Raw genomic sequence first — 57,671 nt, forward strand, 5'->3', positions numbered from 1 at the left:
TGACGACCGGATGGAGGGTGGATGGAGCCCTTGACGATGAGGCGCTTGGCTGGGCGACTGGCCGAACCGGCAGTTGAGTATCCGGCTCAGCATCCGGCTGTGCCAACAAGGAACCTGATACCGATGCCAGAATGAGCAATACGATTACCGCAGGAGTCGGCATCGGATTTAACTTCTTCAATGATTTTGACTTGTTGCCGATACATTCCAAAATGAAGAAGGTACAGACCAGGCTGTTCCCAATATTTTGAATTGTTCAGCTGTTGATTGAAGCGGGCATCGGCATAATCGACATATATAGCGTCCTTGCCGCCATGAGCCCAAAGACTTCCATTTAATACGTCAGGCTGCCAGGGGCTGCTCCGGGTGGAGGAGATAAAGAAGGAGAAGCGCTTTGGCTCTGCTCCACCTTCTGCTTTCCCGCCGCGACTTCTGCGTTTATCTTTTCCACTATCTCGTTTATCCGTCCCTGCCCTGCCGTTGCAGCTTGATTAATAGTTAGGCTGTCCGCATTTGCTTCCTTGATCATGCAGTCATGGTAGACCTGCATTTGTTTTTGCCAGGCGTTAATTGCACCGACACTTCGATTGAAAGCATCTGCGCTACTTGAGTCGATAACCGGTGTTTCCGGCATGACGCCGCATCCACTAGCGGACCAGCTCCCATTTTCCAGTACGCCCGCATTTGCCGTGAATGCGGCAGTGAGCGCAAAAAAAGCGACAAAGAGATTGACGTGATTCATGACATGCAGTCTCCGTATTGTTTGTGAAATGCGTTAATCCAACATGAATTTGAATGGTTGAATGGTTGGCGTTTAGTGTTCCTGCCGATAAGGTCGTGACCGCGTTTAACCGCAGCTCATCGTTGTTGATCCGGCAATTTTGGCATCGTACATCGTAGATACCGCTCGTGGATAACTGATAGCTGATTTCACACGGCTTCGTTTTGCACCGCTCAAGCCGAGTCCTTAATATAGACGATACCCTGACTGAGGTAAGCACCGGCGCAGCCCTTCGGGTCGCTAAAGGGTGCGGTTGACGGAGTTGTTCGTCGTCGACGGTTTGGGGCGCCAGAAATGGATCAAGCCGCCGGTAAGCCCGGCGATACCTAACACCAGAATCAGGAATCCCATCCCCATGCCTGTACCCGTATTTACAAAATCGCCCGCTCTTCTTACATCAAAGGGGATGCTGACCAGATTGGCAATATTGCCGCTGCCGTCATCGCCTATCAGCAGCACCTCGTACTTGGCAAGCGGTTCCAGGTTGACGGCAAGCGGGATGTTGCCGGATGTGTATGCTTGAGCAGGCATCGACACTACCTCACGTGCTTCCCCACCTTCTATTTTCACCAACCGTACGATCAGCGGCATTTCGCGAACCTCCGACACCAGTATATCCATCACCAGATTCAGCGGTCCTGCCGGTACGGGAGAGCAAAATGGAGGGTAAGAAGGATGATCGCCATCCGGTACCACGTAAGCATTGAAGCCGATCGGGAACGCGCCTGTTTCGATGACGCATGTGCCGCCGGTGAAGGCTTCTTTCTGTTTTGGCTGATTATCAGGACGATAAAGGCTCGCTGTACCGCCGGAGATAACCTCGCCCTGCTGCGCAAGGGCGGCCGGCTCGAATGACATCATGATGCCGAATGCCAAACCGAATGCCATCAATAAATTTCGTTCAGGCAGATTCACACTGTCTCTCTTTGTCTTCGTTTATATCGCGAGAACGCAACCGCCAACGGGCATCCCACATTTACCCTCAAAAACATATCGCGGAACCGGGCTCCAAGGAACTTTATGCTTGCTTTCGAATTCAATTAAGCCGGAAGTGCGCGATTTTCAGAAAACCTTCAGGCCGCTTTACGAAAGGTCAGGTTTATCCGGCACGCACCCGCTAGGGGATGATACCCATCCTTAAGCGGGAGCACGCCATGGTAATGCAGCCTCGCCGGTCCGCCCCATACCATCACGTCACCATGTGTTAATTGTACGCGCATCGGCTTATCCCCGCGCCGCAAGCCACCCCACAAAAACACAGCTGAAATCCCAAGCGACACGGAAACGATAGGCGCGTTGAAGTCTCGCTCGTTCTTGTCCTGATGCAACGATAGCCGCGCTCCCGGCTCGTAGCGATTGACAAGACATGCATCTGGCACGTAATTCGGGAAGCCGACACTTGCCGCGGCGTCTTGCGCCAGCTTCAGGAAGACATCAGGCATGGAAGGCCATGGCTTGCCGTTTTCAGGGTTTGCCCTATCATAGCGATAGCCGGTGCGATCCGTTACCCAACCAAAAGAACCACAATTCGTTATCGCGACAGACATTCGGAAACCGCCCGGCGTAACCATATGGCGAAATGGCGCAGCGGTTGTGATATTACTTAATTGTGCAAAAATGGCAGCTTCATCCCGTATCGCAAAACCACGCAGCACGGTTGCACCGGGGCATAACTCCTCCCGCTGGGCCTGGCGTTGCGTCACGCCTTCGAACAGGCTGAGTGTCATGTTTATTCCCTTCTCAAATTGCATCGTGAAAAATGATGCCCGCGGTGTGACGGCGGCCCGAGCTGATACGGCTGACGCCGTGGCGCAAGTTGACCCGATATACTCCCCGTGTGCCTTGCACAGGCCGTTGATGCACGGCAAAAGCCACCGCATCTCCCTGCCTCAAGGGCACGACCTCGGGGCGTGATTGCATACGCGGCCGCTGCTCGGTCAGCACGAATTCGCCGCCCGTGAAATCCCGTCCCGGCTCGGATAGCAATATCGTGATTTGGATCGGAAATACGTGCTCTCCGTACAAATCTTGGTGCAGGCAATTATAATCACCCGGCTCATATCGCAACAACAAAGGAGTCGGACGAAGCTGGCCCGCTTCGTGGCAGCGCTTGATGAAATCAGCGAGCTTCTCGGGGTAGCGCACCGCTATGCCCATTGCTTCGTTCCAACGACTGCCGATCGCTACCAGCTTCGGATATATGGAGGCGCGTAGTTCGAAAATGATACGGGGCAACGGATAGCTCAAATACTTGTATTCCCCGCGTCCGAAACCGTGACGCGCCATGACCACCCGGCTTCTGAAAATGTCATCCTGTGCATATAATCCAGCCAGTGCATCGCATTCTTCAGGAGAAACGAGCTGTTCAATTACCGCGCAGCCCTGCGCGTCCAGATCATTCGATATCCGCTTCCAATCAAACCCATCCACGCGGCATGCCGTATTCAGCCCAGAAGCAATACTCCGCAATTCGCTTGTCGGCCTATTCATGCCTGTACTTTCGACTTCGCCTTCACCTCCGCCTCGTTCTCAAGGAGGCTGCGCTTGCGCTCCACGCCCCAGCGGTAACCCGCAAGCGCTCCGTCGTTACGCACCACCCGATGACACGGAATCGCGACCGCCAGTTTGTTTGTCGCGCATGCCTGTGCGACGGCTCGCACCGATTTCGGCACCCCGATCCGCTTGGCGATATCGGTGTAACTTGCGGTTTGTCCCACTGGAATTTCGCGCAGCGCCTGCCACACCCGTTGCTGAAACGCGGTCCCGCGCACATCCAGCGGAAGATCCAGACCGATACCCGGCGCCTCGATAAAACCGACCACCTTTGCGATAAGTTCTTCAAAATCGGCATCACAGCCGATGAGGTTGGCATGCGAAAAACCATCCTGCAGGTCGTGTACCAGCCTAGCTGGATCATCACCCAGCAGAATCGCGCAAATGCCACAACTGCTTTGAGCAACCAATATCGATCCAAGTGAACATTCCCCTACGGCAAAGCGAATTTCGGTATCCGCGCCGCCAGCGCGATAGTTGCTCGGCGTCATTCCCAGCACTTTGCCTGATTTTTCATAGAAGCGGCTGCTGGAATTGTAGCCCGCGTCAAAAATGGCATCCGTCACTGCACCGCCACGGCCAAGTTCATCGCGTACCTTTTTCTCGCGCCGCGCGGCCGCATATTGCCTTGGCGTCAGCCCGGTCACTTGTTTGAACATGCGATGAAAGTGATAGGTGCTCATGCCAACCTGAGCTGCCAGCTTTTCCAAGGCTGGGGCCGTTTCCGATTCTTCGATAATACGGCAGGCCTGTGTAACTTTAGCTGCATATTGCTCAGCCCGAGGGGGCTTGTCCGGCTGGCAGCGTTTGCACGCCCTAAAACCTGCCTCCTCAGCTTCTTCACGTGTGGCGTAAAAACCGACGTTCTCGGGTCTCGCCGGACGAGCTGCGCATGAAGGACGGCAATACACGCCCGTGCTCGTGACGCCGTAATAAAATGTGCCATCCGCTTCGGTGCTACGCGCGATGACCGCAGCCCAACGGGGATCACTGACTGTTTCAGCGGCGAGCTGCGCCTTTTTCGTTAACGCGTTCATGTTGTGCTCCTGTCGACAATCGGATGATCTCGATAACGATTGGTAATTTACCGTGTCGATCACCCTGGCGCATCCCGAGTCTTGCTTTTGAATTCCATTTTACTCATCGTCCTGTCGACGGCTTTGACTACTTTGAGATGCATTGAATTGTCACTGTGGGCAAAAGCAATCCGAGAGCAAGATGTAAGATACAGGGCCATTGCAAAAGGGATACAGGAATGGGAAGGTCGCGAAGGAACTCCCGCTGGAGCAGGCGCTGACCCAAGGCTGCAGCAACTCGACCTGGTTCTCGGAGGGCAGTGTCAGAAATTCTGAATGTAGAGATCTGGTCTGGTTTAGGCAATCGCCTTCACCTATTGTTGCCGACAGCAAAAAAAAGTCAGACCAAAAAGGCCGCTGCGATATTTATATACTTGGCTTCTATCCCCATTTTCTTAATGAAAATCGGAATCGAGGACGATGCGATAGCGCGCTTTCCCAGCCGCAAGATGCTCGATCGCATCGTTCACTTTACTTAGTGGAAAGTGTTCGACTTGTGGCGCGATATCGTGCCGCGCGGCAAAATCCAGCATGGATGACATTATCGCGGGGGCGCCCGTCGGCGATCCGGAAACGCTTTTCTGGCCAAAGATCAGGTCAAATGCCGGAATGGGCATCGGTTCCAGCACAGCGCCCACGACATGCATGCGGCCATTCGGCTTCAATGTCTTTAGCAGCGCGCTCCAATCGAGCGGAATGTTGACGGTGACGAGCAGAAAATCAAGTGTATTGGCCGCCTTGAGAATATCGGCGCCGTCGCGGCTCGATACTATGCGATGCGTGCCCAGCTTCCGTAGCTCGTCAGCCTTCGACGAATTCGAGGTAAACGCCGTGACCTCGCAACCCCAGGCATTGGCAAATCGTATGGCCATATGACCGAGGCCGCCGATACCCACGACGCCCACTCGATCCGTTGGCTTGACGCCATAAATGACCAGTGGCGCAAATACCGTGACTCCCCCGCACAGCAGCGGACCGGCGGAAGAAATATCGAGCGCATCAGGCAAAGGAATTGCCCAGGCCCAATGCGAACGCACTCTTTCTGCGAAGCCTCCATGGTGCCCGATGATGGTCGCACCCGCTTCCGCACAAAGATTGTTGTTGCCGGTCATGCATTGGTGACAGTGCATGCAACTACTGCTATTCCAGCCCACGCCCACACGCTGGCTCATCCGTAAGCCTTTCGCATGTTGGCCCAACGCCACGACCCGGCCTACCGCTTCATGGCCCGGCACGACCGGATATTGGGATAGTCCCCAATCGTTATTCAAAATCGACAGATCAGAGTGGCAGAGGCCACAATACTCGACAGCGATCTCCACTTCTTCCGGACCCAAAGGACCGGGATTGTATGAAAATGGCTCCAGCTTCTGTTTTGCACCGTGCGCGGCCCATCCACGAATATCCATTGATTGCTCTCCTCGGTTGAATTCCTGCATCAGCGGTTCTATTCATGCTGCCTGGCGATAATGCTTTTTAGCCGCTGCGTGTGCATCAGATACTATTGCTTTTCGTTTCCAGCAAGAATAAACCACCGATACCGTACTGTCCAATTGGATCGATCCATGTCGAGTCAAAATCCCCGCATTTCGCCCCTTCAAAATCTTCGGCAATATAGTTCTTATACTGATAGCGCCGGCGATCACTTATACCGCAGTGCTCACACTCGGGAACCGGCCCCGGCATTAACGTGCAGCGTTACCCTGTTGCAACTTGTCCAGCATCAGCGAGGCGCCGTGAACGAACCAAACGGCAGCTCGAGGAAAACGCTATCATTCCAATTTCTCCTTATCCCAGTACAGTGGCTATTGCGCTGGGCTGCGGAGAAGCAACGATGCGATTCGGAAGTCAGGCAAAAGATCGGACAAATGGCAAACACAGCAACAAAGGGCGCGAGTTCTCCGGTAGACATATATCGCCTTGCCACCAGTCATCTCTCTCTCATTGATGAGGACTGGTCACGATTGATAAAATCGGTGGGGCCATGCATGCATCAGCCAGAACCAGCGCGCGAGCCTTATGAAGCACTGGTGAGAGCGGTTGCATACCAGCAATTGCACGCTCGGGCGGCGGATGCCATTATCGGCAGATTTCTGGGTTTGTACCCCGACGACGCATTTCCCCACCCGACCCAAATACTGGCGTCCAAATTTGAAGATCTTCGTTCGTGCGGTTTTTCGACACGCAAGATCAGCACGATAAGAAGTATTGCTGAGGGCGCATTGAGCGGTCTTGTGCCGACTCGCGATATCGCAGGCGAAATGTCCAACGATGAACTCGTTGCCCGCCTGGTAGCGCTTCCGGGTATTGGCCGCTGGACGGTTGAAATGCTGCTCATCTACACGCTCGACCGTATCGATGTGTTGCCCGCAGATGATTTTGGTGTACGCGAGGGCTACCGGTTCCTGAAAACTCTTGATACTATTCCCGGTCGCAAAACGATGGAAACAGCCGGCATGCCATGCAGCCCGTATCGAACGGTAGCATCATGGTATCTATGGCGCATCCCGTCGCTGCCTGGCTATACAAAAATGAAGAAGAGGATCAAGAAGGGGTAGCGAGCCTGTATATCCGGCAATTTGCCGGATTAAGGCGGTTAATGCCGATTTCTGGCTGCACTTCAGGCAATTTTCGCGATTCCAAGGCAGCATTTCCATCGCGCCGCGCTCCGCTGGTTTAGAATGCGCCTTGCGAAAACTCCCACTGGACCTGAGGAACCGCTGAGTACGTCTCCGGCGGAGCACCACGCGCTTGCCGATGGCTTATTAAACCCTCGTTGACTTCAGAGCGCGAGCAAATTCGTTTTGCTCCCTTTTTAACCGGAGAAACAGATGCTGTTTGAGCGCGTCAAGTCCCTGGATCATATACTTGAGTCAGCACGCACAAGGGGACTCAAGCGCCAGCTTGGGGCCTTCGACCTTACCATGCTGGGTATCGGCGCCATTATCGGCACCGGCATTTTCGTGCTGACATCGGTTGCTGCGGACAAAGCCGGACCAGGCATGATGTTTTCGTTTGTCATCGCCGGTTTTGTCTGCGCACTGGCAGCGCTTGTGTATTCCGAGATTGCAGCGATGGTACCGGTTGCGGGGTCCGCATATACCTATTCCTATGCGGTATTTGGAGAGTTGGCGGCATGGATGGTGGGTTGGGCGCTTATTCTGGAATATGCGGTAGCAGCCGCCGCGGTTGCCGTCGGGTGGTCCGGCTATATCAATGGCTTCCTTCATGAGATAGGGTATGGGCTGCCCCTGGCTTTGACTGCGGGGCCTTACGATTTTATTGTTCTTACTGAGACCGAAACAGGCACAACAGCGGGCACAACCACCGCAGGCGGTTTCAATCTACTGGCGTTCCTGATCTCGCTTTTCGTAACACTTCTTCTAATCATAGGTACTTCAAAGAGTGCCAGATTCACGGCTATTCTTGTCATCGTAAAAATAGTCGCGCTCTCGGCCTTTATCATTCTCGCCCTGCCCGCCGTCAATGCCGCCAACTTTGAGCCTATGCTGCCCAAAGGCTGGGGTACGCCGCTTTCGGGTGTGGGCGTGCTTGGCGCCGCCGCGTCCATCTTTTTTGCCTATATCGGGTTTGATGCCGTCTCGACGGCGGCGGAAGAAACCACCAATCCTAACCGTAACGTACCTATTGGGCTCATTGGTTCATTGACGATATGTACTGTTTTTTACCTGATTGTCGCGTATGCCGCAGTGGGCGCTGTCGGTGCCCAGCCAGGTGCCGAGCTATCCTTATCCAAGGAACCCCTGGCTTTTGTGTTACGTGAGGTGGGTTACCCGGCGGTCGGCAATTGGGTAGCTTCTGCCGCTATCGTCGCCCTGCCCTCTGTGGTGCTGATGATGATTTATGGGCAAACCCGCGTTCTGTTTACGATGTCGCACGATGGGCTTATGCCGAAGTTCTTTTCCCATGTGCATAAGCGTTTTCATACCCCACATGTCGTCACCCTGGTTACAGGTATCGCCGTAGCCTTCTTCGCTGCGATGTTCCCGGTCGGAATGCTGGCCGATGTCTCGAATTCCGGCACCCTCTTCGCATTTTTCATGGTGGCGCTGGGCGTGATGATTCTGCGCCGCCGCGAACCTGACCGGCACAGGCCGTTCAAAACGCCGATGATCTGGATTGTCGGCCCTTTGGCCATGGCAGGATGCGCGCTGCTATTCATCAGCCTGGGCTGGAATACGATAAGATTGTTTCTGTACTGGGCCTTGACCGGCCTCATCGTTTATTTCGCTTATGCCCGTAAGCATAGTCATTTGGGAAAACAGCAGACGGGTAGTGGTTGATGCGAGTATATCCGCCTCAACCAACTTGGCTGTCTATTCGTCGGCAACTGCATTTCTCTACGTGGACGCAACCCTCTCATGCGGCCTGAATCCCGGTCTTACCGTTTCAGCTTTGCAAATGACGCCGTTTGAAGCCGCTTCCCCCATGCCCGACCACAAGCAGGGCAAGGGCGGCGGATTCGGAATTTGCGTCGAATTGCACGGATTCCGGGAAGGGGTACCTGAACTGATCCATTCCCTGCTCCGTACTGCTCAATGAAGTTATTCGTATTGAACCGACGCCATTGGCACTGCTAACGCCAAAGAACCGATCTTCCGCCGTCTGGCCTGCGAATAAACCATCTCCCATAGCGGATGGGCCGATCGTTCCCAGCAAATTATTTGACGCATCGAAAGCTTCAAAAAGCACGCTTTTAAAACCGTCTCGAATGTTGGCAAGCCCCATATCAGTCCATATCAAACCGGCATCGGTAGGCAACTCGCCGAGTAATTCCTTGCTGAACGAAAATGTCAGGATCGAATCGCCGTCTGAATACCATGTATTATGAGAAGGGCGCGAATTATCTGTCGAGCCCTCTTCTGCTTCGGCCCGAACGGCCTGGCCGGCAGGCTGCAACACCATTCCATGCGGCGCCAGGGCGTTGAAAGTATCAAGGATCCCGTTCTCGAAATCTTCGAGATGAAAATACGCGAATGAAGCGCGGGCAAAACGGCTGGCCGCGAAGGACTGATAATGAACAGGACCTATCAGCGTAGCATTTTCCCCCAACGGTTCCGCTAACACCGCCACCACTGATAACGCCGTACTCAAGTTTTCCATATGACGTTCATTTTATAAAATTGGCACTTGCGATCCGAAGCAAACGGAAGCGAAAAGTAAAGCCAGAACTTTCGGTAATTTTCGTTGCGTAATAGAACATTATTTACCCGCGTGGATCATCTGAACATCGGACCAAGGTACTAGAATGCAGGATAATGTGGCGGTGAAAAATCATCGTAAAATACTGCCCCTCGTTTCATAATAGCCTCAAAATGACAAGACGTTTTGCACGATCCAATCGACCGCCGAAAGGTTGGAAAAATGAGCACAGCTGCGCTTTTATGACTGAATGTCTGGCGACCGTTGCGGCAGAGCATCAGCTTTAGCAATACTCGGGGTTGAATACTTCTGCTTGCCTGACAGAAACTCCTGACCTGCCAAATCCTGTCATTATCTTCGATTGCTACCTTTACCACGCTTTCCTGACGTTGTGTACCAGATTAGCGCCAGGCTTGCTATCCTTCAGTCGTACCCGAGTGTACCGCGTTTCATAGCGTTCTCACCCACGCAAGAACTACCGGGTTTTCCGCAGAACTATCTGTCGCCATTGAACTCGGACGGATTATTAGCAGTCCTATAGTTCTTGATAAAACAAGACTCTGCCGGATGAGAGAAAACGCTGCTCATCAACGTTCGGCCAGCGTTCAAACTGCGCCACTTCTTCTTCCCTGGCCGAATCCCTCGGCAGTATCGGAAATTCGCAAATCCGCCCCTTATATATATCCCGCTCCTTTCGACTAGATCAAACCAGGGCTTTCTGCTCCCGACAGCCCTGGGTATCGCCAAATCGTAAATAATTCTTATGGGAAGCTTATTCCAGCCAGTTATGAGAGACAGTTCCACGGATTCCATCTTCCCTAATGATTCAGATGGCGAATGGTGGAAAAAAACCACCGTTTACCATATTTATCTACGCTCCTTCTTCGACACCAATGGCGATGGCATCGGAGATATACCGGGCGTTATCGAAAAACTTGATTATCTTAAGGACCTCGGTTACGAAACAATCTGGATTTCTCCCTTTACGCAAAGTCCGCAAAGAGATTTCGGCTACGATATCAGCGACTATTTTTCTATTTCTCCACAGTACGGCGATATGGCGCTTTTTGAAATGCTGGTGCAAGAGGTGCATGGTAGAAAAATGAAGCTCATATTCGACCTGGTGCTGAACCATACCTCTAATGAGCATGCCTGGTTCAAGGAATCGGCAAGCTCACGCGATAATCCGAAAGCGGACTGGTATATATGGAAAAATGGGAAAGGCAGGAATGGCATGAAGCCGCCCAATAACTGGCGCGCGATGGCCGGCAACAAAGCCTGGACATATTACCCTGAACGGAAGCAGTTCAATTACACGGCTTTTCTCCCTTTTCAGCCCGACTTGAACTACCACAATCCCGAAGTCAAGCAAGCCATGTTTGATGTCGTCAGATTCTGGCTAAAAAAAGGGGTAGATGGCTTCCGGCTGGATATTATAAGCGCGATTTACGAAGACGCTGAACTCCGCAGTAATCCGCCCAGCTTCCGATTGACCCCGTCAGACAAATCCTTGTCCATTTTTTTTCAAAATCTGAAAAACAATTTTCTCCATGAAAAAAGCTTTGAATTTGCAACTGAGTTAAGAAGCATAGTGGACGAGTTCGATAATCCCAGAAGAGTCTTGATAGGGGAATCGCATGGAGACGAAGCGCTGATCAACCAGTTTTGCTATAACAACGGCAAAAATGGCTTGAACGCCATCTTCCTTTTCAAGGCTATTTCGACACCGTTTAAAGCGGAAAATTACCGCAAGATGCTGTTAACATTTGAAGAGCATTTTCCTGAACCCCTGATACCCACGCTCGTCTTTGCCAATCATGATCGCACGCGAATCATCAGCCGTTTGGGTGGAAGTGTAGCAAAAGCGAAGTTGCTGGCGCTGTTCCAATTCACGTGCAGAGGCATTCCATTCACCTATTTCGGGGATGAAATCGGCATACCCAGAGTAAGAATTCCGCTAAAACAGGGAAAAGACGCTATTGCCATACAGCATAACTGGGTTCCACAGTTCCTGGTGGATAAGAGCCCTGAAATTCTCAATCGCGACGAGTGCCGCACACCGATGCTATGGAACGAAAAACCGAACGCGGGTTTCTGTGCCGATTCAGTAAAGCCCTGGCTGCCAGTCGCCGAAAATTTCAAGGAAATAAATGTTGACAGGCAGATGGCGGATTCCGATTCGCTCTTTAATTTTTATAAAAAAGTGATTCACCTTCGACACGAAACGCCCGCGTTACATGCGGGAAATCTTGAGATTGCGCATGATTTATGCAATAAAAAAATTCTCGCATACAATCGCATTTTCGGTGGAAAAAAATACAGCGTAGTACTGAATATGTCCCGGTACGCGCAAAAAAACCCGGTAAACCATTCCAGAATACTACTTTCGACACACCTTCAAAGCGAGGCACATCAGTTGCAACCCTTTGAAGGACGAGTGACAATGTTAGACTAGCGCCCTTAAAATAGCATCAGCCGCTAACTCCATAAATAAACCTTCTCTTACAAATTAGAAATGAGGAGCAACATTGATCATGACCCCGTTCTCGAAACGAACCATAACTTCTGTCATTGCCGTTGCAGGCTTCGCACTACCGCTAATAGCCCTGGCAGGTCCGACGACCGTGCCCTTGAAGATTAGCGCGGTAACGCAGGAGAAATCGGGGCTCAATCCAGACTGTCCCTCCGGATTTGGCGGCACGACGACCGGCACAGGTAAAAGCACGCATATGGGCAAGATTTCGATTGCGGCGAACGATTGCATTACGCCGGTGGACAATCATTACGCTTTCATTGGCAAATTGACGATAACCACGGCAAATGGCGATAAGATTAGCGGTGACTATAGCGGTTCTCTTGTTCCGACAGATACGGTACCGGTATATTCCTTTTCCAATGCAACGTTTCAGATCACAGGCGGAACGGGGCGGTTTTCAAAAGCGAACGGGAGCGTGGAATTACAGGGAAGCCAGGATATCAAGACCGGCAAGGGAAAAATGGAGGCAGACGGAACGATCTCCTATTGATGATGCGGAGAGGGTCCAACCGCCGGACTTGGGTTTAAGGGCTTCTAAATGGCTATTGTGCTGGAAGCCCATGCGCAACATGCGTTTTTTACGGACAGGTTTAAGCAGCAGCGATAAGCAGAACAGTAAGGCGCTAAACAGGACAATGGCAGCGCCAGAGGCAAATTAAGGATATAACTCAGGTAAGTTCCAATAACCCCTGTCGGGGAGCAGATCAGAACCGAATAAATCAGCATGCGGCTGAAGCTGTCCGTCATCATTCGAGCCGTCAATGCGGTCACGATAAGCGTGGCGGCAATCATGGTGACGCCGACTACGTTCATGGATGCGATGATCGAAAGCGTGAGGAGAATCGAAAGCACTGCACCGTCAATTGGGGCATGCCACAATCCATGACCTACATAGCTCACGCCGCGCAGTATTACGTATACGCCAATCAAGCCGCATAAAGTGCCTACCATCAGCCCAGCCAGAAGGGTACGGAATCAGAAGAATAGCTCCTTGTGCGATCTCGACCGGCAAAAGATGCAGCTTGTCATGCCGCACCCCTTGCATGGAAATAATATGATTGGGCGAACTTTTTTACGTTCCTGAGAGTTCCACTCAGAATGGTCATCAGGCAACCAATCACACAACTACTTATATCTATATGGCTCTTGGAGCAACGATTTTTAAGGCCGATCTGCGAATCGCGGACCTGGATCGCAATTATTATCACGACCATTTGCTCACCCTCGCCCGCCACCCATCGGAAACCGATGAACGCATGATGGTGCGATTGCTGGCCTTTCTGCTGCACGCCCATGAATCACTATCGTTTGGCAATGGATTGAGCACATGTGATGAACCTGATCTCTGGCAGAAGGATTTAACCGGCGCTATCGAGCTCTGGATAGATGTGGGCCTCCCTGATGAAAAACTCATTCGTAGAGCCTGTGGTCGTGCCGGTCAGGTATTCATTTATACATATGGTGGACGAATCGCCGACACTTGGTGGAATCAATGCCGCGGCAAGCTCGAACAGATCAAAAACCTGACTGTGAGCAATTTACCAAGGGAAGCCAGCCAGGCCATCGCGAAGCAGGCGCAACGTAACATGCATTTGAATTGCACGATTCAGGATAAGCAAATTTGGCTAGCCGACGGGGCCGAATCAACACTGTTTGAACTGGTAAACCTGAAGAGCTTGCCAGCAGCTTGAAACCTTCAACCAAACATCCCGGCTTGTGAGTTCGAGAAGCGCGATTGGGTGGCAATTCTGAGCCTTGGTACAACCTCATCCAAGTGGATTGACCGGTTAGCTTTTTCTTGGCAAAATTTCCCTGATCCAAGTGTGCGTATGGCAATTTTTAGCAAAGCCTTCCCTTAAAAAAGGGCGCATTTACGAGTTACGCGCGTAACTCCGTGCTTGTATTGCAGCCAAGCACGTCATTAAGGCTATGATGTGCATCCGCAGTTCACGTTGCATTCAAGCTTCCCACACAACATTCTTCTAATCTTCAAAGGTCACTGATGCGATTAGCCGATTTTATCTTGCGTGACATGGAGGCTATTCTCGTGTCGTGGGAGGCATTTGCCTCGGTTCAATTGCCCGCCGCCAAGCACATGAAGTCGCTTGCTTTGCGTGATCACGCACGCCAAATTCTTGAAGCCGTGGCAAAGGATCTTTCCACTTCACAGAGCAGGAAGGCTCAAACTGCGAAATCCTTGGGGCAGGCACCACTATTAACTGGCGCCCCGGAGACTGCTGCGCAAACCCATGCTGTCTTACGTGCGCAAAGCGGCTTCGACATCAATCAGCTGACTGCAGAGTACCGTGCCCTTCGCGCCAGCGTTCTTCGTCTATGGGGCGATGATTCTCCGCCGGAAAGCACGCATTTGGACGACATCATTCGCTTTAATGAGGCGATTGACCAAGCGCTTGCCGAATCCGTGGGCTTCTTCAGCGCGCAAGTGGATCAGGCGCGTAATCTGTTTCTTGGGATGCTTGGACATGACCTGCGCAATCCGCTGCAGACGATCCAGATGACAGCAATTTATCTGGCAGCACTCAATGCAGGCGCTAAAGTAACGGAAGCTGCGGGCCGTTTGATCAACAGCGGCCGCCACATGCATGCGCTACTCGACGATCTGCTTGATTACAACCGGACTAACCTCGGTTTAGGTATCAATATAACTCCCGGCGATGTTGACCTCAGCCAATTATGTGCTAGCGCATTGGACCAGTTGCGTGCAGCAAATCCGGGCCGGAGGATCGGTCTGGAGATGCAGGGCGATACTTGCGGCAGCTGGGATAGTCAGCGTCTGCAGCAGTTACTCGGTAACCTGGTGCGTAATGCGATTAAGCACGGAGCGCCAGATGCGCCGGTGTATGTGGGTCTAAATGGGGATGCCCCGGAGGTCGTCCTCGAAGTCAGGAATAGCGGGCCTGTCATCGAGCAATCGGATCTCGACCAGATTTTTGATCCTTTGAAGCGGGGCTCCGATAACGAGAACAAGCGCGATGCAGATGGGAGCCTCGGGCTTGGATTGTATATCGCGCGAGAAATTGTCAAGGGCCATGGCGGATCTATCGAAGCCCGATCAGACGAGACCGAAACGGTATTTGCGGTGAGATTGCCGCGAAGCCATAACGTTGAGTACGAATCGACATAGGCGCTAGCGCAGCTTTCGATCTGTTCCGGAGGAATAGGCTCTCCCTGGTTATGCACATTCGATAAGCTATTATTAACTATTGGAGGTGTTAAATGGAACGACGACTGTTAACGGATGAATTCAAATGCGAGGCGGTCCGGCTTGCAAGACAGCCTGGCATCAGCGAAGCGGAGATTTCGAGGGATTTGGAGATCAATGCCTCCTACTCGGTCAATCCGGTAGCGCGCCTCATGCAGGCTGCTGGCATCAAGGCACCCACGAGCGGCGCCGGGTACCACGCCAACTGGTATCGACCGTGCATTCGGTAGCGCCCAACCTGATGGATCGGCAGTTTCAGGCATCAGGCCCCAATCAGATGCACGAGTAGAGTCGAACAACATGTAATCTATCGCACGTGTGGCCGCGCTTCAAGATTGTGACGTCACAATTGCAGCTGCTGACTGAAGCTACCCCGTGAAGATATACTTTATCCCTAATCGGAAGGCTGATTGTAAGCTGAGCCCGCTCCCTGAGGAGCCGGGCTTCATGGGAAATCGATATCGTATTCCGAGGCTAACGCAATGTATGGGGAATCCTGTCAATTCTGCACGGTGGCTGTGGTGAAGCATTAAACAAATGGAGATCTGCTATGGAATCGTACGGCAATAAAAAAATTCCTCCACGTTATATAGGATTCGATCAGTTACCCATTAACGGTAAATGGCGGCATGGAAAGGGGGCGAAGGTCCTGCGTGATCTCAATCCCTATAACGGCGACACTCTTGTCGAAATCCCGCACGCCAACCGGGATGACATGGATGAGGCGTATAGCGGTGCCGCGAGAGCTCAAATACCATGGGCAGCGGCGCTGCCGCGCGAGCGCGCGACGGTAATGCGCCGGGCGGCACAAGTCATGGAAGCGCGCCATGAAGAGATCGTGGAATGGTTGATCGAGGAAGCGGGGAGTACTCGCATCAAGGCTGGCATGGAGTGGGAAACCGTGCACGCGGTGCTGCTGGAGGGCGCAACCCTGCCTTATCTGGTGGAAGGCCGAATCCTTCCGTCTGATATTCCAGGCAAGGAATGCCGTATGTATCGCAAGCCGGTCGGCGTGGTCAGCGTTATCAGTCCCTGGAACTGGCCTTTGCAGCTTTCCGTTCGATCCGTAGCTCCCGCGCTTGCGGTCGGTAATGCCGTCGTTCTTAAACCGGCAAGTGATACGCCAGTTACGGGCGCCTTGCTGCTGGCAAAGATTCTGGAAGAAGCGGGCTTGCCGCCTGGCGTTCTCAGTGTAGTCATCGGCGCGGGCAGCGAGATAGGAGATGCCTTCGTCACTCACCCGATTCCGCGCGTCATCTCGTTCACCGGTTCGACACCGGTGGGCCGGCACATAGCGAAACTCGCTGTCGAGGGAGCGACGTTGAAGCGGCTGGAGCTCGAACTGGGCGGTAATAACCCCTTCGTAGTGTTGGGGGACGCGGACCTGGATCGGGCGGTGGAGGCGGCCATATTCGGTAAATTCCTGCATCAGGGCCAGATCTGCATGAGCACTAACCGCTTCATTATCGAGGACAGCATCCATGATGCATTTCTTGAGCGCTTTGTCGAGGGGGTAAGCAAATTGAAGATCGGCGATCCGAAAGCGCCGGACACAGTGATCGGTCCCGTTATCAATGAGGCTCAGTTGAAAGGGCTGCGTCGCCGTATCCAGGATGCCCTCTCTTCGGGTGCGCGGCAGGTTGCCGGTGGTGAAGCGCAGGGCCTTGTTCTGCCTCCTCACGTATTCGCCGACGTAATGAACGAGATGCCCTTGGCGCAAACAGAATCGTTCGGGCCGATCGCGCCCTTCATACGCGCACATGGGGAAGAGGAGGCTCTCAAAATCGCTAATGACACGGAGCTTGGGCTTGCCGCAGCAGTTTTTACATCCGATGTCGAGCGCGGCCTGCGCTTTGCACAACAACTCGAAACCGGCATGGCGCATGTCAACGATCAGTCGGTAAATGATCTGCCCTACAATCCGTTTGGTGGCGAGAAGAACTCCGGTATCGGCCGCTTTAACGGCGCCTGGTCCGTCGCGGCATTCACCACAGACCAGTGGGTGACCATCCAGCATGCGCGACGCCATTATCCTTTCGACACGCACGCGACCGACGGAGTGGTACCTGGAGGAAGATAAGTTGTATGTTCTTCAGTCGATTTTCTACGAACTTCATCGCAATTTTTTCTGTGTTTTCGCCTGGCGCTATCTATACTTCGGGGATGAATCCTTGCTGACCCTTCGCCTATTGCATGCGAAAAACTCCATCAGACACTCCTAAGCATTCCCGTATTTTTTATTTTCCAGGCCTATGCCGCCGGGCCTTATGGCTATCGAGCGGCATGCTCCTGATGCTGCTTGCCCTTACAGGATGCGGTGACCAATTACCGGCGACCTCTCCGCCACCCGCGATGGAGGTAACGACGGTGACTGTTTCGCCCCGGGATACCCCAGTCCAACTGGAATTCGTCGCAGAAACCCAAAGCTCCCGCCAAGTCGAAATTCGCGCTCGCGTCGAGGGCTTCCTAGAAAAACGGCTTTACACTGAAGGTGAGTTGGTGAAGGCCGGGCAGAAGATGTACCAGATGGACCAAAAACCGTTTCAGGCCGCGCTGCAATCCGCGAAGGGCCAATTGGCGCAGCAGGAGGCTGCGCTTGCCATGGCGCAAGCCACCCTCGCCCGGGTAAGACCGCTCACCGAAAAAAACGCGCTCAGCAAAAAAAACCTGGACGATACGATCGGGATGGTACAGCAAGCGCAGGCGGCAGTTTTTGCCGCCCAGGGGGAAGTGACGACCGCGGAGCTGAACCTCAGTTACACCACCCTCTATTCTCCGCTTACCGGACTATCCAGTTTCAGTAAAAAGCATGAAGGCAGCTATTTGAGCACAGGGGCAGACGGTTTGTTGACCTACGTCGCCCAGCTCGATCCTATCTGGGTCAATTTCAGCGTATCCGAAAACCAGATGCTAAAGTATCGCGGGGAAGTCGAACATGGGCTGCTCAGGTTTCCCTCACGCAATCTTTTCGAAGTGGCTATCACGCTCGCGGACGGATCGGTGTATCCGCATCTTGGACGAATTAATTTTAGCGAGCCATCCTTTTCCCAGGAAACTGGCACGTTCCTTGTGCGCACGCTGTTTGCAAATCCCGAGGGGAACTTGCGGCCCGGCCAGTTCGTCCGCGTTCAACTTCGGGGCGCGGTGCGTCCAAACAGCATTCTCCTGCCGCAGCGCGCGGTATTGCAGGGAGCAAAGGGGCACTATGTCTGGGTCGTGGACGGAGAAGGCAAGGCCGCTCGCCGGGAAGTCGAAATAGGCGACTGGCAGGGCGAAGGCTGGTTTATCAGCAACGGTCTGCTGCCTGGAGAGCAGGTGGTTGTGGACGGCGCGATCCGGCTTACTCCCGGCTCCATCCTTAAAATCGTCGATGCATCAGCGCCAATGAGCGCTGCAACCGGGGTTTCTTCCGGTCCCGCTGGTGGCCCCGAAGGGAGTGATATACCCGGTTCTACCATTGAGAATACGGTCGCAGCACCGCCGGGGGCGCCTGGTTCAACCTCGATGGGGCAATAGCTTATGCTACTCGAACGAGAAAAGAATCCGGCTAAAATGATTCGGCAAGCCTTGGACACATTCCCGTCTCGATGAAAATTTCCCATTTCTGCATTGACCGGCCAGTGTTCGCATCAGTACTCTCCATCGTGATTACGCTGGCGGGAGGGGTGGCACTCTACAATTTGCCTATCGCCCAGTATCCCGAGATCGCGCCGGTGGAGATCTCGGTTACCGCAACATATCCAGGCGCCTCTGCTGAAGTCGCCGCACAGAATGTCGCCTCCCCTATCGAGCAGCAGGTAAATGGCGCGGATAAGCTCATGTATATGTCCTCCGCCAGTTCATCCACTGGCGTCATGACCCTCTCGGTTTATTTCAACATCGATGCCAATCCGTCGCTGGCGCAGGTAGAGGTACAGAATCGGGTAAATCTCGCGCTGCCGCTATTGCCCGCCTCCGTGCAGGCGCAAGGTGTTGCGGTAAAGAAGCAGTCGGCGGCCATGATGATGGTTGTCTCGATCTATTCGCCGGACGACCGCTACCAGCCTGTCTATGTTTCCAACTACGCCAGCATTTTCATACTAGACGCCATTAAACGCATTCCCGGAGCCGGACAGGCAACGATCATGGGAACGCCGGACTATGCGATGCGCGTCTGGCTGAAACCGGATCGAATGGCGGCGCTGGGGGTCACAGCACGCGATGTCCAGTTGGCGGTCGCGCAGCAGAATGAGCAGTACGCGGTCGGCAGCATCGGCCAGTCACCTACGGATCGCCCTGTCGAACAGTCCTTCTCCATTACCACCAAAAGCCGGCTCACCATCCCGGATGAGTTCGATAACATCATCATTCGCGCAGCCAGCGAGGGCGCGGCGATCGTTCGTCTCAAGGACGTGGGCTATGCCGAACTCGGGCAAAGAAATTATTCCCTCAGAACTACCCGGCAGGGCAAGCCCGCGACCGTGCTTGTCGTCTACCAACAGCCAGGCGCCAATGCGCTTGAGGTTGCCAAGGGTGTGCGAACAACACTCGAAGAGATGAAAAAAACATTTCCTCCCGGCATCGAGTATGAAATCACCATGGATACCACGGAATTTACCCGCGCTTCCATCGAATCCGTGATTTATACCTTTTTCGAGGCACTGGCGCTGGTCGTCGTGGTCGTGTTCCTGTTCCTGCAGAATCTTCGTGCCACCCTCATCCCGATCATCGCGGTCCCCATATCAGTCATTGGCGCGGCCAGCGGCATGATCGCACTGGGTTTCTCGCTCAATATGCTCACCATGTTCGGCATGATTCTTACCATCGGCATCGTTGTCGACGACGCCATTGTGGTGGTCGAGGCAGTGGAACATAACATGTCCAGGTTCGGCCTCTCAGCCCGGGACGCGGCGAAGAAGGCGATGGATGAAGTGGGCGGCGCGTTGATCGCGATCGTGCTGGTACTATGCGCGGTATTTATCCCTGTGGCATTTATTCCAGGCGTCACAGGGCAACTATACAAGCAGTTCGCCATCACGATTGCAATTTCAGTCGCGATATCCGGCGTGGTTGCGCTGACGCTCTCCCCCGCATTGGCGGCACTTCTTCTCAAGCCCCGAACTGGTGAGAAGCGGGGGTTTTTCAAATGGTTCGATGCCTGGTTTGCCCGCATGACCGATGGGTATATACACAGCGTGCGGATGGTCATCAAGCGCTTTGCCGTAGCGCTTATGCTTTTTATTGGCATGATCGCACTTTCCTTCGTGTTGCTGAAGCAGGTTCCTGGCTCATTTCTTCCACCAGAGGACCAAGGCGTTGTGCTGGGCGCCGTGCTCATGCCGGATGCGTCAGGACTGGACCGCACCGCTGCGGTAAGCCGTCACGCTACCGACTATTTCATGAACCACCCCGCAGCAAAATCGATTGTAGTATTGGATGGCTTCAGCCTGCTGGATGGCCAGATGAAGAGCAATGCGGCCACGTTTTTCGTCGGGCTCAAAGACTTCGAGGATCGTTACGCTGGCGACAATGCTGAAACCCAGAGCGTGCCCGCTTTGATGAAAGACGCCGCCGGGAAATTTGCCAACATCGCCGAAGGCATCATTCTGCCCATCAATCCACCGTCTATTCCGGGCCTGGGCACGACAGGGGGGATGGAACTTTATATCCAGAGCAAGGGCGACAATGACAGCCAGCAGATTGCGAAGGTAATAGAGGAGTATTTGGCACAGGCCAGGATACGGCCCGAGCTGACCAACATCACCTCGACTTACAACGCCGCTGCGCAAGTGCTGCGGCTTGACGTAGACCGGGCGAAGGCCGAGACGCTGGGTATTGCGGTGGAGGATGTATACAGCACCATGCAGACAATGTTCGGCTCCATGTTCGTGTCGCAATTCGCCAAGTTCAGCCGCCTCTTCCAGGTGATCATCCAGGGCGAACCGGCTTCCCGCCTGACTCCCAAGGACATAGATTACCTCTATGTCCGCAGCCAGAACGGGAGCATGGTTCCGCTCAATGCCGTGGCCACTACTCATTTCGACCGGGGACCGGATGTGGTGACCCGTTTCAACAACTTCACGGCGGTAAAAGTGACGGCTGAGGCTGCAACGGGATTTAGTTCAGGTGAAGCTATCAATGCAATGGAAGAAACAGCCGCACAAATTCTGCCCAGCGATTATGGCATCGCATGGAGCGGACAGACTTTCGAGGAAAAAAAAGCCGGGGGTTCCTCGATGCTTGTACTGGTATTTGGCCTCATCATGGTGTTTCTCATCCTCGCTGCGCAATACGAGAAGTGGTCGCTGCCCCTGGGCGTGCTGTCCGCCGTTCCGTTCGCGCTGTTTGGCGCATTGCTCGCAATCTTTGTGCGCGGCTTAAGTAATGACATTTATTTCCAGATCGGGCTGACAATGCTGATTGCCCTTGCGGCCAAAAACGCGATCCTGATCTTCGAATACGCAGTGTCAAACCGGGCGTCCGGGCAATCAATCTATGACGCTGCTATTAATGCCGCTCGTGACCGGTTGCGTCCCATCATCATGACCTCTCTTGCCTTTACGCTGGGCTGCGTGCCGTTAGCGATCGCGACTGGCGTTTCCGCCAACAGCAAGATTTCGATCGGCACCGGCGTTGTCGGCGGCATGATCGGGGCCACCGTTATTGCGATATTTTTCATCCCGATGTTCTACTGGGCCATAGAGATGCTCCTGCAGAAAATGAGTGGCAAGGGAAAAACTATCGCAGAGGATAAGCAAGGAGGCACCGCAAAAAAGGAAGGGGAAGGCGCAAAAGACGCCAGTCCTGCACCGGCGTCGACGAAGGGGCAACGCGAATGAGGGGGGCAACATGCAGGAGGCTGCTGGACAGGCGAGGCTTCCCTGCTTCCTATTCGCTGATCTTCTTCCTGACGCTCGCGCTAGGCGGTTGCATGGTGGGGCCCGATTACCGCAAGCCCCAGGTAGAGGTGATGAACCAATACCGCTTTGAGGACGAAACCTCCCGAGACATCGCCGACAGCATGTGGTGGGAGCAATTCAGGGACCCCGTGATGAACGAACTGATAAGGGTGGCGCTGGACGAGAACAAGGACATACGCATTGCCGCTGCCCGCATCGAGGAATTCCAGGGCCGTTTCGGGGCGACGCGCTCAGAACTGTTCCCACAGCTTGGCGGAAATGCCAGAGGTGAACGGCTGCGCTCGTCGGCGTTCTCATGGCCCATTCCTTTGCCATCCGGGCTCGATCCCTACCATAATAGTTACCAGATATCGATAAATGCGAACTGGGAGCTCGACATCTGGGGCCGTGTCCGGCGATTGACCGAAGCGGCCCGCGCCCAGCTTTTTGCTTCCGAAGCAGGCCGTCGCGCGACTATACTGACGCTGGTTTCCTCCGTCGCATCCTCGTACATCAACCTGCTTATTCTCGATCGCCAGCTTGAAATTGCCCTGGCTACGGCGGCAAGCCGCGCGGAAACCGTCAAGGTGTTCGAGCTGCGCTATGAAGGCGGCGTCATTTCGCAGCTTGAGCTGGCGCAGATGCAATCGCAATTCGAGACCGCGGCAGCCGCCGTCCCGCCGCTCGAGGCAAGCATCGGCCAGCAGGAAAACGCCATTTCCGTGCTTCTAGGGCGCAATCCGGGTCCCATTCCGCGCGGTCGTGCGCTTGCGCAACTCCAGCTTCCGCGCGTCGCCGCCGGGCTGCCGGCATCACTGCTTACGCGACGTCCCGACATCAGCGAGGCGGAACAGAATATCGTTGCGGCAAACGCCCAGATTGGCGCGGCCCGCGCCCTCTACTTCCCCAAGATTTCGCTAACGGGCATATTGGGCGTCGCAAGTACGCAACTTTCCAATATGTTCATAGGGCCAGCACACATGGCCGCGTTTGGCGTGCTTACTTCTGTGCCGATCTTCACCGCAGGAGGCATCGCGGGTCAGGTAAAGCAGGCCGAGGCACGGCGTGAACAGGCATTATTTAATTATCAGCGAGTGATCCTGGTTGCCCTTAGGGAGGTCGAAGACGCCCTGATTGCACTGCGGAAAACACGAGAACAACTCGATGCGGTCAACCGCCGCGTCTCCGCGTCGCGTACCTACCTTGAAATGGCACAAATGCGGTACGAGGAAGGGTATATTAGCTTTATTGAAGTGCTGGATGCCCAGCGCACCCTGTTTGAAGCCGAAACCACCCAGGCTGAGGTCCAGGGGAGGGTCTTCAATTTTCTCGTCAACCTCTACAAGGCCCTGGGCGGAGGATGGGTGGTGGAGGCGGAGGATATGGCGTTGGGCGAGGCACGGCGCATGCCGGCCAGTCAACCGCCCGGCGGCCCCATGGATGAGGATATCGGTACGCCTCCAAGCCCCTTATCCAGGCCCATATCCGGGCCCTCGCCCAAGCCCGACGTAGAACCAGGAACGGCATTTCCCTCTATTCCTCCAGGAACCCCTGTAAAATTAAAAAAGAAATAGCCGTCATTGGCGGCGGCTTTGCCGCGCTGAACCTGATCAAGCAGTTGGCCGCGGACGGGGATTTGCGCATCACGCTGGTCGACAGGAATAACTACCATTTTTTTCCTCCGCTCCTGTAATGCGGATTGGAAATGGGAAGGCGGTCCGGCGTGAGAGCAAGCAATAATGGTACGATGGACCAGAAGTGATTAATGCAGGACAACCAGGCGTCCATGAAAACAGAGCAGGCTTGGTCATAAAGCAATGCGCATTGCGCGCAATGCAGCTTGTCACTAAAAAGGAGGTTCAACATGATGCTCGACTGGAATGACTACCAAAAACAGCTGATGACTCGCATTGGGGAGGTCGGCAACCTTTCTCCTGATACCGTGCGCGGTTATCAGGCCTTGTCCACTGCCGGTGCGAAAACCGGGCATCTTGATGCCAAGACGCGCGAATTGATCGCGCTGGCAGTGGCAATCACGCGTCAGTGTGACGGCTGCATAACAGTGCATACCGATGCAGCTGCCAAGCATGGCGCGACCCGCGAAGAAGTCGCCGAAGCGCTTAGCGTGGCCATTGCCGTCAATGCAGGTGCAGCGTTGGTTTTTTCGGCACGGGTGATGGATGCATTTTCAGTGAAGCAAACGTGAGTTATTTATCTTCCTGAAGTGATTGTTTAATTGAGCGCAAAGGAATTCGAGCATGAACAGGCAACCCACGAGCTCTCCTGGAACGTCACTTGCGGGGCTGCGTAAGTGTTTCCGTTGCTTTTGACGTGGATGCTATAACGATGATGGAAAGGATGGGCGGAGCCCGACTGTTTCGGCGGACGACACAAGCACGCGAATCTCGGACTCCCAGTCTGTGAGTTTCTGTATGGCATGTTTTCGCTGCGCCGCGGTCGTCATGTTATGGAGATTTGCTACAAAGGCACAGTTATAAACCCACACTTGCTCTGCGTACTTCCTGTAGTCATCATTTGGGGAGCTATAAATACGATCCACATAAGCCCTGAGCGCCATTTGTGCCTTATCCTGGCTCACGTTATCCGCGTTCAACCGCCGCAGCAGCTGCACAAGATCCTGCTGGCGCCGATGGCGCTCGGTATTCCAGATATTGACTTCGTAGGGTGAGAGTGTCACCCAGCGCGTAATAAGCTCTTGTTGCGCGTTGTTGAGGTTGCCGTAGAAGAATTCAGCCCGCTCAGCTGTGCGCTTGATTGATTTCTTAAGACGCCGCGAGGCGTCGCCCTGAAGGTGTTCGTCGCGAAACTCCTCATTTATTTCGGCGTATCGCTGCTCTATATTCTGTATCTGCCGTGGCGTCAGCGTTAATATTATTTCGGCCGTCATTGGCAGGGCACGATCGAATGCGCTGTCCATAAACCCCCGCAGGTCAGTCCACACACCGCATGTACGCTCGACTGTAATATCTTCCCGCACGAGATTCTGAGAGTTTGCAAGTAGTTTGGCATATCCAGGCAAGTGCGCACGCCGATGCCAGGCAAACCATTTCGTGAGTGCTTCACGGGCTCGCGGTTTCTGCTCATCGTTGAAATCGACAAACCGGTCAAGCCACCAGTAAGTCAAATGATCTGCCTGGTTATAACCTAAACGGACTACGCTGCATCCCACAAACGTGGATAGCACCAAAATCAGTACGGCGATAACCGGCAGCTTCAAAGAAGATGTAGTCATGGTACGCCGCGAAATAGGGTTCCCTGACAGCTCCGAGCTGTCCGATTTTTTCTATCTCTTGCACCAGGGAGTGTTAACACAATTTAAGTGCTTCAACAATCAAGGCGAAGTGGATAAAGCCAGTGAACATTACATCAAGTTTCTCAAAGCGCTAGAAGTCTTTCAGCCTCCTGAACAGTCGCTCGATCTCGTTCGCCACCCGTACATAATCTCATCGTATGCCCAAGGCTCAACCTGGTTGATTTCGGGAGGGATGATCGGAATGAAACCAAGGCTCAGCCCTGTCCGCTTGGGCAGTTTCGCACGAAGCTGCAGCTGCTCTTCGCTATAAAGCCGATATGCCTGATTTTTACCCGGCTGCCAGCCTTCACGCTTGAGAAGCGCGTGGATTCTCCGGTAGCCCTAACGAACCCGCGTCTGGGCAATCTCCCGCATACGCCCTCGTAATGCCTGCTTCGGATCTTTGACGCTCTGATAGTACTGGACGCTGCGCGATTGCTTCATCAATCTGCAGGCCCGCCGCATGTTCAAGTCATAGTGGCTCACAATGTAGTCCACCACTTCACGTTTCAGCGAGGGCCGGGCCACTTTTTTGTGGCAACCTCCTGCAGGATTGCCTGTCCAGGCGCAACACGGCAACCAGCTTCTTGGCCGCCCGTTCTCTTCCTGCAGCTGCTTGAGCTCTCGCACCTGATCCGACTGCATCCCCGCGTACTGCTTCTTCCAGCGGTAGAACATTTGTTCCGATATCCCCACCTGCCGGATCAGATCCGCCACCGGCATCCCAAGCTCAGCCTGCTTCAATACCGCCACAATTTGCTCTACTGAAAACCGCTTGTTCTTCATAGCAAACAACCTTCCTTTCAAGGTCAAGTTTGCCGGAAACTCACTTTCTGTCTGGTCCTGAATCTCTAAATCAGATCAGACGGTGCTGTGATCGTGCTGCTTTGAAGGACATTAATTGGGCAACTCCGAAATCCTACTTTTAAACGGTACGGTTTATTTAAGTGTTAACGCCGTCTACATCCAAATAGCCTGATAGACTACATCTCTGATAGCCTTAATTTTTACAGTACCAATGTAATCGATGCTATCCAGATATTCATCCGTACTGTTCGCGAGCGCTGGTCGGGCCCACTCAATAGGAGCCTAAACGTGCGAAAGGGCATGCTGCTTGCACGTGTATCATGAGTGTTATATCTGACTCAATCTCACACTGTTCCTGAATCGAATCCGAACTGTATTTTTTCTGCGACGTTTACTGCTCACCGCTTCCGTCTCCGGTCTTGCCGGTGTGCGATGTACTGTTCTTATTATCTTCCAGTATGTGAAAAAAAGTCTCATCCTGCTTGATCATGCCCAGTTCGCTGCGGGCGCGCTCTTCAATGGCGTCGTATCCTTGCTTGAGGTCGCGTACTTCCGCGTCCAGGGCAGCATTGCGCATTTTCAGTTTCTGGTTGATTTCATGTTGCGTGATGACCTGCTGATCCACTTCCCATACTTTAAGCCAGCTACCCTTGCCCAGCCATAGCGGGTATTGCATCAGAGCAATCAGGGCAGCGAATATTAAGCCCAGTATTTTCACCCGGATACCCCTAAAGACCATCCTTTATCGCAAAGGTGCGGCGCCCTTTTTCTTGCATGAGCGCCGCCCTCAATTCCAGAATAAGCTAAATCAATATCCGTGCTTGGTTGAACCCCGATACCGAAACCTGGATAGCCATTATCTTAGTTGATAGAACGCACCTCGTCCGGGGTAGTTTGTGGCGTCGCCAAGATCTTCCTCGATACGCAGCAACTGGTTGTATTTTGCGAGACGATCAGAGCGGGAAAGCGAGCCGGTCTTGATTTGCAGCGCGTTGGTAGCAACGGCGATGTCGGCAATGGTGGTATCTTCGGTTTCACCGGAACGGTGTGAAATCACCGAGGTATACCCTGCACGCTTGGCGGTTTCTATGGCGGAAAAGGCTTCGGTAAGGGTTCCGATCTGGTTGAGTTTGATAAGCACGGAATTGGCAATGCCCTGCGCAATGCCTTCTTTCAGAATACCGGCATTGGTCACGAAGATATCATCCCCCACCAGTTGTACGGACTTTCCGAGCCTGCTGGTAAGCAGCTTCCACCCATCCCAGTCGTGTTCGCTCATGCCGTCTTCAATGCTGAGAATAGGATACTTGTCTACCCATGTGGCGAGATAATCGGCAAACTGCCCTGAATCGAGGCTCAAGCCGTCTGATGCTATATGATATTTGCCGTCCCTAAAGAATTCCGAACTGGCGCAATCCAGCCCGATAGCTACATCCGGGCCCGGTATATACCCGGCTTTCTCTATTGCCTCAACAATAAGTTGCAGCGCGGCTTCGTTATTGGCCAGATCAGGTGCAAACCCGCCTTCATCGCCCACCGCGGTATGCATACCCTTACTGTCGAGCATGCCTCTCAGTGTATGGAATACTTCAGCACCCCAGCGTAAGGCTTCCCGAAAGCTCTGCGCGCCAAGGGGGATTATCACGAACTCCTGCATGTCGATGTTGTTATTGGCATGTGCACCCCCATTGATGACGTTCATCATTGGGACAGGCATTGACATAGGCCCCGCACCACCTAAATATCGGTATAACGGCAGCCCTGACTCCTCCGCTGCCGCTTTTGCCACTGCAAGCGACACCGCAAGAACCGCGTTGGCGCCGAGTCTCGACTTGTTGCCGGTGCCGTCCAGGTCGATCAGCGTCTGGTCGATAAAACCTTGGTCCATCGCGTCGAGACCCATGACAGCTTCGGAAATCTCGGTATTCACATTTTCCACCGCTTTCAGCACGCCCTTACCAAAATAGCGCTGAGTATCCCCATCGCGTAATTCGACCGCTTCTCTAGTGCCGACGGATGCGCCGGAAGGCACGGCCGCTCGTCCGAGCACGCCGGATTCGAGCAATACATCCGCTTCTACGGTTGGGTTTCCGCGTGAATCAAGAATCTCGCGGGCGATGACATCTACTATTGCACTCATGCTATTTTCCCTGGGTCATTTATTTATAAGTTATCGAAAACTATTTTGCTAGGTATTCAGCTTTGCCGAACGAAGGTCTGAAGAAAAATAAGTCAGTACTGACTTTATTGCTTGAATCCGAATATCAGACGGTTCCAATTTTTATTTTGATTTACATGACGTGGGTCTTCAGTTGGGGAGAAAAATTTTGCCCCGGATCAGGTTCGACAAGACCGAATCTACTGGTTGGCACCTATGGCGGTGTCTTTCGGTTTATTGGGCGTTAAAGCTTCGGCTGCCGTGTATTTGCCCGCGAAACGGGCAGCTGCCTCGATAAACGCCGTAAAGAGCGGATGCCCCGCCTTGGGAGTGGAAGTAAATTCGGGATGGAACTGGCAGGCGACAAACCAGGGATGCTCGGCTTCCGGCAATTCAATCATTTCACATAAACCGTCTGCTGCCGATACAGCGCTCACGCGCAGCCCAGCCTGTTCTAAACGAGGAATATATTCATTGTTGACTTCATAACGATGACGATGGCGCTCGACGATTTTATCCGCCCCATAAATTTTCCGGACAAGCGATCCTTCCTTGAGCAAACATTCCTGCCCGCCCAGGCGCATGCTGCCGCCGAGGCCCGACTCGGCGCTCCGAACTTCAAGATGACCTTCGCGGGTGCGCCATTCGGTTGTCAAAGCGATTACGGGGTAAAGCGTATCGGGATTGAATTCGGTGCTGTGCGTGCCTTCCATATCAGCCTTGTCACGGGCATACTCTATTACAGCCAACTGCATGCCCAGGCAGATTCCGAGATAAGGAATGCGGTTGATACGGGCATAGCGGATAGCCATGATTTTGCCCTCCACCCCGCGCTTGCCAAAACCGCCGGGAACCAATATCCCATCCATGTGCTTAAGGCAATCGGTTCCTTCTTTCTCGATAGTTTCAGAATCCACATAGTGAATCTTGATTTTGCTTTGGGTATGAATGCCGGCATGAATCAATGCTTCCGATAGAGATTTATATGACTCCGTCAGATCCACGTACTTACCGACCAGCGCGATTTCTATTGTTCGTTGAGGATTCTCCAACGCGTGCACTAGTTTTTTCCAGATGCCCAGATCCGCCGCCTTGGCGAGCATATTCAGCTTGTGGCAGACGATCTCATCCAGCATCTGTTCGTGCAGCAACCCCGGAATTTTATAAATACTGTCTACATCCAGCGCCAGAATCACTGCTTCTTCCCGAACGTTGGTGAATAGTGCGATCTTGCGGCGTTCCTCCGGCGGTAACGCCCGGTCGGCACGGCATAGCAGCACATCCGGCTGGATGCCGATTTCACGCAACTCTTTTACCGAATGCTGGGTTGGCTTGGTTTTCAATTCTCCCGCGGATGGGATATAAGGCAGCAACGTAAGGTGGATAAAGCAGGTATCCTCGCGAGGAAGCTGCACCGCCATCTGGCGGATCGCTTCCAGAAACGGTAGCGACTCGATGTCGCCAACCGTCCCTCCGATCTCGACGATGGCCACCTGTGCATTGGCAGCCCCGGCCCTGATGTTCAGTTTGATTTCATCGGTGATGTGCGGAATGACTTGCACAGTGCCGCCCAGATAATCTCCCCGCCGTTCCTTTTTTATTACGCTCTCGTAAATCTGACCGGTAGTGAAATTATTGAGCCTGCTCATGCGCGCGGTAATGAAACGCTCGTAATGCCCAAGATCGAGGTCGGTTTCCGCTCCATCCTCCGTAACGAATACCTCGCCATGCTGAAACGGACTCATGGTTCCCGGATCCACGTTGATATAGGGATCCAGCTTGAGCATCGTAACCTTGATGCCACGAGTTTCGAGGATAGCTGCAAGCGAGGCCGCAGCAATGCCTTTTCCCAAGGAAGATACTACGCCGCCCGTTACAAATACATACTTTGTCATGGCTGCTTATGATACCGGAAAAGGTCCATTCGAACAAATTGGCGACAATGGTAAAGCGGTTTTTGCCGGGAAAACAGTTCGATAACTCGGCGGTGTAATTAAACGCGCTCTTTATTACAGCACGTGTGTCAACGGCCGAATTTGATTTATCTGGAGTAAAAAGCAGAGGCGCAACAACTTTGCCAATGGCTCGGAAAGCGTGACGTTCCTTTCAGGATGTCTTCGATGCTACGCCCTGCCAGACGCTCCAGATCCAATCCAGATGTCAGTCTTTGATATCAACCTCTGTTCCAGTAGTCACCAGGTCGAATAATTGAAGTAAGTCTCGGTTATACATGCGGATGCAGCCGATGGAACCAGGCTTGCCCATCTTAGTGCTATCGGGGCTCCCATGGATATAAATGTAGCGGCGCATGGTATCGACTTTACCCATACGGTTAAAGCCTAATTCACAGCCGGAAAGCCAGAGAATGCGGGTGAGAATCCAGTCACGGCCTGGATATCTCGCGCCCAGTTCAGGGGTGTAAATTTCACCGGTGGGCCGGCGTCTGATAAATACTGTATTGATCGGCTGGCTCGTCCCGATTTTGGCGCGAATGATGTGCTTGCCGAGCGGGGTGCAAAAGCTGCCGTACTCCTGCCCTACTCCATTTCCGGCTGAAGAAATTTGATATTTCCGGACGATATTCTGATTCTCATCCCATAGATCAAGCTCTTGTGATGGAATACTAATTACAATTTTCATCAGCAACTCTCATCAGCATGGCGTTTCGTTGCTGTCTTGCGGCGCTTCTCAAAAAAAAGCTTCAACTTTTCCGCTCCTTCTTCCGCCAGAATATCCCCGGTTACCTGCATATGGTGGTTTAGCCGTATCTCCGCCGGCAGGTCGATCACGCTCCCGCATGCTCCTGTCTTAAGGTCCGCTGCACCATAAACCAGCCGCCCGATACGGGCGTGAAAAATTGCGCCCACGCACATGACGCAGGGTTCCAGCGTCACATAAAGGGTGCAATCCGCCAAACGGTAATTACCCACGTTTTTCGCCGCATTCCGCAATGCCATCACCTCCGCGTGTGCTGTTGGGTCTGCTGCCGAGATTGGGCAGTTGTAACCACGTCCGAGGATGACTCCATTCCTCACCACCACGGCGCCAACCGGCACCTCGCCTACTTCTTCCGCCTCTGCTGCAAGCTCAAGCGCTACGCGCATGAAGCCGGAATCGTCATTATTCATGGCTGCTCACATTTCAGGTTACCGTAAAAATTCTCGGCGGGTAAGAAATACACCTTTACCTCATATCGTACTACTTGTAATGCATGCTGGGCATTATGTAACAGAAGAGGCGGCAACAAGGGCTTCTTGCTATTTGAAGCAATATAGTCTAAGAAAATAGTAGCGTTGGTTAGTCTTGGTTAGCGGTCTCGATAAACCTTCAATAACTTTTCGGGAAGATGAATATGCCTAAATCCACTAAGTCCACTAAATCTGCGCAACCGGCGCAATCTGCTCAATCTGATCAATCCGTGCAAAAAAAATTGAAGCGCCTCAAGGGTCAAGATCGGGTTCGTATGGCTCGATTATTTGAAAAAATTACCGGTAACGTGCAGGAGATGAGTACGATAATGAATCGCTTGCACGGTACCCCTGTGCCCTGGACAAAATTTCAAATATCGTCTTCAGGTGCAGCAGGCGCTGATGGCCCTTTCGTTATTACAGTGGTGTGTAACGAAGAAACCGGAGAATGTGGATGCTACGATCACGAGGCTGGAACGTGCGGCCCTTGCCCTGCAGTGGATCTTTAGCACCGGCATTGAAAGGATACGACCATGACTTCGAATTATATTGCCGACTCGAACGATTGGCCCAACTTGCCCGCACTGAAGGACTGGCAGGACACTTGTGCTACCGTCCACATGTGGACACAGATTGTCGGCAAAATCCGATTGGCGCTCTCTCCGAATATCAATCACGGTTGGGGTTCTACCCTCTATATCACCACGCGCGGCCTTACAACCTCACCCATCCCTTACGGAAAATTTACGTTTGCCATCGACTTCGACTTTATTGCCCACTTACTGCGCATCACCACCTCGCAAGGCACTGATCGCGCATTTATGCTGGAGCCCATGCCGGTCGCGAGCTTCTACCGCGAAGCAATGGAAGCACTTGCCCAGTTGGGTATCGAGGTCAAGATTTTCGCCCGGCCGGTTGAGGTGGAAGTAGCAATACCATTCGAAAAAGATACCCAACATGCGAGCTATGATGCCAATGCCGTTTCCCGATTCTGGCATGCGCTCGTGCATGCGGATAACGTTTTCAAGGATTTCCGCGCCCGCTTCATCGGCAAGGTGAGCCCGGTGCATTTATTTTGGGGCGGATTCGATCTGGCTGTGACCCGGTTTTCCGGGCGAACCGCACCGAAGCATCCGGGCGGGGCACCCAACGTCGCTAACAGGATAATGGAAGAGGCCTACTCTCATGAGGTGTCGAGCGCTGGCTTTTGGCCCGGGACAGGCTTGGGCGAAGCAGCCTTTTACGCCTATGCTTATCCCACCCCTGCTGGTTTCGATAAATATCCCGTTCAGCCGGAAGCTGCGTATTTCCACGACAAGCTTGGGGAATTCATTCTTCCTTATGAAGCTGTGCGAACAGCTGACCACCCGGCACAGGCACTGCTCTCATTTCTTCAGACCACTTACGATGCTGCCGCCACCCTGGCGCACTGGGACCGGTTGGCGCTGGAACGCAACAACCTGTCCACGTGATACAGAACGCGACGGTGGATGCGGCTATGCTAATCTTCTACACACGAAGTTAACCAAATAATTTATTGGGATAACCAAATAATTTTATTGGCTATTTGATGACTTTGCTGGTTATCCGATGAGTGACGGCACAGGAATGTAGTACCAAAATACTTTATGCCGCCACGATTTAGAACCTTGGAAAAAAGGGAGTGCAGATATGACAACTAAACCCATACCCGATGGTTACCATACATTAACGCCATACCTGATGATTAACGGCGCGGCCAAGGCCATAGAATTTTACACGCGGGCGTTTAACGCGGTGGAATTATTTAGAATGGGCGCGCCTGGCGGGAAAATCGGGCATGCCGAAATTCAAATCGGCGATTCCCGAATTATGCTGGCTGATGATTTCGGCGGGGAACGCATATTTCGTAGTTCGCAATCCGGAGCTGGTTCGCCGGTGGGTCTTCATTTATACGTCAAGGATGTGGACGCAATGTTTGCCCAGGCCACAAGTGCGGGCGCCGAGGTCATCAGACCGGTCCAGGATCAGTTTTACGGTGACCGGACAGGGGGGCTGGAAGACCCCTTCGGGCATATCTGGTTCCTCGCGACTCACAAGGAAGATCTCTCCCTGGATGAAATCAAGCAGCGTGCTGCGGCGATGTTCAAGCAAGGCGGCGCCGACACCTAGCTTGAATGCTATGGGCAATAGGTACGCGAAAACAAGCGATCTATGTTTATTGCATATTTTCTTGGGCATTTTGGTTGGACAGAGTTAGTTGGAGTTAACAGGTAGCGGTACCAAAGCAGCGCATCGCGCCGTCTGAATCTTTTGACACCAATTCACCGCCGCGGTCCGATATGCAAGTCATCCCTTCACGATATACTGTTCGGCTGGTTTTGCGAGAGCATCTTCATTGAGCCATCGAACTGCCACCTGGAACTTATCAAGACATAGCGTGCAGCTCCCTTCGCTTACTGGCGACCCTGCGCGTCGCTACCTCGGTTGCGAACCGCCGAAGCTCCCCTGTTGAGCCTTTATTTGAAAGCAAAGAGACATTCGCATCTCTTCATTGCGGTCGTAATCGCGTAAGTTCGCGTCGATACGCTATAATGCCGGTCTTTTGCTTCGACAATGCCAACGCTGCAAGGACACAACCTGACGTGCGTGCGCGGTGACCGCCGATTATTCAGGGATATCAATTTCTCCCTCGAATCAGGTGGATTGATGCAGGTTCAAGGCCCCAACGGGAGCGGCAAAACCAGCCTTCTACGCATGCTGTGCGGTCTGGCACTACCAGCTCAAGGGGAAATTCATTGGAATGGTGCTGAAATTCGTTCGCTTGGCGGAGACTATTATGGCGCGATGACCTATCTCGGTCATTTAAGCGGCGTAAAGGACGACTTGACCGCCATCGAGAATCTGCGTATTTCCAGCGCACTGGCAGGAGCGGAAATCGATGAACATAAAGCCCATGAAGCGCTGCAACACATGGGATTAGGGGGACGCGAGTTATTGCCCGCCAAAGTATTGTCGCAAGGGCAGCGGCGCAGGGTAACGCTGGCACGCCTGATGGTATGTAAGACCGTGTTATGGATACTGGACGAACCTTTGACGGCGCTTGATACTGCCGCAGTGAAGCTGATACAGGGTTTAATGGAGCGGCACCTGGAACACGGCGGTATGATAGTGATGACAACGCACCAGGAGATCGACATAACTGCCTCTGCAACCCAGCGGTTGCAACTCGCCTGACATGTTTTTCTGGATAATCCAGCGCGACCTTCTGCTCGCGATGAGGCGGCGGTCAGATGTTTTGACCACACTGTTTTTTTTCATCATTGTGGTGAGCCTTTTCCCCCTCGGCGTGGGCCCGGAGATGAGTATGCTCCGAACCATGGCGCCGGGCGTCGTCTGGGTTGCCGCACTTCTCGCTTCGATGTTGTCATTGGGGCGGATGTTCTCCAGCGATTACGTGGACGGCACATTGGAACAGATGCTGCTGTCGCCCCAGTCACTATCCCTGCTGGTGCTGGGCAAGGCGCTGTCTCACTGGTTGGTGACAGGAGTGCCCCTTGTGCTGATGGCTCCGGTGCTGGGTATCCAATATGATTTGTCGGCGGACGCGCTGCAGGTGCTGACGGCTTCATTATTGCTGGGAACGCCGGTTTTAAGTCTGATAGGCGCCATCGGTGCGGCGCTGACTTTGGGATTGAGAGGGGGGGGTGTATTGGTGTCACTGCTGGTGCTGCCGCTATATATTCCGGTATTGATATTTGGCGCGGGCGCAGTGGAATCGAGCGTGGCGGGCTTGGGAGCTGCGGCGCATATGTCGCTGCTGGGCGCTTTTCTGCTGGCGTCTCTGGCCTTGGCGCCATGGACGGCGGCCGTATCATTGCGGATTTCGATGGAATAAAAAACCAATTCGGAATTTAAGGTTTTTAGGTTAAAATTTAAAGCTAAGCACGTGAGGCGCAAAACCTCGAATATGGAGTTCAGTATTTTTTGACATGGCGATTAACTGGTTCAAATATTCCTCCCCGGCGAGTTTCTATTTTCTTGCCGGTAAAATGATCCCGCTTTTTTCCGTTGCCGCGATTATATTGTTCGCGGTGGGGCTTTATATCGGGTTTTTTGTAGCGCCGACCGATTTTCAGCAGGGTGAAGCCTATCGCATCATTTTCATTCACGTCCCTGCCGCCTGGATGTCCATGTTCCTGTATGTGGTAATGGCGATGTGGTCCGGTATCGGCCTTGCATTCAATACGCGCCTGTCTTCCATGGTAGCCACCGCGATCGCCCCGACAGGAGCAATGTTTACGTTTCTCGCCTTATGGACCGGCGCACTGTGGGGCAAACCCATGTGGGGAGCGTGGTGGGTATGGGATGCGAGGCTTACGTCGGAATTGATCCTGCTGTTTCTCTATATCGGTTTCATGTCGTTGCAGGCTGCAATAGACGACCCACGCCGTGCCGACAAAGCCGGGGCAATGATTGCGCTGGTGGGGGTGGTGAACGTACCGATTATCTATTTCTCCGTAAAATGGTGGAACACCTTGCATCAAGGTGCCTCCGTCAGCGTGACGCAATCGCCGAAGATGGCTACCACCATGCTGACCGGCATGCTCATCATGTCCATCGCATGCTGGATGTATGCGATCGCTGTGGTACTGATCCGCACGCGGACAATTATTCTGGAACGCGAGCGTCATACGGCGTGGGTAGGTGAGTTACAAGAAGGGGTAGGGGTGGCTTCGTGAACTGGACAAGCGTGGCAAATTTTCTCGATATGGGTGGATATGGATTCTACGTATGGGGATCCTATCTGGTGTCGCTCCTCTGCATTGTCGGAGAAATTGTTCTGGTTTTTAACCGCAAGCGAACTTTGCTCAGACATCTCAGTCTGATTCATCAGTCAACTAAACAAGAGAAGGGAAATGAAACCACGTCATAAAAAACTGGCAATTATCGCTTCAAGCGTGACTGCATTAGGCGTTGCTTCGATATTGGTTTTGAATGCATTCCAGAGCAATCTGGTCTTTTTCTTCAGCCCCACCCAGGTAGCAAACAACGAAGCGCCGGTGGGTAAGAGCTTTCGTATCGGCGGGCTCGTGGAGGAAGGAAGCGTCAAACGGCAGCATGATGGCGTGACAGTGAACTTCGTGGTGACGGATACCGCAAAGGTTATCCCGGTCGTATACACGGGCATTCTTCCCGATCTGTTCAAGGAAGGCAAGGGCGTGGTAGCTCAGGGAAAGCTCGCGCAGAATGGCGTTTTTCGCGCAGATGAGGTGCTTGCGAAACACGATGAAAATTACATGCCGCCGGAAGCCGCCAGCGCCCTCGATCAGGCGGACAAGGCACGTAAAACCGTGCTGATGCAATAGCACAAATAGTGCAAGACCAGGCAGGTTCAGGAAAACTTTCCTGAATCTGCCTGGCCTCAGTTCCGATTCCAAATCCATAAACCTAACCGATAACCTTAGCCATGATTCCAGAACTTGGTAATTTCGCTCTGATCCTCGCCCTGCTGCTAGCGCTTATACAAGGCACCCTGCCCATTATCGGGGCAGCCCGTGCCATTCCCTCATGGATTGCGCTGGCCCGTCCGGTGGTTCAGGGACAGTTTGTGTTTGTCCTCATCGCATTTTTCTGCCTCGCCTATTCATTCGTCAACAGCGACTTCACGGTTATAAATGTCGCTCAGAATTCGAATTCGAAACTGCCGGTGGAATATCGGTTTGCCGCAACATGGGGTTCGCATGAAGGGTCCCTGTTGCTGTGGACATTAATGCTGGCGACCTGGTCGGTCGCGGTCAGCGTGTTCAGCCGTCACCTGCCGAATGAGATGGTAGCGCGGGTACTGGGCGTCATGGGCCTGGTGAGCGTAGGTTTTCTGTTATTCATGCTTTTCACCTCGAACCCCTTTGACCGGATGTTGCCGGGCGCCATGGAGGGAAGCGATCTCAATCCCCTGCTGCAGGACCCAGGCATGGTCGTTCATCCCCCCATGCTCTATATGGGTTACGTAGGCTTCTCGGTCGCATTTGCTTTCGCTATTTCCGCGCTGCTTAGCGGGCAAATGGATGCAACCTGGGCGCGTTGGTCGCGCCCATGGACTACAGTCGCCTGGCTGTTTCTTACTATCGGCATCATGCTCGGAAGCTGGTGGGCCTATTATGAGCTTGGTTGGGGCGGTTGGTGGTTCTGGGACCCGGTGGAGAACGCTTCTTTCATGCCCTGGCTGGTTGGCACGGCGCTGGTTCATTCCCTGGCGGTAACGGAAAAACGCGGCAGCTTCAAAAGCTGGACCGTACTGCTGGCTATATGCGCGTTTTCCTTGAGCCTGCTCGGTACATTCCTGGTCCGTTCGGGCGTGCTGACTTCCGTTCATGCGTTCGCAACCGATCCCAAACGAGGCATTTTCATTCTGGCTTTTCTGGTTATCGTCATCGGAAGTTCACTGCTGCTTTTTGCCTGGCGTGCGCCAAAGATCGGGTTGGGCGGCAAGTTTGAACTGGTGTCGAGAGAATCCATGCTGCTCGCAAACAATCTATTGCTCATGGTGGCGGCAGGCAGCATCCTGCTGGGCACGCTTTACCCCCTGATTATGGATGCGCTTGAGCTTGGTAAATTATCGGTTGGGCCGCCTTACTTCGAGACTGTATTTGTGCCACTGATGACACCAGCGATTTTTCTGATAGGGGTAGGTCCCCTCGCCCGCTGGAAACAGGCAAACCTGCCTGAACTTGCGATACGCTTACGCTGGGCTTTCGTCGTAAGTCTGGTGACAGCCCTTTTGATGCCGTTTGTCATGGGCGAATGGAAACCTTTCGTAAGTTTCGGTCTGCTGCTTGCTTTCTGGGTCATCGCCAGCATAATCGTCAGTCTGATACATCGCCTGCAAAGCAGTAGCAGAAAGGGTTTGTTCGCGAAACTTGCCGCGCAGTCACGTAGTTATTACGGCATGCATGCCGCACATCTGGGCATAGCGGTGTTCGTTATCGGCGTAACGCTGGTTGGCGGTTATGAAACCGAGAAAGACGTGCGTATGGAAGTCGGCGATACCGTCGAAGTAGGAGGCTATACATTCCATTTCAACGGTGCAAAGAAGGGACCGGGCCCGAATTACGTAGCGGATATCGGCAATATGGATGTGTTGCGTGACGGTAAAAAAGTGGGCGTCATGGAACCGGAAAAACGCGTTTACAACGCATCGGGAATGGCTATGACCGAAGCAGCGATAGATACCGGCATTTGGCGTGATCTCTATGTTGCTCTGGGCGAACCTCTGGAAAACGGAGCATGGGTAGTGCGTGTTTATCATAAACCGTTCGTCGACTGGATCTGGTTTGGATGTCTGCTGATGGCATTTGGCGGCGCCCTGGCTGTGACCGATCGGCGTTATCGTCTCTCTCCACGCAAACAACGCGAACCTGTTGACGACAAAAAAACGGTGGGCAAAGCCGGCAAGCGTGGCAAGGTTGGAACAGTTCCTGCGGCGCCTTTGATTACCAGGAGCGGAAAGGCATGATGCGTTTCCTGCTGCCGCTGGCGGCATTCATTGTCCTTGTTGTGTTTCTGCTTATTGGCCTGAATCTCAATCCCCGGCAGGTTCCCTCGCCATTAATCGGAAAACCGGCCCCTGAATTCCGGTTGGAGCAATTACACGATTCGGAAAAGATGCTGACTTCCAAAGATAATCTTGGCAAGGTCTGGCTTCTGAACGTATGGGCGTCGTGGTGTGTCTCATGCCGCGAGGAACATCCAGTATTGGTTGATCTGGCCAGGTCGGGAATAGTCCCGGTCTACGGCCTCAACTACAAGGACGAACGCGATCTGGCCTTGCAGTGGCTCAGGCAATTCGGTGATCCCTACACTGCAAGCGCCAGAGATCCGGAAGGCAGGACGGGCATAGACTATGGTGTATATGGTGTTCCGGAAACTTATGTCATCGATAAAAACGGAGTCATCCGTTACAAACAGATTGGTCCGGTAACGGTGGAAGCACTTGAAACGAAAATTCTGCCGCTGGTAAAGGAGTTGCAGGGATGAGTTTTGTCAACATGAAAAAACTTGCCTTGCTGCTCGCCCTGATGCTCCTGGTACCTTACGGCTGGGCCAAGGAAGCAGCGCCGGTGGCTGAAGATCCCGAGATCGAGAGGCGCATGATCGCATTGTCCGAAGATTTACGCTGCCTCGTATGCCAAAACGAATCGCTGGCGGGTTCACGGGCTGATTTCGCCAATGACCTGCGGCGCGAAATCCGCGAACAGATGCACGCAAACAAAAGCGATAAGGAGATTGTCGACTTTCTCGTGGCGCGGTATGGCGATTTCGTACTCTATCGTCCTCCGGTCAAGTCTTCAACCATGTTCTTATGGTTCGGTCCGTTTATCTTTCTTCTGATTGGGGCGGTACTGCTGGTCATTTATCTCAAGCGCCGCCGGAATCAGATTGAAGAACCAATGCTATCCGAACAACAACGCAAGCAGGCTGAGTCCCTGCTAAAGGGAAGCAAGGGTAATAACGCATGACGTCATTTTGGGTTGTCGCCGGCATCTTTATTGTCGGTGCCTTGCTGTTCGTTCTTCCTACGCTGTGGAGTAAAAGAGATCGCCAAGCTGGTGTGGCGCGCGACGCGACCAATGTCAGTATTTATCGCGATCAACTGGCCGAACTCGATAGCGACTTGCGCAACGATATACTGACTCATGAGCAATACGAACAAAGCAAACGGGAATTACAGCAACGGATGTTGCAGGATATTCCCGATGGAGAGGTTATGGAGGCAGCAGCAACGGGCGGGAACCGCAATGTTGCAACCATTACACTAACAACACTCGCCGTGCCGCTGCTGGCAGTTTCGCTTTATCTCTGGCTGGGCAATACAAAAGCTTTATTACCACAGCCGCCGGTTGAACAGGCCGCCATGTCCGCAGAGGAAGGTCATCCTAATTTTTCGGCAGTGCTGGAAAACCTCATAGAGCGGCTCAAAAACCAGCCTGATGACCCGGAAGGCTGGCTCATGCTGGGACGAACCTACGCAATGATGCAGCGCTTCGACGAAGCAAAGGATGCTTATGAGAAAACGCTTGCCCTGAGCCCGGACAACTCCCAGGTCATTACGGATTATGCCGACATCTTGGCAATGACGAATAACGGCAGCCTGTTGGGGGAACCTCTCGAGCTGATCAATAAAGCATTGCGCCTCGATCCCGGCAATCCCAAGGCGTTGGCGCTGGCAGGCACGGCTGAATTTGAGCGGAGAAGGTTCAAGGACGCTGCCGCCTACTGGGAAAAACTACTGGCGCTTATTCCACCTTCTGAGTCAGAGCTGGCGGAATCAGTCAGGAACAGTATTGCGGAAGCGAAATCCCTGGCTTCAGGAAAAGGTAGTTTAATGGCAGGAGCACAGGATCAGCCATCCAGCAACCGGACTCCTCCTGCTGCTAATAAGCCCGAGTCGGTTGCGGGCGCCGCAGCCTCGACCTCGTCGGGCACACTTTCCGGTAAAGTGACGTTGAGTCCCGCACTGGCTGGCAAAAGTTCACCCAACGATAGCCTTTATATATTCGCTCGCGCTAAAGTGGGGCCAAAGGCGCCGCTGGCGACTTTGCGCATGGAGGTCAAGGACTTACCGGCGACTTTTTCACTGAGCGATGCGATGGCCAGATCTGGCGTGCAGCTCTCCAGTTTTGCGGACGAGATGGTGGTAGGCGCCAGAATCTCAAAATCCGGCTCACCTATGCCACAAAGTGGCGATCTGCAAGGGTTCAGCCAACCAGTCAGGATAGGTGACAAGGGTATCAATGTGGTAATTGATCAGCAACTACCCTAATCAGGATAGCATCTGTTCAACCAAGGTGTGAGTTCCCCGGTCTCCATCTGCCCTGCTGGATGCAGAACATCTAAACGTAAGGTACATAAAGTGTTTTAGGGCGGCAATAACGAAGCAATTCGCTATTGCCGCCCTACCTGCTAGTTTTACCTTGTTTTCTCGCATGAGAAATGGCCGTTTGCCCCCAGCCACCTTTGCCGTGAAGCTTCCCAAGCCAAGGCGCCATCGCTCCCTTGACGTTCGTCATTGATTCTCTATCGTCCGCAGCAACCCAAACGCGCCGCCAATTGCAACATCTATTGGTTAACGGCGTAACTGGTAATTTACCCAGAGTGCTGCGGTTAACAACAGCACCGCTCCCGCTTGATGAGCTGCCGCCAGCGGCAGAGGGACGACAAGCAATAATGTGGAGATTCCCAAGCTTATCTGTATGCCAAGCATAACCAATAGCAGCGTGCATGCGAGGCGAGCCGAACCTGAAAGTGGTAATTTTCGGGATTTAAACCAGAAAATTGGAATAAGGATTGCGAGCATCCAGGCAATCAGGCGGTGATCGAATTGAACCGTTGCCATGTTGTCGAAGAAATTTCGGTACCATGGTTCCAGTATGAATATTTCGGGCGGAATGATGTGGCCGTTCATCAAGGGAAAAGTATTATAGGCAAAACCTGCCTGGATACCCGCCACGAAACCTCCCGATAAAATCATTATGAATATCAGGGTAGTCAGCGCATTCGAGAAACGGCGTAAACTGCCTAATCCGCTGCTGGTTAATGATGTGCCAACGGGATAAAGCAGCCCTAGCGCCACCCAGAACATAGCGGCATAGATGGCGAAAGCCAGCCCCAGATGGGCTGTTAGCCGATATTGGCTTACATGCGGATTATCCACCAACCCGCTCTTTACCATGTACCAACCCATCCCGCCCTGCAACCCCCCCAGAAGAAAAATCCCGGCCAGCTTGAGGCCCAATGGTTTGTCAATTGCCTTTCTTGCAATGAAATATACGAAGGGCACAAAAAAAGCCAATCCGATGACCCGCCCCAATAGGCGGTGAAAATATTCCCACCAGAAAATGCCTTTGAATTCTTCCAGGCTCATGCCGACATTGATTTTTTTATACTGAGGCGTCTGATGGTATTTTTCGAAAAGTTCGTCCCAATCACTTTGGCCGAGCGGGGGCATGGTGCCGACGATGGGCTGCCATTCGACAATGGACAGTCCAGAATGGGTGAGCCGGGTAACACCTCCGACCACCACCATGGCAAATACCAGAGCGCAGCAAACAAGCAACCAGATAGCGATGGGTTTATGCATGATAAAATTGGAAGTTAACTATATATGCGGAAATTAACGATGGCGAATGAAACGCGCCGCCTAAAGATTTTTTAAGCCTGGGGATTCGAGGATTTATTTCGCGCGCATTAGACGTTGTTTGTCGCGCACCCACTCTTTCTGTTTCTCGGATTCACGTTTGTCATGCTGCTTCTTGCCTTTGGCCAAGCCGATTTCAAGCTTGATTTTGCCCGCCTTATAATGCATATCCAGCGGCACCAATGTGTATCCCGCACGCTCAACCTTGCCGATAAGCCGTTTAATTTCTTCGGCATGCAACAGCAGCTTGCGGGTACGAACCGGATCCGGCTGGATATGGGTGGAAGCTGCCAGCAAGGGGCTTATATGACAACCGATCAGGAACAGTTCGCTATTACGGATGACGACGTAAGCTTCTTTTAACTGAATCCGTCCCGCGCGGATCGCTTTGACCTCCCAACCTTCGAAAACTACGCCGGTTTCATGCTTCTCTTCGATAAAATAATCATGAAAAGCTTTTTTATTCTGAACAATGCTCATGTATTGGAAGAAAAAGGGTGAGTTCCGCGCGGGTTTCGTGTATTTTAACAGCTTTCAATACTGTCTCGTTCGATGCGGGCAGTTTATCTTATGGCTGAAATCGAAAAGTCAGTACTGATAGGGCATTCTGCGAGCCAGATGTTTGCATTGGTGGATGCAGTGGAAGACTATCCCAAGTTTTTGCCGTGGTGTGGCGGTTCATCCGTCACTCCACAAAATGATTCGATTACGCATGCGACGGTCCAGATCAATTATCACCACATCAAGCATAGCTTCACTACCAAGAATATCAGGCATCCGCCGGAATTGATCACCATGACGCTGCTGAACGGCCCGTTCCAGAACCTCGACGGTCACTGGCGTTTTACCCCTTTGGCAGAGAACGCCTGCAAGATCGAATTTCGTTTGCATTATACGTTTGCGCACATGATTCTCGAAAAACTGGTGGGTCCGGTATTTTTCATCATTGCCAATAATCTTGTGGACGCATTCATCGAGCGTGCGGAAGAAGTTTATGGGAGTTCGTGAACACAAGATCGAGATCGAAGTCGTCTACGCTTTACCGGAGAACCAGATTATGCGGCGGATAAGTGTGCCGCCCGGAACAACTGCGAGACAGGCTGTGGAGCTTTCCGCAATCATCGATCTCTTCCCGGAAATAGACCTGGCCCACAACAAACTTGGCATATTCGGCAGGCTGGTCCAGCATGGAACGATTCTTTGTGACGGCGACCGTGTGGAGATCTACCGGCCCTTGATGGTGGATCCGAAAGAGAGTCGCAGAAGACGGGCGAAAGAGTTCAAATCAATCCGGAAGGCGGAAACATAAGCGGAAAAACTCTTCGCCGTTTTATCACAAAAAGTTAATTCCCACCTCATCTTTCCACGTCTTGAGAATATGAAGCAGCAAGAGGCCCATGCTGCTTTCGGGGGCCGCTCCAAGAGGCACTTCCCCTCTTATTGACAGTGATTATTATTATCATTATCATCACCGACACTGTTATTGCCGAAAAATCCCGATTTTTGGCCACGGCCCGCCTGATCAGGCCGGGTATCTGACGTCAAATGTTGTAAAAAAATACCACGGCGGAAAAAAGGATATCAAATCGAGAATGGGACAAACAGGCCCCCGTATGGAGAACTCATGACACGCTCGTTTTCATTTGCAATATGCTTGCTCACACTTTCGCTCCTCACTGCATGCGCAGGTCAACCCCGTTTGGCAAAATCTGACTCATCGCAGTACCGGACAGTAGAACGTCCGGTTGCCGGCTGTGCTGCTGGTGAAAACCCTTTCAACTGCGATCGCCGTGCCATTCTTGCAATGCTGGGTGGATACGAAGTCCAGTTCAGGTTTGAGGAGACGGTGGTGCTGAAGCCAGGCTATGAGCGTAAACAGCCCAAGCGCAGCATGGGTTTTGAGTCCGTCGTGCTGGTCGAAGATGCTGGCAGACGAATCTCGCTCCAGCATATTCTTGTAATGGGTGGGGGCGCCATTACTAAGCACTGGCGTCAGGACTGGATATATGAATCACCAAGGCATTGGGTATTTGTGGGCGACCAACGCTTTGAGGAGCGGAAGCGCGATGCCATGGAGATACCTGGCACCTGGACGCAGCTGGTTTACGAAGTAAACGATGGCCCGCGGTATGCAGGCAACGGAAAATGGAATCACAAATACGGGATATCGACCTGGACCTCCGGGCGCACTTGGCGGCCGCTACCCCGGCGCGAATACACCAAGCGCAGCGATTATCAGCTGATCAATGCCGAAAATCGCCAAACGATTACGCCGCAAGGCTGGGCGCACGAGCAGGACAATACCAAAGTCATGCGCATGCAAGATGGCAAGGATATACCATTGGTCCGTGAATTCGGTTTCAACGACTATCGACGCATTGAAGGCTACGACTTCGGGCCTGCATTGGCCTATTGGAAGGGAACATCCGATTTCTGGTCAGAGGTGCGCGCACGCTGGGATAGCCGGCTCGCCACGAACGGATCGATAACCCTGTCTCTTCAGACGGGGGACGAGAGCTTTAACAAGACGCTGCTCGACCTTGGGGACGCATACATGAAAAACCCCCAATTAAATTTATACCGGAAGCAGCTTGACGACGCTTTCAGCAAATTCGTCAAGGTGGGTACACCTGCGCCAATCGTCAAGCCCTGAGCATACGCTCCGCCGGCTGTGAAGCCGTACACTGCCAGGCAAGCAAACGCAGATTCGGGGCAAAGATTCCAAGGAAGCTTAGCCCAGATCATTAGACGCGCTTCCACTGGATGATGGTCTTAAAGCGGCAAGATCAGAGAACAGGCTTCCCTTTCTTTTTTCTTCCCGGACGGGATACCAATGAAAATGTACGAGATTCCCGTCGTAGCGCCCTACCGGCTTGATCTTACGGTAAGCGTCCTTCGACGGCTATCGACAAATATCATTGATCTACTCACGCCAGAAGGACAATACGTACGCGCACTCGCTGGTTCGCCAGAGCCTGTGATTGTCCGCGTCATGCAGAACCGGCAAAACTCATTGTCTGCCGTCATCGAAGGTGATACTAATAACGAGGCTGAGCTGCCCGGGCTCGTCCGGGAGATGCTCGGCTGCGATCATGACCTCGTGGACTTCGAGCATTCCGCTAAGGCTATCCCATGGCTGGCCCCTTTGGTCCAACGCATGCAGGGTGTAAAACCGCCTCGCTATCCCACCCTCTGGGAAGCCTGCGTTAACGCAATCGTGTTTCAGCAGTTAAGCCTGCAAGCCGCCATTGCGATTATGCGTCGCTTGATTGTTGCCTTGGGACAATCAGTGAAAGTTGAGGGCATACCCGTGCCATTGTATGTATTTCCAGCTGTAGAAAGCTTTTTGCGTGCAACCGACGATCTACTGCGCGAAACCGGGCTTAGCGCCAGTAAAATCGCAACATTGCGGCGCGTGGCCGAAGCGCTCACATCCGGCAGGATCGATACGGCTAAACTGGAGCAATGCAAGAGCCTGAATGCGGCAGCCATCCTTTGTCAGATAAAAGGAATCGGCCCGTGGACGGCAGCGGTCATTTTGCTGCGCGGCTTGGGGCGACTGGATGTGTTTCCCGCCAACGACACCAGCGTGGCGAGTAATATTGCGCTCGTCTCGGGCACTGCGCCGTACGATGCGAAGAGCGTTTTGGATACGCTCGGCCAACAGCGGGGAATGCTGTACTTTTATCTACTGCTCGCCCGCCTGGAATCCCGCGGTGAGATCGGCTGTGCGTCGTTCGAGAGACCATAAACAACTTAATTGACACATGATCGATCAACTGCTGGATTCAGGTTCAAGGGCAGGATATTTTGTTTCTCACATTAGGTTACGAGAACGTCGAACGCTTGCCCAAGCTTACTAGCGTCTGCTGTATCCTTGTTACTGATAAGGGAGAGCTTGCGGTGAAACTACCAGTAGTCTCTCAACCGTTTATTTTTTTTAACGCCGACCCTTTATGCATCGCGATGTGATCTGTCTTGTCACTCTTGATCTCATACTGCGGCTCATCCTCGCTTGCATGATGCGTATAGCCCTTGTAGTCGATGTCTTTTGTATGCACTTTGATAATCTTTCCGCTAACGTGTCCGGCTTCCGAGTTCCAGGTGACGTGATCGCCGACTTTGAATTTGCTTACCATGATGTTCGGCTCCTTAGGCTAATACTCGCGATTAAAACATAGGACCGCTGATTCCAATCTTTCTCCCCCTTCTTGAAAGCTGTCTGTCGAGGTGTATCTCGGGGATGTAAGCGGCTTTGACAGGTTACGTCACCCCTTGTATGGAAGGAATAGGCATAGAAATCGCTAGGCGACGTGCAAAAGCATCGTGACCAGAAGGGAGGAATCTTCAACCGCTCTCAGCGCATATGTCTCGCAGCCTGCAAGACAAACCAGGTCGCCCGCCCGCATGGATCGCGTCATTCCGGCAACCATAAGCTCAATCGACCCTTCCAGGCATTGAATTGTCATCTCCCCCGCCATCTGATGGGGAGGCACCTCCTTGCCCGCAAGAAGAACCATACGCGAAACTTCGAGATGGTTGGACTTGAATAATGCATTTGAGATGGTGGTTTTGAGGTTGTCTTTCAGCGGACGAACATCGATCAACTCGCCCGACGATGCGTGATGGATCGCCATAACCGCTCCCGAGAAAACGTTGTTGACGTGGTGTTGAGGACACCTGGAACTGAACAGGCTTCCAAAATTGACACTGTTGCCAACATTAGCCTGCTTGCTTTATAGATCGATTAACGCACCTCGTCAAGGAGTGGCTCTTGCATGTGTCCGCAAAAAACTTCCGGATTGAAGATACTGGCCTCGCACGCGTACCGAACAGGCCGAGCATGCTGCTTTGGACACACTGGCTCGTCCATCTTGATATAGTTCATTCGCCACAATCCACCGGGTTCGTTATAATGCCGCTTTGTGAAGGATCAATGCCATGAGACTGGTTGAGAAAGCTCTAACCTTCGACGATGTTTTGCTGCTTCCCGCCCACTCCGTGGTTTTACCACGCAACGTTAACCTGGCTACGCGTCTTAGCCGCGAAATTTTCCTCAACATACCGCTGGTTTCGGCCGCCATGGATACGGTGACCGAGGCCCCGCTGGCTATTGCGCTTGCGCAGGAGGGCGGCATCGGCATTATTCACAAGAATATGTCGGCGGAATCCCAGGCAGCCCACGTAGCCAACGTCAAGCGATTCGAAAGCGGGATAGTGAAAGATCCCATTACCATCCCGCCGGATATGACCGTGCGTGAGGTACTCAACCTTATCCGGAAATACAAAATATCCGGCTTACCGGTAGTGGAAGGTTCAAAAGTCGTCGGTATCGTCACCAACCGGGATCTTCGTTTCGAAACCAACCTTGATCAGCCCATCAAGAACATCATGACATTGAAAGAACGGCTGGTGACGGTAAACGAAGGCACCGGCCGCGAGGAGGCAATGACGTTGCTCCACAAGCACCGCCTGGAGCGGGTTCTGGTGGTGAATAGTAACTTTGAATTGCGTGGACTGATTACCGTAAAGGACATAATCAAGACATCCGAACACCCCAACGCATGCAAGGACGACCTTGGGCGTCTGCGCGTAGGCGCGGCTATTGGCGTTGGCGACGGCAGTGAAGAACGCGCGGAGGCACTAGCCGAAGCAGGCGTGGACGTGATCGTGGTGGATACCGCGCACGGACATTCACAGAGCGTACTTGACAGGATACAGTGGGTAAAGAAAAGGTTTCCACAAATCCAGGTTATCGGCGGGAATATCGCAACCGCTGCTGCCGCCAAAGCTTTGGTTGACCATGGGGCTGATGCTGTAAAAGTCGGAATAGGCCCTGGCTCAATCTGCACGACACGAATTGTTGCAGGAGTCGGTGTGCCGCAAATCACCGCAATCAAGAACGTATCCGATGCGTTGGCAAACACTGGCGTACCTCTGATTGCCGACGGCGGCATCCGCTATTCCGGCGATATCGCCAAGGCCATTGCCGCAGGGGCCAACTCTGTGATGTTGGGCGGACTATTCGCGGGTACCAGCGAAGCGCCGGGCGAAATCGAACTATTCCAGGGGCGGTCTTATAAAACCTACCGTGGCATGGGATCACTTTCTGCCATGCAGCAAGGTTCGAGCGACCGCTATTTCCAGCAAGCCGAGCAGAATGCCGAAAAGCTGGTACCGGAAGGCGTAGAGGGTCGTGTTCCCTTCAAAGGCAGTGTTATCGCCGTAATCCATCAGCTTATAGGTGGGCTACGCTCTGGTATGGGTTATCTCGGTTGTGAAACAATTGACGACATGCACGCCAAAGCCGAGTTTATCGAGATTACCTCTGCCGGCATTCGCGAATCTCACGTCCACAACGTGCAGATCACCAAGGAAGCACCAAACTATCGCGTGGAATAAGCTGCTAATGTAGCGAAGTAAGTACATCAAAATACCGCTGCTTGAATGGTCAAGTTGTGCTCACGCCAGCTGTCTTTCCTTGCGAGTGGATAAGCGTGTTGCCATTCACACCCTGCACGCTTCCTATCACGTCATTTTTAACTTTGCATTCACGCTCTACTTGAAGCTGCCGGATATCCCGGCGCACCCTATCAGGCCATGCATCAAAAAATACTCATTCTTGATTTCGGTTCCCAATATACCCAACTGATTGCCCGCCGAGTCCGGGAAAGCAACGTCTACTGCGAAATCCATGCATACGACGTAAGCCCGCAATTCATCAGGGATTTTGCGCCGAAAGGTATTATTCTTTCGGGCGGTCCGGCTTCTGTAGCAGGGCTTGAAACGCCACGGGCTCCGCAGATCGTTTTTGAACTGGGTGTCCCGGTGCTGGGTATTTGCTATGGTATGCAGACCATGGCCGCCCAATTGGGCGGCGCGGTTGAAAACTCCAGGGTGCGCGAATTCGGTTACGCTGAAGTGCAGGCAAAAAACAGAATTGCTCTGCTGCGAGACATATACGACCGTGCCGATACCGCAGGCAAACAGACTCTCGACGTGTGGATGAGCCATGGTGATGCTGTCACCACGCTTCCTCCCGGCTTTGAGGCCATGGCCAGCAATGCCTCCACGCCCCTGGCTGCCATAGCGGATGAGGCGCGAAAATTCTATGGCATACAATTCCATCCGGAAGTCACTCACACCCCGCAGGGCAAGGCCATTATCGCGCGGTTCGTGCACGATATCTGCGGCGCCGGATATGACTGGAACATGCCGGACTACATGGAAGAAGCGATCGGCAGAATCCGATCCAAGGTAGGCGCGGATGAGGTTATTCTGGGCCTGTCCGGTGGCGTCGATTCATCGGTAGCCGCAGCACTCATTCATCGCGCCATTGGCAAACAGCTTACCTGTGTATTCGTGGATAACGGCCTGCTGCGGATGAACGAAGCCGAACAGGTAATGGATACCTTCAGCAGAAATCTTGGCGTAAAAGTCATCCACATAGACGCCAGCGGAGAGTTTCTCAGGCACCTGCAAGGCGTCAACGATCCTGAAACCAAACGCCGCATCATTGGTAGGGAATTCGTCGAAGTGTTTCAGCGCGAAGCTGCGAAAATTCCCAGTGCGCATTGGCTTGCCCAAGGTACGATCTACCCGGACGTGATCGAATCCGCAGGCGGAAAAACGAAAAAAGCGCAGACCATCAAATCGCATCACAATGTAGGCGGCCTGCCCGTTACGCTGCATTTGAAACTTCTGGAACCGTTGCGCGAATTATTCAAGGACGAAGTGCGCGAACTTGGGGTGGCGCTGGGTCTTCCGCACGACATGGTCTTCCGCCACCCCTTTCCCGGGCCCGGACTGGGAGTTCGCATACTCGGCGAGGTAAAGCGTGAATACGCTGAATTATTGCGCCGCGCCGATGCGATCTTTATTGAAGAACTACGTATCTCGGGTTGGTACGAGAAAACCTCTCAGGCGTTTACCGTGTTTCTGCCGGTAAAATCCGTAGGGGTGATGGGCGACGGGCGCACTTATGAATACGTAGTGGCCCTGAGAGCAGTTCAAACCGAAGACTTCATGACTGCACACTGGGCGGAACTTCCATACCCCCTGCTAGCCAGGATATCCAACCGTATCGTCAATGAAGTGCACGGAATCAACCGCGTGGTCTACGACATCTCGGGCAAACCACCCGCGACGATCGAGTGGGAGTGAGCCTTTAAAGGAACCTAGTACCTTTTCGCTATGGCATGAGGCTCTGGTCGCACGTCCGCGCTCATCACCGCTCACCGCCGGCATACCAGTCTCCTTACTAAAGTACCGGCCCATGGTGTATAGCGTAATTAAAGCGGCTTGCGCCCGTTAATAATCCTAAGGAGGATAACTACGATGGCGATTACCAAGAGAATATGGATGAATCCGCCCATCGTATACGAGCTAACCAATCCCAGCAGCCACAAGATAATCAGAACAACTGCGATTGTATAGAGCATGATAATTTCTTCCTTTTTAATGAATTTATCACCGGCCTGGTTATGCCAACATTATTTCCCTGATTAGACACACGGGCCGGGTGATGCTTATTCCCCTTCTTGGCATCAGCTTTTGCAGTGGCTTGGGCGGCTTTTGCTTTCCTTGATTGATCGACGCCCAATGCTGACAATGATGCGGGATGCCTATTCATGACGTGACATCCCGCTCTACTCTAGTAGGTACTATCCTTCTGATTTTTTTCCCATTCGGAGATTTGCTCCTCCGCTTCTTCCTTGGTGATTCCATAGGATTCCTGGATCCTGCCGGCAAGCTGATCCCGTCGCCCAGCGATCCTGTCAAGATGGTCATCGGTAAGCTTGCCCCATTGTTCTTTGACCTTACCTTTGAATTGCTTCCAATTTCCCTCAACCTGGTCCCAGTTCATATTAATGCTCCTTATGTGCCAACGTCGATAAAGAATACAGGTACTTGCTTTATTTCTTGATGCTCAGCTCATTGACGACGCTCTTCACTCCTTCGACTCCCCGCGCGATCTCGCCAGCCCGATCAATTTGAGCCTGGTTGTCCACAAAACCGCTAAGCTGAACTACGCCGTCGCGTGTCACTGTAGAAATATCCGTGCTGTTAAGCCCGGGCTCAGCGATTAACTCGGCTTTGACCTTGGTAGTGATGATTCCATCATCTATTTTTTCGCCCACGGTTGTGTCGGTCGTCTTCAGGCTCATCTTATTGTCCACGTTTTTGACACCCTCGACCCCCCGCGTAATGGTTATCGCGCGGTCGATCTGGCTCTGATTGTCTACAAAGCCGCTAAGCTGAACCTCACCCTTGCGGGTCTCAACTTTGATATCGAAACCCTTGACATCCGCATCGGCGAGGAGCGCGGATTTCACTTTTGTCGTTATGGTGCCGTCGTCAATGTCTGTCCCCACCGTGGTTTTAGCCTCGGGCGCTGCCGTCGACTCGGGTGCTGTCGCTGGCTTGGGCCCTTTGTCCTCTGTTTTGCCGCAGCCAGCAATGGATAATGCACCGATGAGCGTTATGGTCAGAACTACTAATTTATTTTGAATATTCATGCTGTTTTTCTCCAGAGTAGATTTCAATAAAAGGTTGCCAATGGCTCGCAGCTAAAGGTGATGCATACTTTGCTCCACATGCTTCACATTGGCTGCCTTCGGTTGCTATCATCACGCTTCACCGACAATAGCTCAGTGCGCTGCCGCACATAAATTGGAAATCTTTTTCCTGCTGAATTTGAGCAACTACGATTTGCCCGGCTTGAAAACTGAAATGACAGACGGAATGATGATGAAGCGACAAGGCAACCTGCGCACGAAGGTTCTCGCCTGAATGCGCACCGGAGCTCGGAATGAATTGAATAGGACTCGGGAGAACTTTGGCAGGGCTCTAGGATATCCGCCAATGCCCATTATGGCTAGGGTTGAGTCATAGGCCAAATTTCCCGGCCAGGCTAACCGCCTCTTGATAAGCTCGCGCGGTTGTGGTTGTGGTTGTGGTTGTGGTTGTGGTTGTATTCACCAGCTTTCCGTTATCCAGCCTCACCGGTGACAGGATCAGCCCTGGATCCTTGCATCTGATCGAATACTCCGCCATTGGAGAAATGGACATTCTGGGCTTCCTTCCAACCGCCAAAGACTTCGTCGACAGTGAAAAGCTCTATTTGCGGGAATTGCATCGCATACTTGGCGATCACCTTCTCATCACGTGGACGATAGCAGTGTTTTGCTGCGATATCCTGGGCTTTCGTTGAATAGAGGTAATCAATGTAAGCCTTGGTCATCTCGTGCGCCCCGGCCTGATCGGGCACATCATTGATCACGCTGACCGTAGGTTCAGCCAGGATGGAGAGAGATGGCGTAACGACCTCAAATTTATCTCCATTTCCTTCTTTAGCAAGCAGATGAGCTTCGTTCTCCCAGGCCAGCAGCACATCACCAACGCCGCGCTCGGCGAAAGTATTGACTGAACCTCGCGTTCCCGAATCCATCACCTTGACGTTAGCAAACAACTTCCTTACAAACTCGAGCGCTGCCGTATTGCTTCCGCCCGACTGCCTGAACGCATAGCCCCACGCCGCCAGGTAATTCCAGCGAGCACTGCTGGAATTTTTTGGATCGGATGTGATTACCTCGACCGTCGATCGCGTGAGGTCGCCCCAATCTCTTAATCCCTTCGGATTACCCTTTCGTACAAGAAATACGATAGTAGAAGTAAAGGGTGTATTTTGCGGTACGGGCTTCACCCAATGGGGCAACATGAATTTGCTGCTTTTTTGCAGCGCCACCGGATCATAGGACAATGCTAGTGATACAACATCAAGCCCGTCCACAACGGCGCGTATCGGTACTCCCGATTTGCTCCGGGCTTGTTTAACCGTAACTTCGACACCAGTTCGTGCTCTCCAGTGGTTGAAGAAAGCCTTGTTGAAATCCTCGTACATTTTTTGTGTAGAGTCAGCAGTGTTAATCTCGGAGAAATCGTGCAGCGCAGCGATTGCTACGCCCAAACTGAGCAGGATTGCGAAAACGGCAAAAATAAAACGGGCGCGATATGAATACATCTTTTATTTCCTCTAGTGTAATAAACACAGGAGAGAATTTAACATTCGTTTATTTCAGGCGCGTTGCATAAAAATGAAGAAATAGAGTAGCTTGGGGTCCTGACCGGGAATGAAATATTGGCGGATGCAAGCCAGGAAACGATAAACTCTTATATCCGTTTATCTTTTGAATAAATGGCACGCCCGAGAATCGCGACGTATAAAATTTAGCCGTAAATCTTGATGAGAACGACAGACGGAGAAGGCTCCCCGTGAACATTCGAAACTTTACCAGTTTTTCCAACATTGCCCTTGTGCTGCTGCTAACGGGCATTGGCGCGCTCGTGTTTCATTCGCTGAGCATCCGCGAAGAACTCAACAAGAGCGAGCGCCACCAATTTCAGGCGCTTCTGCTTGCCCATGAGCTTCTCCAGAGCTCTGACGACCTTACCACGATGGCGCGGACTTACGTGGTTACCGGGGACCCGGCTTTTAAGCGCTACTTCATGGAGATATGGGATATCCGCAACGGAATACGTCCGCGCCCGCTTAATTATTCAAGCACATATTGGCATCTTGTGGCGGCCCATCGTGGTCCCACCGTCGAGCAAGGCGAGGCTATTCCTTTGCTGGAAATGTTTCGCAGGGTAGGCTTCAATAATGAGGAATATGCCTTGCTGCAGGAAGCGCTGGAGCATTCCGAAAAGCTGGTCATTCTGGAAAAGCAGGCATTTGCTGCCCTTGAGGGCTTATACGATGACGGCAAAGGTAATTTTACGGTACGCCGTAAGCCGGACCGGGAATTCGCCATTAGGCTGTTGTTTAGCGAACGTTTTATTTCCGGAAAAGCGGCGGTTGCGCGGCCGATTCAGGAGTTCATAGATTTATTCAGTGGACGCATGCAAACCCAAACGAACCTTGGATTTGCCAGGCTCGAGCGTCAGATCATGTTCGAAATGACACTCATCTTCATCGCTCTCCTTGCTACGACGGGAATCGTTTTTTACACCCGGCTCGGCATACTGCAACCTCTGGCGGAACTCGGTCGTCAGGTGGCCGGTGTCACCCGAGGTATTCGTCCTAGCCGTTATGGCAAAGCCACAAGTCATGAAGTCGCGAAACTGGCTGAAGCATTAGCGTTGGCGGACGCAGAAAAACAACGGCTTCTCGAGAATGAACGCGTTGCCAGAAATGAAGCTGAGCGGGCCAGCCAGCTCAAGGATGAGTTTCTGGCAACTCTTTCCCACGAATTGCGGACCCCGCTTAACGCGATCCTGGGCTGGTCGCAACTTATCCTGAGCGGGAATATGAAGAACGAGGATATTCATCGGGGCCTTGAAACGATCGAACGAAATGCTCGCGCTCAGAATAAGCTTATAGAAGATCTTCTCGAAATGAGCAGCATAATTTCCGGAAAAGTAAGGCTCGATATGCAGCAACTGGACGTTGTCAGTTTGATTGAGGCAGCAATTGAGTCGGTCAAGCCAACGGCGCAAGCTAAAGGAGTGGCTCTGCAAAAAAAAATCGCTCCGCGCATCAGCCCGATCATAGGAGACCCTAATCGTCTCCAGCAGATCTTTTGGAATTTGCTTTCCAATTCGCTGAAATTCACACCAAAAGGAGGAAAGATAGAGGTTGTCGTTGAACAGTCGAGTTCCTTTCTTGAGATCAGGATCAACGACTCGGGTCTAGGCATCGCGCCGGAATTCATGCCTTATGTTTTCGATCGCTTCAGGCAGGGCGATGCTTCGCTTACTCGACAGTACGGCGGCCTTGGCCTGGGCTTGGCCATTGTCAAACAATTAGTGGAACTTCACGGCGGTGCAGTTCGGGCAGAAAGCGCAGGGGCCGCACAAGGGTCGTCGTTTGTCGTGCATTTGCCGCTCTCTGTTGCGGATAATGTGAAAAATGAACCGGCACCCACGCTACGAGAGTACTTCGATGAAAAAAATCCCCCGCTAACAGGGCTGAAAGTGCTGGTAGTCGATGACGAATTCGACGCATGTGAACTCATCAAGCGAATGTTGACTCAATGCAAGGCCAATGTGATAAGTGCCGCCAGTGCTGCTGAAGGCCTGAAACTTCTAAAGATCGAGCGACCGGACGTGATTATCAGCGACATCAGCATGCCACAAAAAAACGGGTATCAATTTATTGCCGAGGTGAGAGATCTTCCTGAGAAAGAGGGCGGCAATACCCCCGCCATTGCGCTTACAGCGTTCGCTCGAGCGGATGATAGAGCGAGGGCAATGAGTGCGGGCTATGAGAACCATCTTCCCAAGCCTGTCGACCCGGTTGAATTGATCACGGCTATCAGCAATCTAGTCAGAAGAAGACCAACCGACGAGCAAAATTTACCATAGCCGGAAGATATTGATAATGCGCTGCATCCGCTTCAGTATCGAAAAAAACGATAACTGGGGCCGGTTGGAATGCCTACTCAAGGGAAGAAAAGTATCGACACCGGCGATTTGTATCTTGAGAAACCAGCCCATGTGACTGGTCCGTAAGAGGACCGTAAGCCAAAAGCTTAAACTTTATCCCACATTACATCACAGTGCTTTTTTGCGGCTGCGGTGAGTAATTCAATCAGAGGTATCGCTCGATAAGTCAGGCTTATAATTTGGTCATCCGGTTCCGTGTCTCCCGACTCCGTGCGCGGTTCCTGCGATCCCGATTTTCCCTCTTCAATAGCACGCTTCAAGCGATCGAGCGCGGCCGGAACATCATCGGCCAATATCGCACTGGGCACCGTTCCGCTATGCCCCATCATTTTCAATAGGCGATGCGCTGCATCTCCAAACATCATTATATCCGCATACGCATCGCTCTTGAATGTTACCAGCATATGAAACCACCCTCGCCTCGTCGCAGCCGTTTCGAATGGCTCGGTCTAGTTTCGCTGTTCAGGCGGCGGATTCCCGATGAAACACCCCGCTGGCCGGCTCAACTCGGCCCGACCGCTTGTACCCGCCGATACCCAGCAAGAATAGCCCCGCAACCAACATTGAGAAAATTTCAGGCTCTGGCACCGCGCTGGTTACCGTGGTGGCGAACGCCGCCCCGAGAAGGGAATGAGCCAAGGTTGTAGGATGAACGCTATCCCAATAAAGATGCGTCTCAGGATTATCACAGGAAAGAATAAGCAACGAGACGCACGCATTCGTTACATTGGTAAATCCGAAAGCCGCCGGATCCTGAATGATATTATTCAGAAAAGAATAAGTATCGAATTGATGAATATCCGCCGCGGGAAAAGCTGAATGCACGCCCCCCAGTTGAGTTGCCAGCTCATTATTGAAAACAATCGAGTAAGCATGAGCCTGCGTTACATCGTCATTGGTTCTGGCCTCGGGGGTGTGTCCCAGATCCCCACTATTCGGGACAAGAAAATTCCTTGCCCCTGCCGCCGCCAGCGTGCCCACATATGAGCCGATATTTTGCGCTGCGGCAACAGGAGAATTGTGTGTCAGATAGTCACCCCCGCCGCCCCATACGACATACAAAGCGTTGGGGTCGGCTACGCCTCCCGAATCACCCAAGTAACGTTCCAACTCCCGCTGCATACCCGGCAACGGCTTTAACCCTACGCCCAGTACGTCAAAGCCTCCCTCTTTGGTTGCACTGCCTCCGTCCCCGATGTTTCCCACACCCGATGTGGCGCCACCGACGGAGTAGCTGCGGAAATTGGTACTGTTCACTCCGCCGGGAAAAAGGGAGCCTGCCAGATATTCCGTAGCAACGGGTCCATTCGATAAGCGGCCATGAAAATAAGGACCGCAGGGATGAGAAGGGTCGCAATTGCCACCGAGGAGTT

The 57,671-nt window shown here is 52.8% G+C and carries 55 protein-coding genes and 1 pseudogene (2 of these 56 cut by a window edge); 30 read left to right on the forward strand and 26 right to left on the reverse strand.

Translation table 11 applies throughout. From position 1 onward, the window contains the following. From BLS94_RS04225 to BLS94_RS04260, 7 genes are all read right to left on the reverse strand, one after another. Window positions 1-163, reverse strand: partial view of a TonB-dependent receptor family protein gene (locus tag BLS94_RS04225; RefSeq protein WP_090958007.1) — the 5' end (the start) only. The gene continues 2,051 nt to the left of window position 1, outside the view; 163 of the gene's 2,214 nt are visible here — the first part of the coding sequence; it begins with the start codon at window positions 161-163; the stop codon falls past the left edge of the window. A 171-nt stretch (window positions 164-334) separates the two neighbouring features. Beyond that, the gene (locus tag BLS94_RS04230) at window positions 335-742 is read right to left on the reverse strand and encodes a hypothetical protein (protein ID WP_090957907.1); all 408 of its coding nucleotides are present in this window, start codon (window positions 740-742) and stop codon (window positions 335-337) included. A gap of 279 nt (window positions 743-1,021) precedes the next feature. After that, window positions 1,022-1,696, reverse strand: coding sequence for a hypothetical protein (locus tag BLS94_RS04235; protein ID WP_143021645.1), 675 nt, complete (start codon window positions 1,694-1,696; stop codon window positions 1,022-1,024). Window positions 1,697-1,854: 158 nt separating this feature from the next. Further along, window positions 1,855-2,508, reverse strand: a complete 654-nt coding sequence (gene alkB / locus BLS94_RS04240) for a DNA oxidative demethylase AlkB (RefSeq protein WP_090957909.1) — start codon at window positions 2,506-2,508, stop codon at window positions 1,855-1,857. A 13-nt stretch (window positions 2,509-2,521) separates the two neighbouring features. Beyond that, window positions 2,522-3,211, reverse strand: coding sequence for a 2OG-Fe(II) oxygenase (locus BLS94_RS04245; RefSeq protein ID WP_256325282.1), 690 nt, complete (start codon window positions 3,209-3,211; stop codon window positions 2,522-2,524). A gap of 56 nt (window positions 3,212-3,267) precedes the next feature. After that, the gene (gene ada / locus BLS94_RS04250; protein ID WP_090957911.1) at window positions 3,268-4,371 is read right to left on the reverse strand and encodes a bifunctional DNA-binding transcriptional regulator/O6-methylguanine-DNA methyltransferase Ada; all 1,104 of its coding nucleotides are present in this window, start codon (window positions 4,369-4,371) and stop codon (window positions 3,268-3,270) included. Window positions 4,372-4,805: 434 nt separating this feature from the next. After that, window positions 4,806-5,819, reverse strand: a complete 1,014-nt coding sequence (locus BLS94_RS04260) for an NADPH-dependent aldehyde reductase Ahr (RefSeq protein ID WP_090957913.1) — start codon at window positions 5,817-5,819, stop codon at window positions 4,806-4,808. Window positions 5,820-6,278: 459 nt separating this feature from the next. Between BLS94_RS04260 and BLS94_RS04270 the strand changes: the two genes are divergently transcribed. Continuing rightward, entirely contained in the window at window positions 6,279-6,968 is a 690-nt protein-coding gene (locus BLS94_RS04270) for a DNA-3-methyladenine glycosylase family protein (RefSeq protein ID WP_090958009.1), read from the forward strand. Between the two features lie 273 nt (window positions 6,969-7,241). Beyond that, a complete protein-coding gene (locus BLS94_RS04275; protein ID WP_090957915.1) occupies window positions 7,242-8,714 on the forward strand; it encodes an amino acid permease in 1,473 nt (490 codons plus the stop codon). 106 nt (window positions 8,715-8,820) lie between these two features. On the opposite strand, the gene BLS94_RS04280 is transcribed toward BLS94_RS04275, so the two are convergent. Further along, window positions 8,821-9,534 (reverse strand): hypothetical protein, encoded by a 714-nt coding sequence (locus BLS94_RS04280; protein WP_090957916.1) that lies wholly within the window; start codon window positions 9,532-9,534, stop codon window positions 8,821-8,823. Between the two features lie 826 nt (window positions 9,535-10,360). Between BLS94_RS04280 and BLS94_RS04285 the strand changes: the two genes are divergently transcribed. Further along, window positions 10,361-12,028 (forward strand): alpha-glucosidase, encoded by a 1,668-nt coding sequence (locus tag BLS94_RS04285; RefSeq protein WP_176767790.1) that lies wholly within the window; start codon window positions 10,361-10,363, stop codon window positions 12,026-12,028. Window positions 12,029-12,107: 79 nt separating this feature from the next. Further along, entirely contained in the window at window positions 12,108-12,599 is a 492-nt protein-coding gene (locus BLS94_RS04290; protein WP_218124736.1) for a hypothetical protein, read from the forward strand. A 44-nt stretch (window positions 12,600-12,643) separates the two neighbouring features. Here the strand turns inward: BLS94_RS04290 and BLS94_RS04295 are convergent, their stop codons facing one another. Beyond that, window positions 12,644-13,060: a metal ABC transporter permease gene (locus BLS94_RS04295; protein ID WP_256325283.1), complete on the reverse strand. Its 417-nt coding sequence runs from the start codon at window positions 13,058-13,060 to the stop codon at window positions 12,644-12,646. Between the two features lie 188 nt (window positions 13,061-13,248). Between BLS94_RS04295 and BLS94_RS04300 the strand changes: the two genes are divergently transcribed. From BLS94_RS04300 to BLS94_RS04340, 8 genes are all read left to right on the forward strand, one after another. Beyond that, on the forward strand, window positions 13,249-13,800 hold the full coding sequence (locus BLS94_RS04300; protein WP_090958011.1) for a YaeQ family protein: 552 nt from the start codon (window positions 13,249-13,251) through the stop codon (window positions 13,798-13,800). 311 nt (window positions 13,801-14,111) lie between these two features. Beyond that, on the forward strand, window positions 14,112-15,254 hold the full coding sequence (locus BLS94_RS04305) for a sensor histidine kinase (protein ID WP_090957924.1): 1,143 nt from the start codon (window positions 14,112-14,114) through the stop codon (window positions 15,252-15,254). 92 nt (window positions 15,255-15,346) lie between these two features. After that, window positions 15,347-15,562, forward strand: coding sequence for a hypothetical protein (locus tag BLS94_RS04310; protein WP_090957926.1), 216 nt, complete (start codon window positions 15,347-15,349; stop codon window positions 15,560-15,562). A 320-nt stretch (window positions 15,563-15,882) separates the two neighbouring features. Beyond that, the gene (locus BLS94_RS04315; protein ID WP_090957928.1) at window positions 15,883-17,412 is read left to right on the forward strand and encodes an aldehyde dehydrogenase family protein; all 1,530 of its coding nucleotides are present in this window, start codon (window positions 15,883-15,885) and stop codon (window positions 17,410-17,412) included. Between the two features lie 203 nt (window positions 17,413-17,615). Next, window positions 17,616-18,848, forward strand: a complete 1,233-nt coding sequence (locus tag BLS94_RS04320; protein ID WP_090957930.1) for an efflux RND transporter periplasmic adaptor subunit — start codon at window positions 17,616-17,618, stop codon at window positions 18,846-18,848. A gap of 104 nt (window positions 18,849-18,952) precedes the next feature. After that, the gene (locus BLS94_RS04325) at window positions 18,953-22,150 is read left to right on the forward strand and encodes an efflux RND transporter permease subunit (RefSeq protein ID WP_371130217.1); all 3,198 of its coding nucleotides are present in this window, start codon (window positions 18,953-18,955) and stop codon (window positions 22,148-22,150) included. Next, on the forward strand, window positions 22,147-23,784 hold the full coding sequence (locus BLS94_RS04330) for an efflux transporter outer membrane subunit (RefSeq protein WP_090957935.1): 1,638 nt from the start codon (window positions 22,147-22,149) through the stop codon (window positions 23,782-23,784). Before BLS94_RS04325 ends, BLS94_RS04330 begins: the two co-directional genes overlap by 4 nt. A gap of 290 nt (window positions 23,785-24,074) precedes the next feature. Further along, window positions 24,075-24,416 (forward strand): carboxymuconolactone decarboxylase family protein, encoded by a 342-nt coding sequence (locus BLS94_RS04340; protein WP_256325284.1) that lies wholly within the window; start codon window positions 24,075-24,077, stop codon window positions 24,414-24,416. A 132-nt stretch (window positions 24,417-24,548) separates the two neighbouring features. On the opposite strand, the gene BLS94_RS04345 is transcribed toward BLS94_RS04340, so the two are convergent. From BLS94_RS04345 to tadA, 7 genes and pseudogenes are all read right to left on the reverse strand, one after another. Then, window positions 24,549-25,463: a DUF6279 family lipoprotein gene (locus tag BLS94_RS04345; RefSeq protein WP_090957939.1), complete on the reverse strand. Its 915-nt coding sequence runs from the start codon at window positions 25,461-25,463 to the stop codon at window positions 24,549-24,551. A 213-nt stretch (window positions 25,464-25,676) separates the two neighbouring features. After that, a pseudogene (locus BLS94_RS04350) lies at window positions 25,677-26,309 on the reverse strand (transposase); the annotation flags it as partial. A 412-nt stretch (window positions 26,310-26,721) separates the two neighbouring features. Next, on the reverse strand, window positions 26,722-27,048 hold the full coding sequence (gene ftsB / locus BLS94_RS04355; protein WP_090958015.1) for a cell division protein FtsB: 327 nt from the start codon (window positions 27,046-27,048) through the stop codon (window positions 26,722-26,724). A 138-nt stretch (window positions 27,049-27,186) separates the two neighbouring features. Beyond that, complete coding sequence (gene eno, locus BLS94_RS04360) at window positions 27,187-28,470, reverse strand: phosphopyruvate hydratase (RefSeq protein WP_072766809.1); 1,284 nt, start codon at window positions 28,468-28,470, stop codon at window positions 27,187-27,189. 218 nt (window positions 28,471-28,688) lie between these two features. Then, the gene (locus BLS94_RS04365) at window positions 28,689-30,383 is read right to left on the reverse strand and encodes a CTP synthase (RefSeq protein ID WP_090957941.1); all 1,695 of its coding nucleotides are present in this window, start codon (window positions 30,381-30,383) and stop codon (window positions 28,689-28,691) included. Between the two features lie 265 nt (window positions 30,384-30,648). Then, window positions 30,649-31,128 carry a L,D-transpeptidase gene (locus BLS94_RS04370; protein WP_090957943.1) on the reverse strand — a complete coding sequence of 160 codons (480 nt, stop codon included), beginning with the start codon at window positions 31,126-31,128 and terminating at the stop codon, window positions 30,649-30,651. Then, window positions 31,128-31,616: a tRNA adenosine(34) deaminase TadA gene (tadA, locus tag BLS94_RS04375; RefSeq protein ID WP_090957945.1), complete on the reverse strand. Its 489-nt coding sequence runs from the start codon at window positions 31,614-31,616 to the stop codon at window positions 31,128-31,130. Before tadA ends, BLS94_RS04370 begins: the two co-directional genes overlap by 1 nt. A 593-nt stretch (window positions 31,617-32,209) precedes the next feature. Between tadA and BLS94_RS04380 the strand changes: the two genes are divergently transcribed. From BLS94_RS04380 to ccmI, 11 genes are all read left to right on the forward strand, one after another. After that, the gene (locus BLS94_RS04380) at window positions 32,210-33,148 is read left to right on the forward strand and encodes a DUF5996 family protein (RefSeq protein WP_090957948.1); all 939 of its coding nucleotides are present in this window, start codon (window positions 32,210-32,212) and stop codon (window positions 33,146-33,148) included. 199 nt (window positions 33,149-33,347) lie between these two features. Next, window positions 33,348-33,827, forward strand: coding sequence for a VOC family protein (locus tag BLS94_RS04385; protein WP_090957950.1), 480 nt, complete (start codon window positions 33,348-33,350; stop codon window positions 33,825-33,827). 444 nt (window positions 33,828-34,271) lie between these two features. After that, entirely contained in the window at window positions 34,272-34,892 is a 621-nt protein-coding gene (gene ccmA, locus BLS94_RS04390) for a cytochrome c biogenesis heme-transporting ATPase CcmA (RefSeq protein WP_090957952.1), read from the forward strand. Window position 34,893: 1 nt separating this feature from the next. Then, on the forward strand, window positions 34,894-35,553 hold the full coding sequence (gene ccmB, locus BLS94_RS04395; RefSeq protein WP_090957954.1) for a heme exporter protein CcmB: 660 nt from the start codon (window positions 34,894-34,896) through the stop codon (window positions 35,551-35,553). Window positions 35,554-35,647: 94 nt separating this feature from the next. Then, window positions 35,648-36,397: a heme ABC transporter permease CcmC gene (ccmC, locus tag BLS94_RS04400; protein ID WP_090957956.1), complete on the forward strand. Its 750-nt coding sequence runs from the start codon at window positions 35,648-35,650 to the stop codon at window positions 36,395-36,397. A gap of 29 nt (window positions 36,398-36,426) precedes the next feature. After that, a complete protein-coding gene (gene ccmD / locus BLS94_RS04405; RefSeq protein ID WP_256325285.1) occupies window positions 36,427-36,591 on the forward strand; it encodes a heme exporter protein CcmD in 165 nt (54 codons plus the stop codon). Beyond that, window positions 36,575-37,024, forward strand: a complete 450-nt coding sequence (ccmE, locus tag BLS94_RS04410; RefSeq protein WP_025039521.1) for a cytochrome c maturation protein CcmE — start codon at window positions 36,575-36,577, stop codon at window positions 37,022-37,024. The genes ccmD and ccmE overlap by 17 nt, the downstream gene beginning before the upstream one ends. A 101-nt stretch (window positions 37,025-37,125) precedes the next feature. Continuing rightward, window positions 37,126-39,171: a heme lyase CcmF/NrfE family subunit gene (locus BLS94_RS04415; protein WP_090957960.1), complete on the forward strand. Its 2,046-nt coding sequence runs from the start codon at window positions 37,126-37,128 to the stop codon at window positions 39,169-39,171. Further along, window positions 39,168-39,692, forward strand: coding sequence for a DsbE family thiol:disulfide interchange protein (locus BLS94_RS04420; protein WP_072766796.1), 525 nt, complete (start codon window positions 39,168-39,170; stop codon window positions 39,690-39,692). The genes BLS94_RS04415 and BLS94_RS04420 overlap by 4 nt, the downstream gene beginning before the upstream one ends. Next, window positions 39,689-40,174 carry a cytochrome c-type biogenesis protein gene (locus BLS94_RS04425; RefSeq protein ID WP_371130218.1) on the forward strand — a complete coding sequence of 162 codons (486 nt, stop codon included), beginning with the start codon at window positions 39,689-39,691 and terminating at the stop codon, window positions 40,172-40,174. The genes BLS94_RS04420 and BLS94_RS04425 overlap by 4 nt, the downstream gene beginning before the upstream one ends. Next, complete coding sequence (ccmI, locus tag BLS94_RS04430; protein WP_090957962.1) at window positions 40,171-41,478, forward strand: c-type cytochrome biogenesis protein CcmI; 1,308 nt, start codon at window positions 40,171-40,173, stop codon at window positions 41,476-41,478. Before BLS94_RS04425 ends, ccmI begins: the two co-directional genes overlap by 4 nt. A gap of 303 nt (window positions 41,479-41,781) precedes the next feature. On the opposite strand, the gene BLS94_RS04435 is transcribed toward ccmI, so the two are convergent. Then, window positions 41,782-42,795 carry a COX15/CtaA family protein gene (locus BLS94_RS04435; RefSeq protein WP_090957964.1) on the reverse strand — a complete coding sequence of 338 codons (1,014 nt, stop codon included), beginning with the start codon at window positions 42,793-42,795 and terminating at the stop codon, window positions 41,782-41,784. A 93-nt stretch (window positions 42,796-42,888) separates the two neighbouring features. Beyond that, complete coding sequence (gene smpB / locus BLS94_RS04440; RefSeq protein WP_090957966.1) at window positions 42,889-43,332, reverse strand: SsrA-binding protein SmpB; 444 nt, start codon at window positions 43,330-43,332, stop codon at window positions 42,889-42,891. A 90-nt stretch (window positions 43,333-43,422) separates the two neighbouring features. On the opposite strand from smpB, the gene BLS94_RS04445 reads away from it, so the two are divergent. The 4 genes from BLS94_RS04445 (at window position 43,423) to BLS94_RS04460 (ending at window position 46,603) form a co-directional block, all read left to right on the forward strand. Next, window positions 43,423-43,860, forward strand: coding sequence for a type II toxin-antitoxin system RatA family toxin (locus BLS94_RS04445; protein WP_072766792.1), 438 nt, complete (start codon window positions 43,423-43,425; stop codon window positions 43,858-43,860). After that, window positions 43,847-44,161 carry an RnfH family protein gene (locus BLS94_RS04450; RefSeq protein WP_090957968.1) on the forward strand — a complete coding sequence of 105 codons (315 nt, stop codon included), beginning with the start codon at window positions 43,847-43,849 and terminating at the stop codon, window positions 44,159-44,161. The genes BLS94_RS04445 and BLS94_RS04450 overlap by 14 nt, the downstream gene beginning before the upstream one ends. 390 nt (window positions 44,162-44,551) lie before the next feature. Next, window positions 44,552-45,505 (forward strand): DUF6607 family protein, encoded by a 954-nt coding sequence (locus BLS94_RS04455; RefSeq protein WP_143021646.1) that lies wholly within the window; start codon window positions 44,552-44,554, stop codon window positions 45,503-45,505. A 180-nt stretch (window positions 45,506-45,685) separates the two neighbouring features. Further along, window positions 45,686-46,603, forward strand: a complete 918-nt coding sequence (locus tag BLS94_RS04460) for a DNA-3-methyladenine glycosylase family protein (RefSeq protein WP_090957972.1) — start codon at window positions 45,686-45,688, stop codon at window positions 46,601-46,603. A 172-nt stretch (window positions 46,604-46,775) separates the two neighbouring features. Here BLS94_RS04460 and BLS94_RS04465 read toward each other — a convergent pair whose 3' ends face one another. Together BLS94_RS04465 and BLS94_RS04470 are read right to left on the reverse strand one after the other, a co-directional pair. Further along, window positions 46,776-46,991: a hypervirulence associated TUDOR domain-containing protein gene (locus tag BLS94_RS04465; RefSeq protein ID WP_090957974.1), complete on the reverse strand. Its 216-nt coding sequence runs from the start codon at window positions 46,989-46,991 to the stop codon at window positions 46,776-46,778. A 165-nt stretch (window positions 46,992-47,156) separates the two neighbouring features. After that, window positions 47,157-47,489: a cupin domain-containing protein gene (locus tag BLS94_RS04470; protein ID WP_090957976.1), complete on the reverse strand. Its 333-nt coding sequence runs from the start codon at window positions 47,487-47,489 to the stop codon at window positions 47,157-47,159. A gap of 304 nt (window positions 47,490-47,793) precedes the next feature. Between BLS94_RS04470 and guaB the strand changes: the two genes are divergently transcribed. Both guaB and guaA read left to right on the forward strand, forming a co-directional pair. Next, window positions 47,794-49,254 carry an IMP dehydrogenase gene (gene guaB, locus BLS94_RS04475; protein WP_090957977.1) on the forward strand — a complete coding sequence of 487 codons (1,461 nt, stop codon included), beginning with the start codon at window positions 47,794-47,796 and terminating at the stop codon, window positions 49,252-49,254. 198 nt (window positions 49,255-49,452) lie between these two features. Beyond that, window positions 49,453-51,015, forward strand: coding sequence for a glutamine-hydrolyzing GMP synthase (gene guaA / locus BLS94_RS04480; protein ID WP_090957979.1), 1,563 nt, complete (start codon window positions 49,453-49,455; stop codon window positions 51,013-51,015). Window positions 51,016-51,143: 128 nt separating this feature from the next. Here guaA and BLS94_RS14495 read toward each other — a convergent pair whose 3' ends face one another. The 4 genes from BLS94_RS14495 to BLS94_RS04495 form a co-directional block, all read right to left on the reverse strand. Then, window positions 51,144-51,293, reverse strand: coding sequence for a lmo0937 family membrane protein (locus BLS94_RS14495; protein ID WP_143021647.1), 150 nt, complete (start codon window positions 51,291-51,293; stop codon window positions 51,144-51,146). Between the two features lie 212 nt (window positions 51,294-51,505). Then, on the reverse strand, window positions 51,506-51,718 hold the full coding sequence (locus tag BLS94_RS04485) for a CsbD family protein (protein ID WP_090957981.1): 213 nt from the start codon (window positions 51,716-51,718) through the stop codon (window positions 51,506-51,508). A 49-nt stretch (window positions 51,719-51,767) separates the two neighbouring features. Continuing rightward, window positions 51,768-52,370, reverse strand: coding sequence for a BON domain-containing protein (locus tag BLS94_RS04490; RefSeq protein ID WP_090957983.1), 603 nt, complete (start codon window positions 52,368-52,370; stop codon window positions 51,768-51,770). Window positions 52,371-52,843: 473 nt separating this feature from the next. Further along, window positions 52,844-53,875, reverse strand: a complete 1,032-nt coding sequence (locus BLS94_RS04495) for a sulfate ABC transporter substrate-binding protein (protein ID WP_090957985.1) — start codon at window positions 53,873-53,875, stop codon at window positions 52,844-52,846. Window positions 53,876-54,126: 251 nt separating this feature from the next. Here BLS94_RS04495 and BLS94_RS04500 point away from each other — a divergent pair, with 251 nt between their 5' ends. Then, entirely contained in the window at window positions 54,127-56,217 is a 2,091-nt protein-coding gene (locus BLS94_RS04500) for a hybrid sensor histidine kinase/response regulator (protein WP_090957987.1), read from the forward strand. A 167-nt stretch (window positions 56,218-56,384) separates the two neighbouring features. Here BLS94_RS04500 and BLS94_RS04505 read toward each other — a convergent pair whose 3' ends face one another. After that, complete coding sequence (locus BLS94_RS04505; RefSeq protein WP_090957989.1) at window positions 56,385-56,702, reverse strand: DUF1840 domain-containing protein; 318 nt, start codon at window positions 56,700-56,702, stop codon at window positions 56,385-56,387. 58 nt (window positions 56,703-56,760) lie between these two features. Then, a protein-coding gene (locus tag BLS94_RS04510; protein ID WP_176767792.1) for an SGNH/GDSL hydrolase family protein crosses the window boundary here: on the reverse strand, window positions 56,761-57,671 show its 3' portion. 148 nt of this gene lie beyond the right edge of the window; the window shows 911 of its 1,059 coding nt (coding positions 149-1,059); its start codon lies beyond the right edge, outside the window; the stop codon is at window positions 56,761-56,763.

The organism is Nitrosospira sp. Nsp18, assembly GCF_900103145.1.
Taxonomy (GTDB): Bacteria; Pseudomonadota; Gammaproteobacteria; order Burkholderiales; family Nitrosomonadaceae; genus Nitrosospira.

Bases quoted from the DNA above. Each gene is read 5' to 3' on its own strand.
- BLS94_RS04340 (WP_256325284.1), top strand. From the start codon at position 24,075: ATGATGCTCGACTGGAATGACTACCAAAAACAGCTGATGACTCGCATT.
- BLS94_RS04330 (WP_090957935.1), top strand. From the start codon at position 22,147: ATGAGGGGGGCAACATGCAGGAGGCTGCTGGACAGGCGAGGCTTCCCT.
- BLS94_RS14495 (WP_143021647.1), bottom strand. From the start codon at position 51,293: ATGCTCTATACAATCGCAGTTGTTCTGATTATCTTGTGGCTGCTGGGA.
- BLS94_RS04470 (WP_090957976.1), bottom strand. From the start codon at position 47,489: ATGGCGATCCATCACGCATCGTCGGGCGAGTTGATCGATGTTCGTCCG.
- BLS94_RS04365 (WP_090957941.1), bottom strand. From the start codon at position 30,383: ATGACAAAGTATGTATTTGTAACGGGCGGCGTAGTATCTTCCTTGGGA.
- BLS94_RS04490 (WP_090957983.1), bottom strand. From the start codon at position 52,370: ATGAATATTCAAAATAAATTAGTAGTTCTGACCATAACGCTCATCGGT.
- BLS94_RS04260 (WP_090957913.1), bottom strand. From the start codon at position 5,819: ATGGATATTCGTGGATGGGCCGCGCACGGTGCAAAACAGAAGCTGGAG.
- ccmB (WP_090957954.1), top strand. From the start codon at position 34,894: ATGTTTTTCTGGATAATCCAGCGCGACCTTCTGCTCGCGATGAGGCGG.
- BLS94_RS04285 (WP_176767790.1), top strand. From the start codon at position 10,361: ATGAGAGACAGTTCCACGGATTCCATCTTCCCTAATGATTCAGATGGC.
- BLS94_RS04230 (WP_090957907.1), bottom strand. From the start codon at position 742: ATGAATCACGTCAATCTCTTTGTCGCTTTTTTTGCGCTCACTGCCGCA.
- BLS94_RS04345 (WP_090957939.1), bottom strand. From the start codon at position 25,463: ATGACTACATCTTCTTTGAAGCTGCCGGTTATCGCCGTACTGATTTTG.
- alkB (WP_090957909.1), bottom strand. From the start codon at position 2,508: ATGACACTCAGCCTGTTCGAAGGCGTGACGCAACGCCAGGCCCAGCGG.
- BLS94_RS04305 (WP_090957924.1), top strand. From the start codon at position 14,112: ATGCGATTAGCCGATTTTATCTTGCGTGACATGGAGGCTATTCTCGTG.
- BLS94_RS04300 (WP_090958011.1), top strand. From the start codon at position 13,249: ATGGCTCTTGGAGCAACGATTTTTAAGGCCGATCTGCGAATCGCGGAC.
- BLS94_RS04275 (WP_090957915.1), top strand. From the start codon at position 7,242: ATGCTGTTTGAGCGCGTCAAGTCCCTGGATCATATACTTGAGTCAGCA.
- eno (WP_072766809.1), bottom strand. From the start codon at position 28,470: ATGAGTGCAATAGTAGATGTCATCGCCCGCGAGATTCTTGATTCACGC.
- BLS94_RS04385 (WP_090957950.1), top strand. From the start codon at position 33,348: ATGACAACTAAACCCATACCCGATGGTTACCATACATTAACGCCATAC.
- ccmA (WP_090957952.1), top strand. From the start codon at position 34,272: ATGCCAACGCTGCAAGGACACAACCTGACGTGCGTGCGCGGTGACCGC.
- ccmD (WP_256325285.1), top strand. From the start codon at position 36,427: ATGGGTGGATATGGATTCTACGTATGGGGATCCTATCTGGTGTCGCTC.
- BLS94_RS04290 (WP_218124736.1), top strand. From the start codon at position 12,108: ATGACCCCGTTCTCGAAACGAACCATAACTTCTGTCATTGCCGTTGCA.
- BLS94_RS04450 (WP_090957968.1), top strand. From the start codon at position 43,847: ATGGGAGTTCGTGAACACAAGATCGAGATCGAAGTCGTCTACGCTTTA.
- ccmE (WP_025039521.1), top strand. From the start codon at position 36,575: ATGAAACCACGTCATAAAAAACTGGCAATTATCGCTTCAAGCGTGACT.
- ccmI (WP_090957962.1), top strand. From the start codon at position 40,171: ATGACGTCATTTTGGGTTGTCGCCGGCATCTTTATTGTCGGTGCCTTG.
- BLS94_RS04420 (WP_072766796.1), top strand. From the start codon at position 39,168: ATGATGCGTTTCCTGCTGCCGCTGGCGGCATTCATTGTCCTTGTTGTG.
- BLS94_RS04315 (WP_090957928.1), top strand. From the start codon at position 15,883: ATGGAATCGTACGGCAATAAAAAAATTCCTCCACGTTATATAGGATTC.
- BLS94_RS04495 (WP_090957985.1), bottom strand. From the start codon at position 53,875: ATGTATTCATATCGCGCCCGTTTTATTTTTGCCGTTTTCGCAATCCTG.
- guaB (WP_090957977.1), top strand. From the start codon at position 47,794: ATGAGACTGGTTGAGAAAGCTCTAACCTTCGACGATGTTTTGCTGCTT.
- BLS94_RS04485 (WP_090957981.1), bottom strand. From the start codon at position 51,718: ATGAACTGGGACCAGGTTGAGGGAAATTGGAAGCAATTCAAAGGTAAG.
- BLS94_RS04370 (WP_090957943.1), bottom strand. From the start codon at position 31,128: ATGAAAATTGTAATTAGTATTCCATCACAAGAGCTTGATCTATGGGAT.
- ccmC (WP_090957956.1), top strand. From the start codon at position 35,648: ATGGCGATTAACTGGTTCAAATATTCCTCCCCGGCGAGTTTCTATTTT.
- ada (WP_090957911.1), bottom strand. From the start codon at position 4,371: ATGAACGCGTTAACGAAAAAGGCGCAGCTCGCCGCTGAAACAGTCAGT.
- BLS94_RS04380 (WP_090957948.1), top strand. From the start codon at position 32,210: ATGACTTCGAATTATATTGCCGACTCGAACGATTGGCCCAACTTGCCC.
- BLS94_RS04460 (WP_090957972.1), top strand. From the start codon at position 45,686: ATGAAAATGTACGAGATTCCCGTCGTAGCGCCCTACCGGCTTGATCTT.
- tadA (WP_090957945.1), bottom strand. From the start codon at position 31,616: ATGAATAATGACGATTCCGGCTTCATGCGCGTAGCGCTTGAGCTTGCA.
- BLS94_RS04270 (WP_090958009.1), top strand. From the start codon at position 6,279: ATGGCAAACACAGCAACAAAGGGCGCGAGTTCTCCGGTAGACATATAT.
- guaA (WP_090957979.1), top strand. From the start codon at position 49,453: ATGCATCAAAAAATACTCATTCTTGATTTCGGTTCCCAATATACCCAA.
- BLS94_RS04280 (WP_090957916.1), bottom strand. From the start codon at position 9,534: ATGGAAAACTTGAGTACGGCGTTATCAGTGGTGGCGGTGTTAGCGGAA.
- BLS94_RS04465 (WP_090957974.1), bottom strand. From the start codon at position 46,991: ATGGTAAGCAAATTCAAAGTCGGCGATCACGTCACCTGGAACTCGGAA.
- BLS94_RS04425 (WP_371130218.1), top strand. From the start codon at position 39,689: ATGAGTTTTGTCAACATGAAAAAACTTGCCTTGCTGCTCGCCCTGATG.
- BLS94_RS04505 (WP_090957989.1), bottom strand. From the start codon at position 56,702: ATGCTGGTAACATTCAAGAGCGATGCGTATGCGGATATAATGATGTTT.
- BLS94_RS04320 (WP_090957930.1), top strand. From the start codon at position 17,616: ATGCTCCTGATGCTGCTTGCCCTTACAGGATGCGGTGACCAATTACCG.
- smpB (WP_090957966.1), bottom strand. From the start codon at position 43,332: ATGAGCATTGTTCAGAATAAAAAAGCTTTTCATGATTATTTTATCGAA.
- BLS94_RS04295 (WP_256325283.1), bottom strand. From the start codon at position 13,060: ATGGTAGGCACTTTATGCGGCTTGATTGGCGTATACGTAATACTGCGC.
- BLS94_RS04310 (WP_090957926.1), top strand. From the start codon at position 15,347: ATGGAACGACGACTGTTAACGGATGAATTCAAATGCGAGGCGGTCCGG.
- BLS94_RS04435 (WP_090957964.1), bottom strand. From the start codon at position 42,795: ATGCATAAACCCATCGCTATCTGGTTGCTTGTTTGCTGCGCTCTGGTA.
- BLS94_RS04445 (WP_072766792.1), top strand. From the start codon at position 43,423: ATGGCTGAAATCGAAAAGTCAGTACTGATAGGGCATTCTGCGAGCCAG.
- BLS94_RS04415 (WP_090957960.1), top strand. From the start codon at position 37,126: ATGATTCCAGAACTTGGTAATTTCGCTCTGATCCTCGCCCTGCTGCTA.